This is a genomic window from Pseudomonas putida, assembly GCF_028682175.1.
Lineage (GTDB): Bacteria > Pseudomonadota > Gammaproteobacteria > Pseudomonadales > Pseudomonadaceae > Aquipseudomonas > Aquipseudomonas putida_AD.
On the sequence record NZ_JANHKS010000018.1, the window covers coordinates 1 to 57119 of the forward strand.

The 57119-nt window shown below is 62.8% G+C and carries 49 protein-coding genes and 1 pseudogene (1 of these 50 running past the window's edge); 24 read left to right on the plus strand and 26 right to left on the minus strand.

Annotated elements, in window-relative coordinates:
* Positions 1–22 precede the first annotated feature (22 nt).
* Both NPS29_RS14480 and NPS29_RS14485 read right to left on the minus strand, forming a co-directional pair.
* A complete protein-coding gene (locus NPS29_RS14480; protein WP_274133415.1) occupies positions 23–847 on the minus strand; it encodes an HDOD domain-containing protein in 825 nt (274 codons plus the stop codon).
* A gap of 107 nt (positions 848–954) precedes the next feature.
* Complete coding sequence (locus tag NPS29_RS14485) at positions 955–1350, minus strand: VOC family protein (RefSeq protein WP_274133416.1); 396 nt, start codon at positions 1348–1350, stop codon at positions 955–957.
* 260 nt (positions 1351–1610) lie between these two features.
* Here NPS29_RS14485 and NPS29_RS14490 point away from each other — a divergent pair, with 260 nt between their 5' ends.
* The gene (locus NPS29_RS14490; protein WP_274133417.1) at positions 1611–2630 is read left to right on the plus strand and encodes a branched-chain amino acid aminotransferase; all 1020 of its coding nucleotides are present in this window, start codon (positions 1611–1613) and stop codon (positions 2628–2630) included.
* Between the two features lie 204 nt (positions 2631–2834).
* Here the strand turns inward: NPS29_RS14490 and NPS29_RS14495 are convergent, their stop codons facing one another.
* Positions 2835–4070, minus strand: a complete 1236-nt coding sequence (locus tag NPS29_RS14495) for an MFS transporter (RefSeq protein ID WP_274133418.1) — start codon at positions 4068–4070, stop codon at positions 2835–2837.
* Between the two features lie 142 nt (positions 4071–4212).
* Between NPS29_RS14495 and NPS29_RS14500 the strand changes: the two genes are divergently transcribed.
* Complete coding sequence (locus tag NPS29_RS14500) at positions 4213–5463, plus strand: serine hydrolase domain-containing protein (RefSeq protein WP_274133419.1); 1251 nt, start codon at positions 4213–4215, stop codon at positions 5461–5463.
* 45 nt (positions 5464–5508) lie between these two features.
* Here NPS29_RS14500 and gloA read toward each other — a convergent pair whose 3' ends face one another.
* On the minus strand, positions 5509–6036 hold the full coding sequence (gene gloA / locus NPS29_RS14505; RefSeq protein ID WP_274133420.1) for a lactoylglutathione lyase: 528 nt from the start codon (positions 6034–6036) through the stop codon (positions 5509–5511).
* A 292-nt stretch (positions 6037–6328) separates the two neighbouring features.
* Here gloA and NPS29_RS14510 point away from each other — a divergent pair, with 292 nt between their 5' ends.
* Complete coding sequence (locus NPS29_RS14510; RefSeq protein WP_274133421.1) at positions 6329–6889, plus strand: tat (twin-arginine translocation) pathway signal sequence; 561 nt, start codon at positions 6329–6331, stop codon at positions 6887–6889.
* A gap of 11 nt (positions 6890–6900) precedes the next feature.
* Positions 6901–8469: a GMC family oxidoreductase gene (locus NPS29_RS14515; protein WP_274133422.1), complete on the plus strand. Its 1569-nt coding sequence runs from the start codon at positions 6901–6903 to the stop codon at positions 8467–8469.
* Positions 8470–8550: 81 nt separating this feature from the next.
* On the opposite strand, the gene NPS29_RS14520 is transcribed toward NPS29_RS14515, so the two are convergent.
* Positions 8551–9480, minus strand: a complete 930-nt coding sequence (locus NPS29_RS14520; protein WP_274133423.1) for an AEC family transporter — start codon at positions 9478–9480, stop codon at positions 8551–8553.
* A gap of 224 nt (positions 9481–9704) precedes the next feature.
* On the minus strand, positions 9705–10562 hold the full coding sequence (locus NPS29_RS14525) for an SDR family oxidoreductase (protein WP_274133424.1): 858 nt from the start codon (positions 10560–10562) through the stop codon (positions 9705–9707).
* Positions 10563–10722: 160 nt separating this feature from the next.
* On the opposite strand from NPS29_RS14525, the gene NPS29_RS14530 reads away from it, so the two are divergent.
* Positions 10723–11109 (plus strand): winged helix-turn-helix transcriptional regulator, encoded by a 387-nt coding sequence (locus NPS29_RS14530; protein ID WP_425312511.1) that lies wholly within the window; start codon positions 10723–10725, stop codon positions 11107–11109.
* Here NPS29_RS14530 and NPS29_RS14535 read toward each other — a convergent pair.
* The 4 genes from NPS29_RS14535 to NPS29_RS14550 form a co-directional block, all read right to left on the minus strand.
* Entirely contained in the window at positions 11076–11684 is a 609-nt protein-coding gene (locus NPS29_RS14535; RefSeq protein ID WP_274133426.1) for an FMN-dependent NADH-azoreductase, read from the minus strand. The genes NPS29_RS14530 and NPS29_RS14535 overlap by 34 nt on opposite strands.
* A 232-nt stretch (positions 11685–11916) precedes the next feature.
* A complete protein-coding gene (locus NPS29_RS14540; protein ID WP_274133427.1) occupies positions 11917–13143 on the minus strand; it encodes a cytochrome c in 1227 nt (408 codons plus the stop codon).
* Entirely contained in the window at positions 13140–14903 is a 1764-nt protein-coding gene (locus tag NPS29_RS14545) for a GMC family oxidoreductase (RefSeq protein WP_274133428.1), read from the minus strand. The genes NPS29_RS14540 and NPS29_RS14545 overlap by 4 nt, the downstream gene beginning before the upstream one ends.
* Positions 14904–14909: 6 nt before the next feature.
* Positions 14910–15656, minus strand: coding sequence for a gluconate 2-dehydrogenase subunit 3 family protein (locus NPS29_RS14550; RefSeq protein ID WP_274133429.1), 747 nt, complete (start codon positions 15654–15656; stop codon positions 14910–14912).
* Between the two features lie 687 nt (positions 15657–16343).
* Here NPS29_RS14550 and mrdA point away from each other — a divergent pair.
* The gene (gene mrdA / locus NPS29_RS14555; RefSeq protein WP_274133430.1) at positions 16344–18278 is read left to right on the plus strand and encodes a penicillin-binding protein 2; all 1935 of its coding nucleotides are present in this window, start codon (positions 16344–16346) and stop codon (positions 18276–18278) included.
* A 68-nt stretch (positions 18279–18346) separates the two neighbouring features.
* Here mrdA and NPS29_RS14560 read toward each other — a convergent pair whose 3' ends face one another.
* Positions 18347–18712, minus strand: a complete 366-nt coding sequence (locus NPS29_RS14560) for a glyoxalase superfamily protein (protein WP_274133431.1) — start codon at positions 18710–18712, stop codon at positions 18347–18349.
* A gap of 175 nt (positions 18713–18887) precedes the next feature.
* On the opposite strand from NPS29_RS14560, the gene NPS29_RS14565 reads away from it, so the two are divergent.
* Positions 18888–19928: an ABC transporter substrate-binding protein gene (locus tag NPS29_RS14565; protein ID WP_274133432.1), complete on the plus strand. Its 1041-nt coding sequence runs from the start codon at positions 18888–18890 to the stop codon at positions 19926–19928.
* Positions 19925–21646: a diguanylate cyclase domain-containing protein gene (locus tag NPS29_RS14570; RefSeq protein WP_274133433.1), complete on the plus strand. Its 1722-nt coding sequence runs from the start codon at positions 19925–19927 to the stop codon at positions 21644–21646. The genes NPS29_RS14565 and NPS29_RS14570 overlap by 4 nt, the downstream gene beginning before the upstream one ends.
* Here NPS29_RS14570 and NPS29_RS14575 read toward each other — a convergent pair.
* The 4 genes from NPS29_RS14575 to NPS29_RS14590 all read right to left on the minus strand — a co-directional run bounded on the left by NPS29_RS14575 (position 21635) and on the right by NPS29_RS14590 (position 25587).
* Positions 21635–22336, minus strand: a complete 702-nt coding sequence (locus NPS29_RS14575) for a YoaK family protein (RefSeq protein WP_274133434.1) — start codon at positions 22334–22336, stop codon at positions 21635–21637. The genes NPS29_RS14570 and NPS29_RS14575 overlap by 12 nt on opposite strands.
* Positions 22337–22550: 214 nt before the next feature.
* The gene (locus NPS29_RS14580) at positions 22551–23570 is read right to left on the minus strand and encodes an alpha/beta hydrolase (protein WP_274133435.1); all 1020 of its coding nucleotides are present in this window, start codon (positions 23568–23570) and stop codon (positions 22551–22553) included.
* A 75-nt stretch (positions 23571–23645) separates the two neighbouring features.
* Positions 23646–24290, minus strand: coding sequence for a hydrolase (locus tag NPS29_RS14585; protein ID WP_274133436.1), 645 nt, complete (start codon positions 24288–24290; stop codon positions 23646–23648).
* 412 nt (positions 24291–24702) lie between these two features.
* Complete coding sequence (locus NPS29_RS14590; protein WP_274133437.1) at positions 24703–25587, minus strand: helix-turn-helix domain-containing protein; 885 nt, start codon at positions 25585–25587, stop codon at positions 24703–24705.
* Between the two features lie 224 nt (positions 25588–25811).
* Between NPS29_RS14590 and NPS29_RS14595 the strand changes: the two genes are divergently transcribed.
* From NPS29_RS14595 to NPS29_RS14605, 3 genes are read left to right on the plus strand one after another with little or no spacing between them, the layout of a single operon-like run.
* Positions 25812–27173 carry a glutamine synthetase family protein gene (locus NPS29_RS14595; protein WP_274133438.1) on the plus strand — a complete coding sequence of 454 codons (1362 nt, stop codon included), beginning with the start codon at positions 25812–25814 and terminating at the stop codon, positions 27171–27173.
* Positions 27174–27208: 35 nt separating this feature from the next.
* Positions 27209–28303: a polyamine ABC transporter substrate-binding protein gene (locus tag NPS29_RS14600; protein WP_274133439.1), complete on the plus strand. Its 1095-nt coding sequence runs from the start codon at positions 27209–27211 to the stop codon at positions 28301–28303.
* 9 nt (positions 28304–28312) lie between these two features.
* On the plus strand, positions 28313–29605 hold the full coding sequence (locus NPS29_RS14605) for an NAD(P)/FAD-dependent oxidoreductase (RefSeq protein WP_274133440.1): 1293 nt from the start codon (positions 28313–28315) through the stop codon (positions 29603–29605).
* Between the two features lie 256 nt (positions 29606–29861).
* Here the strand turns inward: NPS29_RS14605 and NPS29_RS14610 are convergent, their stop codons facing one another.
* Both NPS29_RS14610 and mobA read right to left on the minus strand, forming a co-directional pair.
* Positions 29862–30086: a YgdI/YgdR family lipoprotein gene (locus NPS29_RS14610; RefSeq protein WP_274133441.1), complete on the minus strand. Its 225-nt coding sequence runs from the start codon at positions 30084–30086 to the stop codon at positions 29862–29864.
* An 88-nt stretch (positions 30087–30174) separates the two neighbouring features.
* Positions 30175–30768: a molybdenum cofactor guanylyltransferase MobA gene (mobA, locus tag NPS29_RS14615; RefSeq protein ID WP_274133442.1), complete on the minus strand. Its 594-nt coding sequence runs from the start codon at positions 30766–30768 to the stop codon at positions 30175–30177.
* A gap of 91 nt (positions 30769–30859) precedes the next feature.
* On the opposite strand from mobA, the gene moaB reads away from it, so the two are divergent.
* The 8 genes from moaB to NPS29_RS14655 all read left to right on the plus strand — a co-directional run bounded on the left by moaB (position 30860) and on the right by NPS29_RS14655 (position 40372).
* Positions 30860–31399 carry a molybdenum cofactor biosynthesis protein B gene (gene moaB, locus NPS29_RS14620; protein ID WP_274133443.1) on the plus strand — a complete coding sequence of 180 codons (540 nt, stop codon included), beginning with the start codon at positions 30860–30862 and terminating at the stop codon, positions 31397–31399.
* Between the two features lie 5 nt (positions 31400–31404).
* Complete coding sequence (gene glp / locus NPS29_RS14625; RefSeq protein WP_274133444.1) at positions 31405–32619, plus strand: gephyrin-like molybdotransferase Glp; 1215 nt, start codon at positions 31405–31407, stop codon at positions 32617–32619.
* 90 nt (positions 32620–32709) lie between these two features.
* A complete protein-coding gene (locus tag NPS29_RS14630; RefSeq protein ID WP_274133445.1) occupies positions 32710–33642 on the plus strand; it encodes a glycosyltransferase family 2 protein in 933 nt (310 codons plus the stop codon).
* A gap of 182 nt (positions 33643–33824) precedes the next feature.
* The gene (locus NPS29_RS14635; protein ID WP_274133446.1) at positions 33825–35354 is read left to right on the plus strand and encodes an MFS transporter; all 1530 of its coding nucleotides are present in this window, start codon (positions 33825–33827) and stop codon (positions 35352–35354) included.
* Positions 35355–35375: 21 nt separating this feature from the next.
* On the plus strand, positions 35376–36428 hold the full coding sequence (locus tag NPS29_RS14640) for an HlyD family secretion protein (RefSeq protein ID WP_274133447.1): 1053 nt from the start codon (positions 35376–35378) through the stop codon (positions 36426–36428).
* 158 nt (positions 36429–36586) lie between these two features.
* On the plus strand, positions 36587–37999 hold the full coding sequence (locus tag NPS29_RS14645; RefSeq protein WP_274133499.1) for an efflux transporter outer membrane subunit: 1413 nt from the start codon (positions 36587–36589) through the stop codon (positions 37997–37999).
* 67 nt (positions 38000–38066) lie between these two features.
* On the plus strand, positions 38067–39257 hold the full coding sequence (locus NPS29_RS14650) for a CaiB/BaiF CoA transferase family protein (RefSeq protein ID WP_274133448.1): 1191 nt from the start codon (positions 38067–38069) through the stop codon (positions 39255–39257).
* 188 nt (positions 39258–39445) lie between these two features.
* Positions 39446–40372: a LysR family transcriptional regulator gene (locus NPS29_RS14655; protein ID WP_274133449.1), complete on the plus strand. Its 927-nt coding sequence runs from the start codon at positions 39446–39448 to the stop codon at positions 40370–40372.
* 21 nt (positions 40373–40393) lie between these two features.
* On the opposite strand, the gene NPS29_RS14660 is transcribed toward NPS29_RS14655, so the two are convergent.
* The 3 genes from NPS29_RS14660 to NPS29_RS14670 all read right to left on the minus strand — a co-directional run bounded on the left by NPS29_RS14660 (position 40394) and on the right by NPS29_RS14670 (position 44555).
* Positions 40394–41608, minus strand: coding sequence for a glycosyltransferase family 4 protein (locus tag NPS29_RS14660; RefSeq protein ID WP_274133450.1), 1215 nt, complete (start codon positions 41606–41608; stop codon positions 40394–40396).
* Between the two features lie 2 nt (positions 41609–41610).
* Positions 41611–42924, minus strand: coding sequence for a cellulase family glycosylhydrolase (locus tag NPS29_RS14665; protein WP_274133451.1), 1314 nt, complete (start codon positions 42922–42924; stop codon positions 41611–41613).
* A gap of 176 nt (positions 42925–43100) precedes the next feature.
* Positions 43101–44555 carry a mannose-1-phosphate guanylyltransferase/mannose-6-phosphate isomerase gene (locus NPS29_RS14670; protein WP_274133452.1) on the minus strand — a complete coding sequence of 485 codons (1455 nt, stop codon included), beginning with the start codon at positions 44553–44555 and terminating at the stop codon, positions 43101–43103.
* A gap of 550 nt (positions 44556–45105) precedes the next feature.
* On the opposite strand from NPS29_RS14670, the gene yegS reads away from it, so the two are divergent.
* Together yegS and poxB are read left to right on the plus strand one after the other, a co-directional pair.
* Complete coding sequence (yegS, locus tag NPS29_RS14675) at positions 45106–46014, plus strand: lipid kinase YegS (RefSeq protein ID WP_274133453.1); 909 nt, start codon at positions 45106–45108, stop codon at positions 46012–46014.
* Positions 46015–46155: 141 nt separating this feature from the next.
* Entirely contained in the window at positions 46156–47877 is a 1722-nt protein-coding gene (gene poxB, locus NPS29_RS14680) for a ubiquinone-dependent pyruvate dehydrogenase (RefSeq protein ID WP_274133454.1), read from the plus strand.
* Between the two features lie 111 nt (positions 47878–47988).
* Here the strand turns inward: poxB and NPS29_RS14685 are convergent, their stop codons facing one another.
* A complete protein-coding gene (locus NPS29_RS14685) occupies positions 47989–48843 on the minus strand; it encodes a LysR family transcriptional regulator (RefSeq protein WP_274133455.1) in 855 nt (284 codons plus the stop codon).
* Between the two features lie 106 nt (positions 48844–48949).
* Between NPS29_RS14685 and NPS29_RS14690 the strand changes: the two genes are divergently transcribed.
* The 3 genes and pseudogenes from NPS29_RS14690 (at position 48950) to NPS29_RS28915 (ending at position 51639) form a co-directional block, all read left to right on the plus strand.
* On the plus strand, positions 48950–49390 hold the full coding sequence (locus tag NPS29_RS14690; RefSeq protein WP_274133456.1) for a VOC family protein: 441 nt from the start codon (positions 48950–48952) through the stop codon (positions 49388–49390).
* 356 nt (positions 49391–49746) lie between these two features.
* Positions 49747–50781: pseudogene (locus NPS29_RS28910) on the plus strand (HAMP domain-containing protein); the annotation flags it as partial.
* Positions 50782–50874: 93 nt separating this feature from the next.
* Positions 50875–51639: a methyl-accepting chemotaxis protein gene (locus NPS29_RS28915; protein ID WP_400607691.1), complete on the plus strand. Its 765-nt coding sequence runs from the start codon at positions 50875–50877 to the stop codon at positions 51637–51639.
* A 112-nt stretch (positions 51640–51751) separates the two neighbouring features.
* On the opposite strand, the gene NPS29_RS14700 is transcribed toward NPS29_RS28915, so the two are convergent.
* From NPS29_RS14700 to NPS29_RS14720, 5 genes are all read right to left on the minus strand, one after another.
* Positions 51752–52726, minus strand: a complete 975-nt coding sequence (locus NPS29_RS14700) for a GlxA family transcriptional regulator (protein ID WP_274133458.1) — start codon at positions 52724–52726, stop codon at positions 51752–51754.
* Between the two features lie 120 nt (positions 52727–52846).
* The gene (locus NPS29_RS14705; RefSeq protein ID WP_274133459.1) at positions 52847–53833 is read right to left on the minus strand and encodes a sensor histidine kinase; all 987 of its coding nucleotides are present in this window, start codon (positions 53831–53833) and stop codon (positions 52847–52849) included.
* Between the two features lie 389 nt (positions 53834–54222).
* Positions 54223–55455 (minus strand): acyl-CoA dehydrogenase family protein, encoded by a 1233-nt coding sequence (locus tag NPS29_RS14710; protein WP_425312509.1) that lies wholly within the window; start codon positions 55453–55455, stop codon positions 54223–54225.
* Between the two features lie 24 nt (positions 55456–55479).
* Positions 55480–56853: an LLM class flavin-dependent oxidoreductase gene (locus NPS29_RS14715; protein ID WP_274133461.1), complete on the minus strand. Its 1374-nt coding sequence runs from the start codon at positions 56851–56853 to the stop codon at positions 55480–55482.
* Positions 56854–56877: 24 nt separating this feature from the next.
* On the minus strand, positions 56878–57119 hold the end of the coding sequence (locus NPS29_RS14720; protein ID WP_274133462.1) for a dipeptide ABC transporter ATP-binding protein. Its footprint extends 1462 nt past the window's final position; only the last 242 of its 1704 coding nucleotides appear in the window; its start codon lies beyond the right edge, outside the window; the stop codon is at positions 56878–56880.

Consider the following 57119-nt stretch of genomic DNA (forward strand, 5'->3'; position numbering starts at 1 on the left):
ACTGGGGTGAGCAATGAAGAGGTCAATTCAACAACTCGGCAAACGCCTTGTCCGCCTCCAGCACCGCAGGCAGGGCAGCGAACAGTGCGGTCAGATCGATACCCTCCATCAGCGGGCCGTCAGCCGCCTGTTGCGCTTCAGGGGTTGCGCCGCCGTGGTTCTCCAGCGCGTCAGAAATGGTCAGCGCCTGGGCCACGATCCGCGCTTGGGTGGCGTCGCCAGGTGCCTGCATCGGGCGTGCCTGGTAGGCAATGGCGTGCTGGATAACCGCAGGCAACTGCCAGCGTCGCGCCAGTTCCGCGCCGACTTCCGGGTAACCGAAGCCCAGTTGCAGGGTCTCCAGCGCCGCCCGGCTGGTGGTGCCGGTCTTGGTGGCGGCGTTGATGCGCTCGGCCACCGTCGGTGCGCCGGTCTGGATCAGCAACTCGCCGATGTCGTGCATGACCCCGCAGGTAAAGGCGATTTCGGCGTCCGCACCGGATTGCTTGGCCAGCAGACGGCAGATCCCGGCCACCTGGAAGCTCTTGAGCCAGAAACCCTTGAGGTCAAAGCTGGGGCTGGCCTTGAACGCGCCCGTCACCGCCGAAGCCAGCACCAGCGTGCGCAGGGTGTTGAAACCCAGGCGCATGGCGGCGTCCTCGATGCTCGACGATTCCCGCGCCCCGCGAAAACGCGCAGAATTGGCAAGGCGCAGAATCTTTGCCGAAATCACCGGATCCTTCTGGATGTTGCGCGCGATGCTTTCCAGATTCGACGAAGGGTTGTCGAATTGTTGAATCAGGTCCTGAGCCACTTTGGGAATGCTCGGAAGACTGCCCAGATCCGCGAAGAGTTGCTCGATACCCATGGCCTTGCTCCTGTTTCATGTGAATTACAACACGATAGGCAAGATTTGCGGATCTGCACGGGCAGTGTTCAGCTTTTGATACAGGCGGCGCAGATCGCCCGCTGGCCCTACAATGCGGCTTCGCGGAACTGCACCACATTGCCTTCAGGGTCGAACCCGTCGCAGGCCACGAAGCCGCGAGCCTTGAACTCGGCAGACGGAGCATCCACCTGGCCGCCCAGCGCTACGGCATCAGCCCGGGCCTGGGCCAGGCTTGGCACCGGGAATACCAGTTTGGTCGGCAGATCGACGCGGCGCTGGGGAGGGGTGGTGATGTCGAGACGATCTGCCACTGCCTTGGGGATACCGTGAATCACCAGTTGAAAGCTGTCCGACTCCAGCACGATCAGCCGTGTTTCAGTTACAGTCTGTACCATGCCCAGCAGTTCGCTATAGAAGCGGGCAACTCGCGGCAGGTCCTTGGCAAACAGCACGGCGCCATGTTTCGGCAATTTTGCTGACATCATTTGTCTCCTTGACGTGATAAACCGCCATTCTGCCCATCAATGCCGGCCCTGCGGAAGATGCTCGTTGCCGATGATCCAGGCCATGGGCACAGGATTCTTCAGATTAAGTGGCGAGAGGGCGGTTTGCCGGGCAAAAAATCAGTAATATGGCGCAACATCGGAACGGGCCGTGTCCTGTACCGGGCCTTCACGACCATATTGTAGAAACGCCAGCCCCTGCGCACGCCGGGCGTGCTGGCCAGGAAATAGAGGGTGTCATGGGTAACGAAAGCATTAACTGGGACAAGCTGGGTTTCGACTACATCAAGACCGACAAGCGTTTCCTGTCCGTCTGGCGTGATGGCCAGTGGGACAAGGGCACCCTGACCGAAGACAACGTGCTGCACATCAGCGAAGGTTCCACTGCGCTGCATTACGGCCAGCAGTGCTTCGAAGGCCTGAAGGCCTACCGCGCCAAAGACGGCTCGATCAACCTGTTCCGCCCGGACCAGAACGCCGCACGCATGCAACGCAGCTGCTCGCGCCTGCTGATGCCCCACGTGCCGACTGACATGTTCATCGAGGCGTGCAAGGAAGTGGTCCGCGCCAACGAGCGTTTCATTCCGCCATACGGCACCGGCGGCGCGCTGTATCTGCGTCCGTTCGTGATCGGCGTGGGTGACAACATCGGCGTGCGCACGGCCCCCGAGTTCATCTTCTCGGTGTTCTGCATCCCGGTTGGCCCGTACTTCAAAGGTGGCATGAAGCCGCACAACTTCGTGATTTCCAGCTTCGACCGCGCCGCGCCACAAGGCACAGGCGCCGCCAAGGTCGGTGGCAACTACGCCGCCAGCATGATGCCGGGCAGCGAAGCCAAGAAAAACGGCTTTGCCGACGCCATCTACCTGGACCCCCTGACCCACTCGAAGATCGAGGAAGTCGGTTCGGCCAACTTCTTCGGCATCACCCACGATGACCAGTTCATCACCCCGCGTTCGCCGTCGGTTCTGCCAGGCATCACTCGACTGTCGCTGATCGAACTGGCCGGAACCCGCCTGGGCCTGAAAGTCACCGAAGGCGAAGTCTTCATCGACAAACTGGACCAGTTCAAGGAAGCCGGCGCCTGCGGTACCGCCGCAGTCATCACGCCAATCGGCGGGATCAGCTACCAGGACAAGTTGCATGTGTTCCACAGCGAAACCGAAGTGGGCCCGGTAACCCAGCGCCTGTACAAGGAACTGACCGGTATCCAGTTCGGCGACATCGAAGGACCGGCGGGCTGGGTCGTCAAGGTCTGAGCCTGACGCCACGTCCCCTGCAATAAAAAACCACCGCCCTTGGGGCGGTGGTTTTGTTTGCGGGGTACACACACCCTTGCCCGCGATGGCGCCCTTGAGATCGCTCCCGCCGGCAAGCCGTGCTGCTACCGGATGAGTGAATGCTGACGGGATAGTCGTCACACCGCCTGCCCGTAGCAGCACGGCTTGCCGGCGGGAGCGTAGTCAGGGACGCTGCCGCTCGCCAACCGAAGCAACGTCAGATGCAACCAAAGATCGCCACACCAGCCTCACCACCGTAATCAACCAGTTCAGCAACGCCACCCCCAACAAAATCCCCAGCATCGTCGACAACCCATGCTCGACGATCACCTTGCCCGCCAACAGCGGAAAGCCGAACACGCCGATGAAATACGAAAGGCTGAACAACAGCAGCGACTGGGTCGTGGTGCCGGCCGGTGCTTCGTTCGCCGCCAGACCATTGATCACCGAATAGGTCAGGCCGTACCCGACGCCCAGCACGATGGCCGCCAGCAGATAGCCCAGGCTGCTGCTCACCTGAAACTGAAACATCAGCACCGATACAACGATCAGCCCCGACAGCAGGCAGGACATCACATACGGATCGCGCCTGACCACGATCCCCGCCACCAGCATCCGCCCGCTAATGGCGGCGCCCATGAAGCCTGCGAAAAACAGCGAGTAATCCAGCGAGCGTGCCTGGGCGTAGCTGGTCTGAAAACTCGACAAGCCGCCGAAGATCGCGCCACCCAGGCCCACCATCACAATCGCGAACACCGCCTTGGAACGCAGCACGCTCAAGGCACCGGCCAGGGACAGTTTCGAGGCGACCGCGCCCGACTGGTCCGGCAGCTTCCTGAGCGCATCAGCCAGCCGCCAGAACACCAGGACGCCCATCAGGCTCGCCAGCGCCGCCAGCACGAATGCCCAGGTGATGGGCAGACCGGCCTGGCTCGCCAGCCTGCCGAGCAGCGGCGCCGAACCGATGCCGCTCATCATGCTGCCCGACAGCAGCGCGAAATAGCGGGCGCGCTGGGCGGGCTCGACCATCATCGCCACCATGATCGGCCCGAGGGTGTAGAACACGCCCCAACCGATCCCCAGCACAAAACCGAACAGCATCATCAGTTGCAACTGACTGGCACTGACTGCGAACCCCAGATTGGCCACCACCAGCGCAATCCCGCACAGCGCAACCGGGCGGGCTGCGCCGAGCCGATCGCACAAATGGCCGGAGAGCACCACAGCAACGAAGGTGCTGACCATGGCGGCTGAAATCACGGTCCCGGCATTCTTCTCGTTGCCACCGTGGCTGCTCATCAGCAGGGATAACAGGAAAGTCGAGCCGTAGGCCATCGACAGCAGGTAGCTGGCCAGGCAAAACAGGCTGAACAGGCGAGGGGACGGTTTGGTGGAAAGGGAAGACGGCTGTTTGATCATTTGAATTGTTCTGTTCGAAAAAACGAACGGATAGTCTGATCGGCTCAGGCCGTTTGTCACATACAGAATTACAAAACTCAGGTTAAGAGATTCTGTAACTGTATTGTGCTAAATCGTCCCGATTCCTACACAAGGATGTTCCATGATTGCACGCGTTGTTTGCCGTTCGTTTCAGCGTATTCACCCGCTGATGCTGTCGTTGGGCATGCTGACTCTTGGCGCTGGCTCCCATGCCCGGGCCGATGATTATGAATACCCACACGCTCACGAGCCGATCGGCAGCGTCGAGCAGATCTACGAAGGCACCATGCTGCCGGATCTGGCCGTCAGCACCTATCGCAACATCGACCGCCTGTTTCCCTCGCGCACCATCAGCGCGGGCGGCCATGCCTACCCGTTGCCGCGATACCACAAGCAACTGGAAAACGTGCAGTTCACCTGGCAGGACAAGAAGTACGACCTGTTCGACTATGTGGCGCTGGACAGCGTGACGGCTATGCTCGTGCTCAAGGACGGCCAGATCGCCTACGAGATCTACCAGTTCGGCAACACCGAGAAAACCCGCTGGATGTCGATGTCGGAGGCGAAATCCATTACCTCGACGCTGGTGGGCGCGGCGATCCGTGACGGCTATATAAAGAGCGTCGATGACCTGGTGACCGACTACGTACCTCGCCTAAAAGGCACCGCTTACGAAGGCGTCACACTGCGCAACGTGCTGATGATGGCGTCCGGGGTGAAGTGGACAGAGGCCTTCACCGACCCTCAATCGGATCGCCGGGCACTGCTGCGTGCGCAGATGTCGCAGACACCAGGGGCGGCCATGGCACTGATGGCCAGCCGGCCAAGAGCGGCCCAACCCGGCACGGTGAACAACTACAACACCGGCGAAGCGCAGGTGCTGGCCGAGGTCGTGCGCAGTGCGGTGAAGATGCCCCTGGCTGATTACCTCACGCAGAAGATCTGGCAGCCCATGGGCATGGAGCACGACGCCAAGTGGTGGCTGGACTCACCCAACGGCATCGAAATCGGCGGCAGCGGCATCAGCGCCACGCTGCGGGATTTCGGGCGTTTCGGGATGTTCTTCATGAACCAGGGCAAGATCGACGGCCAGTCGATCCTGCCCGATGGCTGGGTCAGGCAGGCCACTTCTTCGACCACCCTCAAGGACGGCAAACCGCTGGCCTACGGCTACATGTGGTGGCCGGCCCAGACCGAGCAGTCGATCAAGGACGGTGCCTATTCGGCCATCGGCATGCAGGGCCAGAACATCTACGTCAATCCGGCGCAGAAAGTGGTGATCGTTACCTTCGGCGCCCAGCCCAAGCCGCTGCGCCGGACGCTGGTTTCACCGGTGGCGTTTTTCGATGCCGTGGTGGCGGCGCTCGACTGACATCGCCACGAAAGCCGCCCGAGGGCGGGGCGGCTTGCGGGCTGATCACTGGCCCAGATTGCCCAGCAGGTCGGCCTGAACGATCTCCACCCAGTATTCGTCCGGATCGCTGATAAAGGCTACGTGCTTCATGCCTTTGTCCAGGCGTTTGACGAAGGGCACGCCCAATGACTCGAAGCGCGCGCAGGCCGCCTCGATGTCCGGCACCGAGAAGCAGATGTGCCCGAAGCCGCGAGGGTCCTTGTTGCCATTGTGGTACTGCGAATCATCGCTTTCGCTGCCCCAGTTGTGGGTCAGTTCCAGCACCGACTCGCGGCTGAAGGTGTAGCTCATCCGCGCTGCGTCATCCTCCGGCACCTCGACGCCCTTGGTCATCGCCAGGAAAAACAGCGAAAACTTCGCCTCTGGAAAATCCACCTTGCGCAGCAAACCCATGCCCAGCACCCGCGTGTAGAAATCCAGCGAACGCGCCGGATCCTTCACCCGCAACATCGTGTGATTGAACACGTAATCCTGCGTGACGGCATCGGGCGTTGTGCAGACACCGGGTTGGGTTTCGCTCTGGAAGGACATGGCAGGCTGCTCGTGAGGAGTGGTCAGGCAGTTTAGAAAGCCGCCGGGCGGGTGAGGTAATACCGGATTACTACGGCCGCTGGCGACCATGCTCACTCGCGAACGCCGAGGCCCGTAGCAGCCGGGCTTGCCCGCGGGGCGATCTTGAGGCCGCCCCCGCCGGCAAGCCGTGCTGCTACGTTCTGTGGGCTTATAACCACGTAGTAGACCGCTATTACCTTGTGCCCAACAGCGCTACTACTATCAATTGAGCTCTATTGCACCGACAACAAAAATAACAAGGACAAAAGCCATGAGAGACCTGATGCTCGATCGTCGCCGCTTCCTGCAGGGCAGTGGCGGATTGCTGTTGGGAACCCTGTTGTTTACCTCCGGACCTATCGCATTGCTGGCGCCGAGCAGGACCTGGGCGCTGGAAATGAGCACGCTGGACAGCGCCACCGGCAGCAAGCTGTTGCTGGTGATCCGCAGGATTTTCCCCCATGACACCATGGAAGATGCCGTCTATGCGTTTTCCGTCAAAGCCCTGGACGAGAAGGCTGCTCAGGATCCGGGCATCGCCGACCTGCTGAAAAAAGGCCTGGCCGATCTCGATCAGCGCGCAGGTGGCGACTGGAGCAAGCTTGCCGAGGACAAACAGGTGAGCCTGCTCAAGGACGTGCAGGGCGAGCCGTTTTTCGCGCTGGTGCGTGGCACTTCGGTCAACACCCTGTACAGCAACGAACTGGCCTACCAGCACTTCGGCTATGAAGGCGCGTCCTTTCCCAAAGGCGGCTACATCCATCGCGGATTCAACGACCTGAAATGGTTGCCGAACCCGCCTGTCGATGCCAGCCCGGCTGTACCTGCCTGAGGAGAGAAATCATGACGACTTACAATTTCAACGACGATTCGGTGGTGGTCATCATCGGTTCCGGGGCAGGCGGCGGGACCCTGGCCAACGAGCTGTGCCAGAAGGGCGTGCCGGTGGTGTTGCTGGAGGCGGGCACGCGCCAGTCCCCGGGCACCTTTATCAACGATGAATGGCCGTCGTTTTCCCAGTTGTCCTGGGGCGACGTGCGCACCACCTCCGGTTCCTGGCGGGTGGCCAAGGATTTCCCCAATCTGCCGGCCTGGATCTGCAAGACAGTTGGCGGCACCACCACGCACTGGGCCGGCGCCAGCCTGCGGTTTCAGGAACACGAGTTTCGTGCGCTGCAGACCTACGGACCGGTCAAGGGCGCGGACCTGCTGGACTGGCCCGTCACCCTGGCGGAGCTTGAACCTTACTATGCCCGTGCCGAAGACAAGATGGGCGTGACCCGCACCAACGACATTCCCGGCCTGCCGGGCAACAACAACTTCAAGGTGCTGTACAACGGCGCGCAGAAGATGGGTTACAAGGAGTGTTCGACCGGGCACATGGCGATCAACAGCCAGCCGCGCAAGGACCGCGCCGGGTGTCAGCAACTGGGCTTCTGTTTCCAGGGCTGCAAGATGGGCGCGAAGTGGTCGACCCTGTACACCGAGATTCCCGCGGCCGAAGCCACCGGCAAGCTGGAGCTGCGCGCGCAATGCCACGTGGCGAAAATCGAGCACGACGACAAGGGCCGGGTCAACGCCGTGGTGTATTTCGATGCTCAGGGCAAGGAGCAGCGCCAGAAGGCGCGGGTGGTCGCGGTGGCGGGCAATTCCATCGAAACGCCGCGTCTGCTGCTCAACTCCGCCAGCAGCCAGTTCCCCCACGGCCTGGCCAATGGTTCGGGCACGGTGGGCAAGTATTACATGCGCCACACCACTGGCAGCGTGTTCGCTTCGTTCAAGGAAGACGTGCATTTCTATCGCGGGACCATCATGGCCGGGATCATCAGCGACGAGATCCACCACAAGCCCGACCGTGGTTTCGTCGGCGGCTACGAGATGGAAACGGTATCGCTGGGGCCGTCGTTTCTGGCGGCGTTCTTCGATCCGGGCGCCTGGGGGCGCGACTTCACCAACGTGATGGAGCAATACACCAAGCTGGCGGCGATGTGGATCGTCGGCGAGGACATGCCCCAGGCCACCAACCGCATCACCCTCAACGATGGAGTCAAGGACCGCTTCGGACTGCCGGTGGCCAACGTGCACTACGATGACCACCCCAACGATCTGGCCATGCGCGAATACGCATTCAAGCAGGGCGAGGCGCTGTATTCATCGGTGGGCGCGGTGCAGACCTTCCGCGTGCCGCCGTACCCCTCGACCCACAACCTGGGCACCTGCCGCATGAGCGCCAAGGCACAGGACGGCGTGTGCAACCAGCACGGGCAGAGTCATGAGATCCCCAATCTGTTCATCTCCGATGGCAGCCAGTTCACCACCAGCGCAGGGGAAAACCCGACATTGACCATCGTCACGCTGGCGATTCGGCAGGCGGATTTCATTGCCCAGGCGTTGTCGAGCAAAGTCATTTGAGTAGGGCGGTGAAGCGTTGTCGGCAGGTCAGACGCCGTCGCGGGCAAGCGCGCTCCTAAAAAAGGAGCGTGCTACTACCGATTATCCGTTGATGTAATAGATGCACAGCGACAGGGTGACCAACGAGCCCAGGGTCGAAATCAGAATGGTGCTCGACACCACTGAGGCTTCGCGCTTGTAGTATTCGGCCAGCATGAACGGCCCGGTGCCGGTGGGCAGGGCGCTGAGCAGCAGGGCCGAGTTGGCCCATAGCGGCGGCAAGTGAAACACCCGGAACGCCAAGAACCAGGTCAGCAGCGGATGCGCGACCAGCTTGATCAACACCAGAAGGCTCGTGCCATGGCGCGGGCCTTGTTGTTTCTGGGCCAGGAACAGCCCCAGGGAAATCAGCGCGCAGGGCGTGGTCGCGGCGCCCAGCAGGCTGAGAAACTTCTCCAGCGGCCCCGGCAACGGCGCCCCGGTGCTCGCCCAGCAGGCACCGAGAATCGGCGACACCACCAGCGGATTCTTCGCCAGCGCCAGCAGCACCTTGAGCACGATACGGTGCACATGGGCTTCGCTCTGCAAGCCGACTTCGATGCAGACCAGCGCTATGCCGAACAGCACGCAGACCACCAGCAGCGAGGCGATCAACGCCGGTTCCAGGCCACTCTGGCCCAGCACCATCACGCACAGCGGGATGCCGATGTAACCGGTGTTGGCGTAGGAGGCGCTCAGCGCATCGATACTGGCATCGGCAAAATGCCCGGCCTTCTTGCGACGAAGCAGCAGCGTGATGACGAACATCGTCATGGTCGACAGGGTAAACACCAGCACGAAACCGGGGTGCCAGATCTGCTCCCAGGTGGCGGTGGCCGTGGCATTGAACAGCAGCGCGGGCAGGCACAGCCACACCACCATTCGGTTGATTTCCGAAGCGGCGGTCGGGCCGAGGCGATTGGTTCTGCGACACAGGTAACCGACCAGAATCAGGGCAAAGATCGGCAATAGCACATTTAAAACGGAGGACATCGGATCCTGGCCTTGGCTCGCTGAAAGGGGCGTTGAAACAAGCGGCAAAGATTAAGGTTGAAAATCGTTAGCTTGCAACCTTTCTTGTCCTCAAACCCCAAATCTTCCCATCACTCCGATCCGTAGCAGCACGGCTTGCCGGCGGGAGCGGTGTGTCAGTGACTATATCTTTCACAGATACACCGCTCCCGCCGGCAAGCCGTGCTGCTACGGGAAATGTGGTGTTAGCGGGGGAGCGCCTGGGCCACGCTGACCGCCAGCGGCGTGGTCGCTCGCCCGATCAGGCGGCTCAACTGCTTGCCATCATCGAACAGCGCGCCCCTGGCCGCTGCGGCATCGGAGTTGGCCAGAAGCTCGGCGACGAACTCCGGCAGACCTGCGCCCAGCAAGGCCGATTTGAAGCCCGTTTCCGGCAAATCGGTATAGCTCACCGCCGTACCCGACTGGCGCGTTACCTCGGCCGCAAACTCGCTCAGGGTGTAGGCATCATCGCCTGCCAGCTCATACACCTTGCCCGCCTGATCTTCACTGGCCGTCAGCACCGCCACTGCGGCCGCCGCGTAATCAGCCCGTGCTGCCGAGCTGATGCGGCCTTCACCGGCGCAACCGAAATGCGCGCCGTGGGCCAGATCGCCGGGGATCGCAGCGGTGTAGTTCTCGTGGTACCAGCCGTTGCGCAGCACCACATGGGGCACACCGGATTGCGCCAGGGCGCTTTCGGTCTGGCGATGTTCTTCGGCCAGGCCCAGCAGTGACGTCGCCGCATGCAGCACGCTGGTGTAGCCCAGCAATTTGACCCCGGCTTTTTGCGCGGCGGCGATCACGGCCTTGTGCTGCGCGACCCGCTGGCCGACTTCACTGGAGGAGATCAGCAAGACTTTCTCGGCCCCCGCAAACGCGCTTTCCAGCGTGGCAGGTTGCGCGTAATCGGCCTTGCGCACTTGTACGCCCCTGGCGGCCAGGTCACTGGCTTTTTCCGGGCTGCGCACGGCGGCGACGATCTGTGAGGCGGGGATCTTCTGCAGCAGTTGCTCGATGACCAGACGGCCCAACTGGCCTGAAGCACCGGTGATGACAATCATGATGATTTCCTTGGTGACGTTGAATGTGCGACCAGCATAGAGATCGTGCTAACCTTTCGTAAGTACGTACGAAAAGGTTAGTGCCATGAACGATATTTCCACGCTACCCCCCACCATCAGCCCCAGCCCCGAAAACGCATCCCTGCTCGAACGCATTCGCATGGGCGAGGTGCTGGCGCGTGATTGTCCGTCCCGCGAGATCCTCAACCACGTGTGCAGCCGTTGGGGCGTGCTGGTGCTGGTGGTGCTGCTGGACGGCATGCACCGTTTCAGCGAACTGCGGCGCAAGATCGGCGGGGTCAGCGAGAAGATGCTCTCGCAAACCTTGCAGAGTCTGGAGCAGGACGGTTTCGTCGACCGCAAGGCGCTGCCCGTGGTGCCGCCCCACGTCGAATACAACCTCACGCCCATGGGCAAGGAGGTGGCGTTGCAGGTTGACGGCCTGACGACGTGGATCGAACAGAACCTGCCGCGCATCCTCCAGGCCCGCGACCTGCGCGAGGCAGAGCCGCGTCAAAGCTCTGCAGCGAGTTCAAGCGCAGTCTGAATCGAGGCTCGGCGCGACTCGGCGTCGATGTCCCGGCCCATCAGGGTCTTCTCGATCACGATGTTGTATTGCTCGTCGATCCCGACCATCTCGCTCCAGGTGGTCAGGTACGCGACCTGATGCTCGGCCCGGTCCAGCGGCGCGCCGCGCGCCGCGATCACCACCACCTTGCGGCCATCGAGCAGACCGTTGAGCCCGCGCTCGTCAAAGGTGAACAGCAAATCTTTCTGGCTGACCACGTCGATCAGGTGCTTGAGCTTGTAAGGAATGCCGAAATTCCACATCGGCACGCCAAACAGGATGATGTCGGCCTGGATGAAACGCTGGGCCAGTTCGCTGATCTGCGCCCAGGCCTGTTTCTGTTCCGGCGTGCGTTCGATGCCCTGGATGCCTGCGTACTTGGCGTCCAGCGCCGCGCCGTCGAATTCCGGCAGCACAGTGTTCCAGACGTCCAGCGTATCCACCGTGGCGATGGCGTGCTGGGCCTGCCAGGCCGTGATGAAGGCGTTGGCGACTTCGATGGTCGCCGAGCGCTGTTTGCGTGGCGAGCTTTCGATGTACAGAAGATGTGGCATGGCGCGGGCCCCTGCATGCTGTGAGTCGAACCATCAGTCATAGCAGATTTTCACTGTCTCCCCGTAGCAGCACGGCTTGCCGGCGAGAGCGGTGGGTCAGCAACGAATCCGTCAACTGGCACGCCGCCCCCGCCGGCAAGCCGTGCTGCTACGGGATCATTGGCGCGCACACAAAAATGCCCGACCCCAAACAGGCGGTCAGGCATCTTTCGTCATTCAACCACGCAACGCCTTACTTCGGCGTCAACGCTTCACGCACGTCCTTCACGCTGGCGCTGGACACCGCAGGTGCGGCGTTGCCCCAGGTGTTGCGTACGTAGGTCAGCACGTCCGCGACGTTTTCATCCGACAGGTTCCAGCCGAATGCCGGCATCGCCGGGGCGGTGGGGGCGGCGTCGGTTGAGCCTGCGCGGCTGCCTGCCAGGACCACGCGGATCAGCGACGACGGATCGTTGCTGTTGACCAGTGGCGCCATGGCCAGTTTCGGGAACAGGTTGGCTGCGCCTTCACCGTTCGGCGTGTGGCACGCCGAGCAGCGGTCGGCGTAGATGGCCTTGCCGGCGACCATGGCCGGGTCCGTGGCGGCCACCGGTTTGGCGGCTTCCACGGGCTTGGCGCCGTCCTTGAGGTACGCCGCTACCGCCATCAGGTCCTGGTCGGTCCAGTGCTGGGACGAGTGCTCGACTTCCTCGGCCATCGGTCCCGACGCGATGTCGAAGCGGTTGGCGCCGGTCTTCAGGTACTTGACGATGTCTGCCTCACTCCACGCCCCGATACCGTCATGGCCGGTGGAAGTGATGTTCGGCGCAACCCAGTTCTGCAGGTTGGCGCCGGTGAGGAAATGCTCGTTCTTGTCGCCGCCGATGAGGTTTTTCGGGGTGTGGCAGGTGCCGCAGTGGCCCAGGCCCTCGACCAGGTACGCGCCACGGTTCCACTGCTCGGACTTCTGCGGGTTGGGCTTGAATTCGCCTTCCTTGAAGTTGATCAGGTTCCAGCCGATCAGGCTGGTGCGCACATTGAACGGGAACGGCAGCTGGTTGGTTTCGACGTGGTTGTCCGACGCATCGACGGTGCGCAAGTAGGCCCAGATCGCCTGGTTATCCTCGCGGGTGACCTTGGTGTACGCGGTGAACGGCATCGCGCCGTACAGGCGTTTGCCGTCCAGGCCGTGGCCCTTGGACATGGCGTTCTGGAAGTCCTCGAAGCTCCAGCGGCCGATACCGTTGACCGGGTCGGGCGTGATGTTGGCGCCGGCCAGTTTGCCGAACGGCGTATCGAGAATCACGCCACCGGAGAAGAGCGGTTTGCCCGGCATTGTGTGGCACGCGGTGCAGTCACCGAGGGTGGTCAGGTAACGGCCTTTTTCCACCAGATTGTACGAATCAGCACCCGTCGCGGCGTGAGCCATGTTCAGGGACAGTCCGATGACGCCTGCGCATACAGTCAGAAGGGTCTTCATACGCTGATCATCTCCCCTGGACGCTTGAGGTAGCGGGTACGAATGGCATCCGCCGCTTTGAACGCCAGCGCCGCCACGGTGCCGGTCGGGTTGTAGCCAGGGTTCTGCGGGAAGGCCGAGGAACCAACCACGAACAGGTTCGGCACGCCCCAGACTTGCAGGTGTTTGTTGACCGAGCTGTTCTTCGGGTCGGCGCCCATGATGAAACCGCCGACGATGTGCGAAGACTGGTACGGCGCGCTGTTCCAGTGCCCTTGCTGGGAGCTGGGGACCATCTGCCGCGGGTTCATGCTCTTGGCGATTTCACCCACTTTGCCGGTGACGTAGGCCGCCATCTTGCGGTCGTTCTCCGGGAAGTCGAAGGTGATGCGCAACAGCGGTCGGCCCAGCGGATCCTTGTAGGTCGGGTCCAGCGACAGGTAGTTGGTGCGCGTCGCGTAACTGCTCGCTTCGCAACCGATGGACATGGTGCTGGCGTAGTTCTTGACCGTGGCTTTCTTCCATTCCGAACCCCAGGTCGGGGTGCCGGGTGGCAGCGGGCGCGAGTCGATGGGCGCCGCGCCAATCGGCGTGACGCGGGTGCTGCCGCCGCCGACGAAGCCCAGGCCCGAGTGGTCGAAGTTGTCGTTGTTGAATTCGTCGATGCCCATGCCGATGGCGCCGCCACCGATGAACGGGTTGAAGTTCTTGTCATCGAAGAACATCCGCACGCTGTTGGCGGTCTGGTAGGCGTAGTTGCGGCCGGTGGTGCCAGTGTTGGTCACCGGGTCGTACGGCTTGCCGATGCCGGAGAGCAGCATCAGGCGCACATTTTCGAAGATGAACGCGCTGACCACCACCAGCTCAGCTGGCTGTTCCCATTCCTGGCCGTTGGCGTCCATGTAGACGATGCCGGTGGCCTTCTTGCCGCTGCTGTCCATGGTCACTCGCAGCACTTCGCAATTGGTCATGGCGGTGAAGTTCGGCTTGCGGATCAGCGCCGGCAGAACGGTGGTGATGGCACTGGCCTTGGAGTAGTTGGCGCAGCCATAGTTGGTGCAGAAACCACAATAGGTGCACGGGCCCATCGCCACGCCAAGGGAGTTGACGTAGGGCTGGGACACCAGCGCAGACGGCACCGGAAACGGTTTGTAGCCCAGGTTCCGGGCGGCCTCGGCGAACAGCGTCGGGGCGTAGGTCTGTTGCGTCGGCGGGTTGGGGTATTCCTCGGAGCGCGCGCCCTCGAACGGGTTGCCGCCTTCCTGGATAACGCCCTTGATGTTGCCGGCCTTGCCCGAGATGCCGGCCAGGCGGTCGAACTTGGCGTAGAACGGCTCCATTTCTTCCCAGTCGGTGCCCCAGTCCTGCAGGGTGAGTTCCGGCGACAGCTCCTTGCCATAGCGTTCGGTCAGGTGGCTGTGCAGGCGAAATTCATGGGGCTGGAAACGAAAGGTGATGCCGGCCCAGTGGTTACCGGCGCCGCCGGTGCCGTTGCCGGGGTGAAACGAGCCCCAACTGCGCATGGGTAGCGCTGTCTCGTTGACGCTATTGCGAATAGTCGTGGTGTTTTGCCGCGTCCTCACCATCAGGTCCTGGCGGCGGTTGTAACGCAGTTCATCGGCAGCGGAGGCGACGTTGAAGTCGGCAGCGGTGTCGCGCCACGGGCCGCGCTCGTAGCCGATGACGTTCAGACCTTCGTCGGCCAGTTCATTGGCGATGATGGATCCGGCCCAGCCGAGTCCGACAACCACGACGTCCGTGGCAGGTAGTTTTTTGGCCATGTCGAATTAACCCTTCTTGGTCCAGGCTGCGCTTCCGGAAATGGAAAGCGGGATCAGGTTCAGCTTCTGGTTGTGCAGGCCGACGTACTCGCGGTAGTCGTAGCGCGCACCGGGGAAGCCGATCATTTTCCACGACACCATGTCGCGGTTGCCGCCATACACCGGGTCCGCGAAGAAGCCTTCCATGGTGTTGCCCAGCACCTGCTGGAAGAACAATTTGGCGTCGATGCCTTCGAGAGTGATCTCGCCTTTTTCAAGCCCGGTCAGCACTTGGTCCTGCTGCTCTGGAGCGAGGGTTTCGAAGTTTTTCTGGAAGGCTTTCTGGCAGTAGGCCTCAAGCCCAGCCAGGCCCAGACGGTAACGCTCGCGCGGCACCAGTTCCGACTGGTCGCCCTGCATCGGCGTGCCTTTCTGGAAGGGGCCCTGCATGTACAGGCGGCTGAAAGTGCCGTATTCCCCCGCCAGTTGGCGGTCGATGAACACCGCGCAACCGGCGTCCTTGCCGCTGACGCTCAGCTCATCGGCGGGAATCAAGCGCGCAACGATGGCTTCCACGGCGCTGGCTTCGGCTTGGGTGAAGAACTGCCAGCCGGGCGTGTCGTAATGCATCGGGCCGTTATGGTCGAAGGGGATCCATTGCGGAACACCGACCACGGTGGCCGCCTTGGCCGTTGCGGCAGCACCGACGGCCAGGGTCGTGGCTGAGGATTTCAGCAACTGGCGGCGGGTGAGGCCTTTGGATTTCTCTGTCATTCAGGGCTCCTGCAAACGCACCTGTACAAAGGGCCATGCCGGGGCATGGTCCGTAACGGGTGGCGTTGTAAGTGTTTCTCACGGTTGGGTCCGACAGCGCGAGGTGTCGGGCGCAGGGTGCAGCGGCGGGTGTGACATTGGGTCTCTGGCAAACCTGCGGGCAGATGGCGCACGCTAGGCGGGGGGAAGCCAGGCCGCTAGCCATCTTTTCCACGCGAAGCGCAATCATAGATGTGTTACTGACTGTTGCATCCTGTTAAATCGGTAAATGACTGTTGCAATATATGTAACAGTACGGTTTTCTGCGATTTTTGCGGTGCGCGTCCGTGATGGACCGGGGTAGGTCCGCAAGGCTCGTTCCAGTGCGGTTGTCGTTTTTACAGAAATCAGTCGCGCGGTCGAGACTTCATCTGAGCCGATTTTCGTTGCGCGATCTGATCCCTGTCGTACGACGAGATTTATTGCACTTATGCAACAAACCCGTCTCACTTTTTAACAGGTTGGTGACCGTCAGGGCGGCCCTCAACGTTCCAGATCCCCGGCACCTTTCGTCAACATGACAGGATTTTCATGAAGTTCGCCCGATGAGTGCAGGTGCTTCTTGGTATCGTGCACGCCATTTGCGTCCTGGCCTGGTTCAGAGGACGCTGTCTGTATCGTTCCTGTCGTCACCGAGTAGCTGTAGAAATGCCTGATCCCATACCGTTAAAAGACCACGAAAAAGAGACGCGGCTGGTCAATCGACGCCTGATCGCCTGCGCCGTGTTCGTGGTCGCGTTGAGCATCGCGCTGGTCTGCCGCCTGTACATCCTGCAGGTCATCGAATTCGCCTATCACTCCACCATTTCCGAAAACAACCGCGTTCACGTCTTGCCGATTCCGCCAGAACGAGGGCTGATCTATGACCGAAATGGCGTGATCCTCGCCGATAACCGGCCCAGCTTCAACCTGACCATGACCCGCGAACGGGCAGGGGACTGGCACGCGGTGATCGATACCCTGATGCAGATCCTCAACCTGCCGGACGAAGACCGCATTATCTTCGACAAGGCCATGAAGAACTCGCCGCACCGTTTCGTGCCGGTGACGCTGCTGTATGAATTGACCGAAGAGCAGATCGCCCTGCTGGCGGTGAACCAGTTCCGCCTGCCGGGGCTGGATGTGGAGGCGCAGTTCGTTCGCCATTACCCGCTGGGGGCGCATTTTGCGCACTCCATCGGTTACGTCGGGCGGATCAACGAGAAGGAAGCCTCGCAACTGGACCAGGTGGAATATCGTGGCACCCAGTCCATCGGCAAGACCGGCATCGAACGCTTCTATGAGCCCGAGCTGCACGGCCACGTGGGTTACGAGGAAGTGGAAACCAACGCTCAGGGCCGCGTACTGCGCGTCCTCAAGCACACCGATCCGGTGGCCGGAAAGAGCATCACGCTGAGCCTGGACATCAAGTTGCAGGAAGCCGCCGAAGAGGCACTGGGCGACCGCCGTGGTTCGGTGGTGGCCATCGACCCGGCCACTGGCGAGGTGCTGGCGATGGTCAGCAAGCCAAGTTTCGACCCGAACCTGTTCGTCACCGGCATCAGTTTCAAGGAATACTCGGCGCTGCGGGACTCGGTCGACCGGCCGCTGTTCAACCGCGTGCTGCGTGGCCTGTATGCCCCAGGCTCGACGATCAAGCCGGAAGTGGCGATCGCGGGGCTCGACAGCGGCATCATCACGCCCTCTACCCGGGTGTTCGACCCTGGCTATTTCCAGTTGCCGGACTTCGATCACAAATACCGCAACTGGAACCACAGCGGCGACGGCTGGGTGGACCTGAATGCGGCGATCATGCGTTCAAACGACACCTACTTCTACGATCTTGCGCACAAGTTGGGCATCGACCGGCTGCATGACTACCTGACCATGTTCGGCATCGGCCAGAAGGTCTCGCTGGACATGTTCGAGGAGTCTGCAGGCCTGATGCCGTCCAAGGAGTGGAAACGCATTACCCGCCGCCAGGCCTGGTTCCCGGGGGAAACGGTGATTCTCGGCATCGGCCAGGGCTACATGCAGGTCACGCCTTTACAACTGGCCCAGGCCACCGCGCTGATCGCCAACAAGGGCGTGTGGAACCGCCCGCACCTGGCCAAGGAGATCGGCGGCGTGGCGCCGGTGGACGAGCACCCGATGCCTAACATCGTCCTGCGTGATCCCCGTGAGTGGGATCAGGTCAACAATGGCATGCAGTCGGTGATGCACGACCCGCGCGGCATCGCCCGTGCGGCGGCGCAAGGGGCGCAATATCGTATCGCCGGCAAGAGCGGTACGGCGCAGGTGGTGGCTATCAAGCAGGGCGAGCGTTACAACCGTGACAAGACCCTGGAGCGGCATCGTGACAACGCCTTGTTCGTCGGCTTCGCCCCGGCGGCCAACCCGAAAATCGTGGTCTCGGTGATGATCGAGAACGGCGAGGCGGGGGGGCGCGTGGCAGGTCCCGTGGTGCGGCAGATTCTCGACGCCTGGCTGCTGGATCAGGATGGGCATCTGAAACAGCAATACGCGATGCCCAATGCCGCGCCGGTCAACCCGAAAGTGCAGATCGCAGCGCCGAACAAACCGGTGGTCCAGCCGCCGGTATGACCTGAAGCACGGCTGCCGGCGGCGGCGTCCACAAGATCGCTGCCGCCGGCAAGCTGTGCTGCTACGGGTCAATCCTGCGAGAGTTCACAGAAGCGGATCCTGTTACCGGACGGGTCGGCGATTTCCATGACTTTGCCCCAGCCCTGTTCGACGATCCCCGGCCGCGAAAAACCGTAGCCTTTGGCATTGAGCGCCTGGCAGAACGGCTCGATTTCCTGCATCGGTACGAAAATGGTCGAGCCCGGGGTGGCGTCGCCGTGGTGGCCGGTGAGGTGGATGACCAGATCCCCGCGGCGAATCTGCATGTACAGCGGCAAGTCCGCTTCGAAGCGGTGCTCCCAGTCCACCGAGAACCCCAGAAAATCCACATAAAACTCCCGGGCCTTTTCTTCGCTGAACATGCGAAGTACCGGAATCGCCCCTGAAATCTGCATGCGCCTCACTCCTTGGTGCAAAAACGCCGAGTCTAACCCAATGCGTGCCCAAACCAAGGGTGAATGGATTCAGGCAGCGTTTCCGACCGAAGGCGCGATTTGCGCAAACAGGTTGGCGAGCAACGGCACATCGCCATAGGTATAGTGGCGACATTCCCCGGTCTGGGCATCGTCCATGAAATACCTGCGCCCGTTGGGGTTATTGATGTGCGGCCTTCTCGCGTCGCTGCCGGCGGGCGCTGCCGAGCAGACGCTGCGTGTGCTGGCGTGGCCCGGTTACGCCGACACTGACCTGGTGAGCGTTTTCGAGAAGCGTTTCAAGGTCAAGGTCGAAGTCACGCTGGTGGGCAGCGATGAAGTGCTGCGGGCCAAGCTGTCTGAAAACCAGGGTGGCGATTTTGACGTGATCGCGGCCAACACTGCCGAAATTCACCACTATGTGAACCAGGGCCTGTTGCAGCCTTTGCATCCCGAGCGCATCGCCAATACGGCGCGTCAGCTCCCGCGTTTTCGCGATTATTCCAGAATTCCGGACATTGTCGTCGACGGGCATGTCTATGCCGTGCCCTATGCGTGGTCGGATATGGGCCTGATCTACGATCGCAAGCAGTTCAGCCAGCCGCCCGACTCGATTCAGAGCATGTGGGACCCAAGGTTCCAGGGCCGCGTGCTGGCGTTCAACACCAGCAACCACAATTTCTCCCTGGCAAGCCTGGCCCTCGGCGGCGATCCGTTTCACATCGGCGCAGCGGACTTTCCCCGGGTGACCGAAAAGCTCATCGCGTTGCGGCGCAATGTGTTGACCTTCTATTCCCTGCCGGAGGAGGCGGCCGAGCTGTTCCGCAGCCATTCGGTGGCGCTGATTTTCGCCAACTATGGCCGTCAGCAACTTAAGCAACTGCGCGATGCAGGCGTGGACGTCGGCTATGTGGTACCCCGGGAGGGCGCGCTGGCCTGGCTCGATTGCTGGGCGATCAGCAAGGGCGCCCATGACCTGCGACTGGCCAATGAATGGATCAATTACATGCTCGAACCGGATGTCAGCCGCGCCCTGAGCGAACGCCAGGACCTGTCCAACACGGTGCAGGAACCGCTGGATGCCAGCCCCTCCAATCGCATGATCTGGCTACGCCCGGTCGAGGACGATCAGCGCCGCGCCGAGTTGTGGCAGCGGATCGTGTCCGGCGAGCGTCCGCCGCTGGTGGAGGCGCGATGAGGTTCGGTATCGCGTTCAAGCTCGGTTGCCTGATGGCCCTGTTCGGCATGGTGCCCACGGGGCTCGCCGGTTACTACATCTACAACAGCAGCCGGGAAATGCTGCTGCAGGCCGCCGAGCGTGACTTGCTGACGTCGGTCCAGGTGCTGGGCCGCAACCTGCACGGCAGCCTGCGCAACATTTCCCTGGATGCCACGGTGTTGACCAACGGGGCCCAGGTGCACGAACTGGGCGAGCTGACCAATCCTGCGACCCGCAAGACCGTCAGTGACAACCTCGCCGAGTCATTCCGGGCCATGTTGCTGGCCCATCCCGATTACATGCAGATCCGTCTGATCAGCGCGACCGACCATGGTCTGGAACTGGTGCGCCAGGACCGCGACGGGGCCGATATCGTCAGGGTCGAGGGCGCCGATCTGCAGGAGAAGGCCCATTACGCCTACGTCTTCGAAACCCTGCGCCTGGCGCCAGGGGAGGTGCGTATCTCGCCGATCGTGATCAACCACGAGCAGGGCGCGCACTCGGGGCTGGGCAAACCGACGCTGCATGTCTCCACGCCCGTGGCGGATGCGACAGGCAAGGTGTTTGCGCTGCTGGTCATCAACGTTGACCTCGATCAGCTGTTCAACCAACTGCAAAGCGATCTGCCCAAGGAATACCAGGTCTACCTGAGCAACCGCTGGGGCGATTTGCTGGTGCATCCGGACCATCGTCGCACCTTCGGTTTCGATCAGGGCCGGCGGTTGTTCTTGCAGGATGAATTCCCGGAAGTCGCCGGGCTGCTGTCCGACAAGGCGCCTGGCAGCCTTATCAGCCGCAGTGTCGAGCAAGGCCAGAAGGACCGGTTGGTGGCGGCGTTCGTGCGCCTGTCTCACAACGGCGATGCCGAACCCTTCGTGGTACTGGGCCTGGGCCAGCCGCAAAGCCATGTTTTGGCCAAGGTGTCCCGCGTGGGCAACAGCATCGTGCAGATCGCGCTGTTGTTCAGCGTGCTGGCGCTGTTGGCGGCCTTCATCGCCTCCCGTGCTCTGATCCGGCCATTGCGCAGCATGACTGACGCGGTGGAGCTGTTCTCCCGGGAGCGCAAGATCAGCGAGCTGGCACCCAGGGACGACGAGTTGGGGGTGCTCGCCCATCGTTTCCATGCGATGAAACAGGAAATCCTCGGCCAGCTGGACGATCTGACGTCCAGCCGCGCCGCCTTCGAGCACCTGGCCCGGCATGACCCGCTGACCGAATTGCCCAACCGGCGCATGTGCTTCGAACGTCTGGAGCAGGCGTTGATCGAGGCGCGGGAGGGCGGGAAGAAGATGGCCCTGCTGTTCGTCGACCTGGACCACTTCAAGGAAATGAACGATCAGTATGGTCACCGTTTCGGCGATCAGGTGTTACAGGCGGTGGCCAAGCTGCTGACCACCGCCAGTGACGGCGCCGATTGCGTGGCGCGGCTGGGCGGTGATGAATTCGTCATCTCGTTCTGCGATGTGAAGGACCCGCAGAAAATCGCGGCGTTGCTGGAAAAACTCCACCAGTGCTTCCAGTTGCCGCTGTTCATCGACGGGCGCAAGGTGCAGATCCACGCCAGCATGGGCGTCAGCCTGTTCCCCCGCGACGGGGACGACATCGGCACGCTGGTGCAGCATGCCGACCATGCGATGTACAAGGCCAAGAGCGCAGGCCGGAACCGCTACCTGTTCGAGATGCATTCAAGCGACTGAATCTGCGATGCCGTCGGTGGTGCCGAAAGTGTTGATGCAGGTCCAGATCGACACCAGCACAGGCACCAGCAGACACCACAGGCCGATGGCCAGGTACAGCAGCGCGGCACCGACACAGCCGACGGTGAAGCCCAGAAGATTCAGTCCGATGGGCTTGAGCCGCTGCTTGATGGCCGCGCGTTGCTCGACATCGCGCAGGCCGATCAGGGCGAACAGGTCGATGGACAGTTGCGTGACGTTGCCGGTCATCAGGGTGGTGGGCGGGGCGCCCTTGAGGTGCTGACGGGAGATTGCGTTGAGCACCGCCATGGCCGCGACGCCGGTCATTCCGGTGAGCAGGGCAGCGCCGCTGTCGCCATCGTTGAATGGGCCAAACCACAGGGTGAAGGCGGCGAACAGCGCCAGCAGCAGGGTGTGCAGAATCAGCAGCGGCCGCAGGGGCACCAGGCCGCGACGGTTGATCGCCACCGCGGCCAGGTGCGTCAGGCCGACCACCAGGGCGAACATCGGCAGGGCCAGCAGCTTGGCCAGCGCGCCGGAGGTGCCGTGCACGATGCTCACCCCCAGGGTCACGAAGTTGCCGGTGACGTGGGCGGTGAACAGGCCTTGCAACGCGAGGAAACCGATGGTGTCGACGAAACCGCCGTTGAAGCTCAGGGCCGGGGCGGTGGTGCGGTGGATGGATGACATGATGAACTCCGTGTAACCAATGAATTTTCGAAGGTGACTAAGCCCTGTAGCAGCACGGCTTGCCGGCGGGGACGTCCGTAAGATCGCTCCCGCCGGCAAGCGGTGCTGCTACGGTTCTGTGTGACCTCGATCTTGTAGGAGCGCGCTTGCCCGCGATGGCGATCTCCAGGACGCTCCCGCCGGCAAGCCGTGCTGCTACGGATGGGGGCACCTGTCAGTTCAAATGCGCCTTGAGCTCACCGGCTGCCTGACGCATCGCCGCCTTGACCTCTGGAATGTTGCTCAACGGGTTGAGCAAACCATAGTCGTGGATCATGCCGTTGTAGCGCACGGCGGTGACATCCACACCGGCGGCATCGAGCTTGCGGGCATAGGCCTCGCCTTCGTCACGCAACACGTCCAGGCCCGCAGTCTGCACCAGTGCCGGTGGCAGCCCTTTCAATTGCTCGGTGCTGGCACGCAGCGGCGAGGCATGAATGTCGGCGCGCTGGGCGGCGTCGGTGGTGTAGCTGTCCCAGAACCACTTCATCATGTTGCGGGTGAGGAAGTGCCCCTCGGCGTACTGGTCGTAGGAGGCGGTGTCGAAGCTCGCATCGGTCACCGGCCACAGCAGCAACTGGAAGCGCAGCTTCGGCGTGCCCTGTTCCTTGGCCTTCAGCGCAACGACCGCCGCCATGTTGCCGCCCACGCTGTTACCGGCCACCGCCAGGCGCGAGCTGTCGACACTGATCTGCTTGCCATGCTCGGCCACCCAGCGGGTTGCGGCGTAGGCCTGGTTGATCGCGGTCGGGTAGTGCGCTTCCGGCGATGGCGTGTAATCCACGTAGACCGCCACCGCACCCGAGCCGACCACCAGATCACGGATCAGGCGAGCGTGGGTCGGGTAGTCGCCCAGCACCCAGCCACCGCCGTGGAAGTACATGAACACCGGTAACTCACCCTTGACCCCGGCCGGACGCACGATGGTCAGCTTGATGTTCTGGCCGTCGGCCTGGATGGTCTTTTCACTGACCTGAATCCCCGACATATCGACCTTCACCGAGCTCTGCGCGCCAGTCAGCACCGCACGTGCGTCCTTAGGGCTCAATTGCTCCAGCGGCCTGCCGCCACCGGCAGCCAGGGCGTTGAGGAAGGCCTGGGTCTGGTGTTCAGGCACTGCATTTTCAGCGGCGAAGGCGCTGCCGATGGAGAGGGCCAGCAGGGTTGCGGTCAGGGCTTTTTTAACAGTGTTCATGATGGGCTCGCTTAAAAAATCAGAATGGGGTCGTGGTGAAAAAGGGGCCCCGCATCGAGGCCCGGATCAAAGGGTTCAGCCGGCTTTGCGCTGTGGTGCGCCGTGGACCATGGTGTAGGCGTAGTCGACACCCATGCCGTACGCGCCGCTGTGTTCCAGCACCAGTTGCATGACCGCTTCGTAGGTTTCCTTGTGAGCCCAGTCACGCTGGAATTCGAGCAGCACCTGCTGCCAGGTCACAGGCACGGCACCGGCCTGAATCATGCGTTGCACCGACATGTCGTGGGCTTCCTTGGTGGTGCCGCCGGAGGCGTCGGTGACGATGTACACCTCGTAGCCTTCAGCCAGCGCGTCCAGGGTCGGGAAGTTCAGGCAGACTTCGGTCCAGAGCGCGGCGATGATCAGCTTCTTGCGCCCGGTGGCCTTGACCGCATCCACCAGCTTCTTGTCTTCCCAGGAGTTCATCGAGGTGCGCTCGATGGGCTGTTGATCCGGGTGCACCGCCAGCAGTTCTGGCCAGATGTAGCCGCTGAAACTCTTGGTTTCCACCGAGGTGAAGATGGTCGGCACGTTGAAGATCTTCGCCGCCTTGGCCAGGCCCACGGTGTTGTTCTTCAGGGTCTGGCGATCGATCGACTGCACGCCGAAGGCCATCTGTGGCTGGTGGTCGATCAGGATCAGGGCGGAGTTGGTTGGGTTGAGCAGTTCGCGGATGGACATGATGTGTATTCCCTTGAATTCGAAAATGGTCTGTATGGTTCGCCGCTTCAGCTCGCTGGCTGTTTGCTTGCTGGCTTGGGAGTAAATCTACGGACTAAACGAATGGGGAACAATTACCCTAAATTGAGACTCATTGATTCTAATCTGGGGACATTGAAAAAAACTGTCCCGTTCACTGAGCCATGTCGCGTACTGCTCTTGATTCTGCCCGGAGGGCGTAGGAGCGCAGCTTGCTCGCGATCTGGCGCGCAGCGGCAGTAAAACCTGCGATCACGATATGCCTGACACAATCGAGGGGGATGGTTTTGCTGCTGCTTCGCAGCAGATCGTCCGATCGCGGCCCGGAGCAAGCTGCGCTCCTACGCCCTCCGGGCAGAAGCGGGTGGTGGCAGGCCTTCGAATGCGCCGGAGACTACTGGCGGCGTCTACCCAGCGTCTGGCTCGGATACTCCAGAAACAACTCGCGATAGGCCTCGGCAAAACGCCCCAGGTGCCAGAACGAATAGCGCATGGCGACATCGGCCACGCTGGTGTCTTCCGCGCGCGAGGTCAGTAGGTCCTGACGCGCCAGATTCAGCCGTCGGCTGCGCAGCCAGGCGGTGGGGGCCATGCCGACGCAGGCGTTGAATGCCTTGCGCAGTTGCTGGAAGGAGGTGCCGGCGCTGTCGGCCAGTTGCACCACGCTGAAGTTTTCGGTGGGGTAGGCGCTGACCTGCTCGAACACCCGTTGCACGATCCGTCGTTGCCCGGCCAGGCGCAGGCAGGCGTCACCCATGCGTGCGGGGTCCGATTGTTCCAGCACGAACAGGCAATCCTCGATCAGTTGTTCCCCCAGAAGCCGGGCCTGTTCGGCATCGCTCTGCTGGGAAAGGCGGGTCAGCATTGTGCTCAGCCAGCCACTGAACAGCGCTGCATGAGGGGAGGTGAGCGGGGTCAGCAACAGCTCTTCGAAGGTCTCGTGCAGGTGGCGCGAGCCCAGGCAATCCTGGCGGATCACCACGGCGATTTCGCGGTAGTTCTCGGGTGTGATCCACAGGTTCTGGGTGCTGGCGTCGAGCAGGTACAGCGCCCGTTCGCTCATGTCGAAGCTGAACACCAGGGCATCGCTGGGTGCCTTGTAATACTGCTCGATGCGGGTATTCATGTGTTCTTCGTAGACTTGCACGCCGCCCAGTTCCGCCTCCACCAGACGACCCTTGAACTGCCCCGAAGACATTTGTGCGTAGTGCAGGCTCCAGCCCGCGTTGGAGATACCTTGCTGATCGGCGGCGACGGTTTCAAATACCCTGACCGACATGAAAAACCTGCTCTGGCAGTGTTGTTATGAGTGCGAGCACCTTAGCAGCATGGTTCGAGGCCGGGCAATACCATGGGTGAACCAGTCTGTGCACCAAAATGAGGCGTGCATGGCGAGCGAAAGTGGATAGACGAACGGACAGCGTCCCATTCAGCATGGGCGCCACCACGACGTTGCGACTCCAGTGCGCAGCGCCACGACCCGTCCCGACAGCCAGAGGCCCCATGGACAGCAGCGTGAAAGATCCACTCGCCGAGTGGTTGAGAAGTTACGGCATCACCGAAGTCGAATGCGTGGTCAGCGACCTGACCGGCATTGCCCGGGGCAAGATCCTGCCCACCAACAAGTTTCTCAACGAGCACGGGATGCGCCTGCCCGAGAGCGTGTTGTTGCAGACCGTGACCGGCGATTACGTCGACGACGATATCTACTACAGCCTGCTGGACCCTGCCGACATCGACATGAGTTGCCGCCCCGATCCGCAGGCGGTGTACGTTTTGCCCTGGGCGCTGGAACCCACGGCGATGGTCATCCACGACACCTTCGACCGCTACGGCAACCCCATCGAACTGTCGCCGCGCAACGTGCTGAAAAAAGTGCTGCAACTCTACGCCGAGCAGGGCTGGCGGCCGGTGGTGGCGCCTGAAATGGAGTTCTACCTGACCCAGCGCTGCGAAGACCCCGACCTGCCGCTGCAAGTGCCGACCGGCCGCTCGGGCCGTCCTGAAAGCGGTCGTCAGTCGTTCTCCATCGAGGCGGCCAACGAGTTCGATCCGCTGTTCGAAGACGTCTACGACTGGTGCGAAGCGCAAGGGCTCGACCTGGACACGCTGATCCACGAGGACGGCCCGGCGCAGATGGAAATCAACTTCCGCCACGGCGACGCGCTGGACCTTGCCGACCAGATCACCGTATTCAAACGCACCATGCGTGAGGCGGCGCTCAAGCACAACGTGGCGGCGACTTTCATGGCCAAGCCGATCACCGACGAGCCGGGCAGCGCCATGCACATCCACCAGAGCGTGGTCGACATCCACACCGGGCGCAGCGTGTTCAGCACCGAGGAGGGCCAGGCCAGCAAGCTGTTCCTGCAACACATCGGTGGCCTGCAACGCTACATCCCGGAAGTGCTGCCGCTGTTCGCGCCCAACGCCAACTCGTTCCGGCGCTTCCTGCCGGACACTTCGGCACCGGTCAACGTGGAGTGGGGCGAGGAGAACCGCACCGTCGGCCTGCGCGTACCGGGGTCCGATCCCCAGGCGCGGCGCGTCGAGAACCGCCTGCCAGGCGCCGACGCCAACCCGTACCTGGCCATCGCCGCGAGTCTGTTGTGCGGCTACATGGGCATGATCGAAGGCTGCGACCCGAGCGCGCCGGTGCAGGGCCGTGGCTACGAGCGGCGCAGCCTGCGCCTGCCGCTGACCATCGAGGATGCACTGGAGCGCATGGAAGGCAGCGCCGCGCTGCGCCGCGTGCTGGGGGACAAGTTCGTGCAGGGCTACGTCGCGGTCAAACGCGCCGAACATGAAAACTACAAGCGCGTCATAAGCTCCTGGGAACGCCAGTTCCTGATGATGAGTGTGTAAGCGCAACCGTCTTGTTCATTGACGTTGGGGGCACCATGAAGTTGATCGTTTCCACGCTGTTCGTGCCGGCCGTTCTGGCTGGCGCGGTCGCAACGGCGCACGCTGAAGGCAACACCGTGAAGATTTACAACTGGTCCGACTACATCGGCCCGACCACCCTGGCGGACTTCCAGCAGGCCACCGGGATCCAGCCGACCTACGACGTGTTCGACTCCAACGAAACCCTTGAGGGCAAGATGCTCACGGGCCGTTCGGGCTACGACGTGGTGGTGCCTTCCAACCATTTCCTGGGGCGGCAGATCAAGGCCGGGGCCTTTCAGAAACTGGACCTGAGCCAGCTCCCCAATCGCAAGAACCTGGACCCGCAACTGATGAAGCAACTGGAGGCCAACGACCCCGGCAACCAGTACGCCGTGCCGTACCTGTGGGGCACCAACGGCATTGGCTACAACGTCGACAAGGTCAAGGCGGCACTGGGTGTCGAAACCATCGATTCCTGGGCGGTGCTGTTCGAGCCCGAGAACATGAAGAAACTGCAAAAATGCGGCGTGTCGTTCATGGATTCCCCCGACGAAGTCTTTCCCGCGGTACTCAACTACATGGGCATGGATCCGCGCAGCGAGTCGGCCAAGGACTACGAGCGCGCTGCGGCGAAGCTCAAGGCCGTGCGGCCCTACGTGACCTATTTCCATTCCTCCAAATGGGTGTCGGACCTGGCCAACGGCGACATCTGCGTGGCGTTCGGTTATTCAGGCGACGTGCTGCAAGCGAAGAACCGCGCTGTCGAAGCCAACAACGGCGTGAACGTCGCCTATTCGATTCCCAAGGAAGGCGCCAACGTCTGGTTCGACATGCTGGCGATCCCCAAGGACGCCGAGCATCCAAAAGAAGCGCTGGCGTTCATCAATTACCTGCTCGATCCGCAGGTGATCGCCAAAGTCAGCGAGACAGTCGGGTATGCTAACCCCAACCCTGCGTCCAATGCCCTGATGGGCACCGAGATCACCGAGAACCCGTCGATCTACCCATCGCCGGAAGTCATGAGCCGCTTTTACATCTCTTCGGAATTGAGCCCCGCGACCCTGCGCCTGATGACGCGCAAATGGTCCGACATCAAATCCAACCGTTAAGGAAAACCCATGTCCGTTGCACTGCCACACATCGCTTCCTACTACGCAGCTTCTGCTGGGACGCCGCCTGAACGCTCACCGCTGACCGGCGCCATCAGCGCCGACGTGTGCGTCATCGGTGGCGGTTTTACCGGGGTGAACACCGCGCTGGAACTGGCTGAACGGGGTGTGTCGGTGGTGCTGCTGGAGGCCCAGCGCATTGGCTGGGGCGCCAGCGGACGCAACGGCGGACAATTGATTCGCGGCCTGGGGCACGATGTCAGTGGCGTCGAGCGCTGGGTGGGCAAGGAGGGCGTGCACTACCTGGAACAGGCCGGGTTCGAGTCGGTCGATATCGTGCGCCAGCGGGTGCAGAAGTACGGCATCGACTGCGACATGCGCTGGGGTTATTGCGACCTGGCCAACACTCCGGCGCACTTCAAGGGTTTGCAGGATGAACAGCAGACGCTGGCGGCCCAGGGCTACCCCCATGAAGTGCGGCTGGTAGAGAAAGAGGCGTTGTCCCAGGTGGTCGGTTCGTCGGTGTACCAGGGCGGCCTGATCGACATGGGCTCGGGGCACCTGCACCCGCTCAAGCTGATCCTGGCCGAGGCGCGGCTGGCAGAAGAGATGGGCGCGGTGATTCATGAGGCCAGCCCCGTGCAGCGTATTGTCCATGGAGCGCAGATTCAGGTGTTCACCGACCATGGCCAGGTCACTGCCAACCGGATCGTGCTGGCGTGCGACGCGTTTCTCAACAAACTGGAACCGGCGCTGACCGGCAAGCTGCTTCCGGCGGGCAGCTACGTGATCGCCACCGAGCCGTTGGGTGAGGAGCGGGCGCGCTCGCTGATTCCGCAGAACATGGCCCTGTGTGACCAGCGTGTCGCGCTGGATTATTACCGGTTGTCAGCGGACAACCGCCTGTTGTTCGGCGGTGCCTGCAATTACTCGGGGCGTGATCCGAAGAACATTGCCGACTACATGCGGCCAAAGATGGAGCGGGTTTTCCCGCAACTCAAGGGCGTGGGGATCGATTTTCAGTGGGGCGGGATGATCGGCATCAGCGCCAATCGTTTCCCGCAGATCGGCTCGGTGGCCAATAAACCGAATGTGTATTACGCCCAGGGCTATTCGGGTCACGGGCTCAACGTCACCCATTTTGCAGCGCGGGTGCTGGCCCAGGCGATTGCCGACAACGACAGCCGCGCAGTCGATCTGTTCGCCCGCGTGCCGCACCGCACCTTCCCTGGCGGCGAACTGCTGCGCTCGCCGCTGCTGGCGCTGGGGATGATGTGGTATCGGCTCAAGGAATTGCTCTGACCTGACGCCGCCCCCGCCGGCAAGCCGTGCTGCTACGGGGCTGCGGTGTATCGGCCATCTTCGCCCGGCGCGGATCTGTGGGAGCGGGCTTGCCCGCGAAAGCGGGGGATCGAGCACCATCGGGGCGTCAGGCCTCACGCATTCGCGGGCAAGCCCGCTCCCACAGGCTATCGGTGCAGCCCCCGATTTTGTGGTCGCGGATGGGGCGCGCAAAAAAACCCGCCATCAGGCGGGTCTTTTTTTACTCAAACCTTCATCACAGCTCTTTGACGGTACGAACCTGATCCTTGTTGATCCGGGTTTCCTTGCCGTCGAGTTGTTTGAATTCATAGAAACCGGACTCTTCGTCGTACTTTGGCGAGTCCGTGGCCTGGATTTCACGGCCGTCGTTCAGCGTGATCACGGTCGGCGAGGAGCAGCCGGCCAGGGAAGCCAGGCCAAGTGCGAGCAGGAAGGCTGCGGGGATAGTCCGTTGTTTCATTGCTGTGTCTCCGAGGGTAATTCTTTGTGTAGTAAGGTTTCTGACGCAGAGGTTAACGGCAAAGTTCCATGAAAGATGGCACGCTCGTTCAAGGCTTGATCTCGGTCAACAGCTCGGGCGTGTTCAGGTTGGCCAGCCGCGGGTCATCGGCGGCGCATTGCAGTGCCACCGCACCCAGCTCGGCCATGGTGCGGCGCGGGCTGCGCTGGCCTTCCTGCCAGTGGCGTTCGAACACCTCGGCGTGGGTGGTAGGGATGCAGCACAGCAGCGGCTCCCACTGTTCGCCCTGGCGAATCATCACCGGCTTGCCAGGATGCGCCGCAGCGGTGGCGCGCAGGCCTTGCAGCAGATGCAGGTCCAGCATCGGCGTGTCGCATGGCATGACCAGCATGAACCCATGCCGGGCCACCGTTAGCCCTGCGCGAATGCCAGCATAGGGGCCGGGAAAACCTTCTTCGTCGTCCTGCACCAGGCGATCGGCGAAGGCTGCGTATTGCTCGTGATTGCGGTTGCAGGAAATGATCAGGTCGTCGGTCAACGGCCTGGCCAAACGCTGCAGATGGGCAATCAACGGCTCGCCGCGCCAGGTCAACAGGCCCTTGTCCCGGCCGCCCATGCGCCGGCCCTGACCACCGGCCAGCAGCAGGATCGAGCAAGGGGGCAGGGCGGTGCTGGCGGTCATGGCGGGTTCCTGAAACGGCGCGGTCGGGCAGAGAAAAAAGGGGTGCTGTGATATAACACCGCTCTGTTTCCTCTACAACCGGACCTGCTCGATGAAAGCCAAGGCTGACACCCCTTTCGTGCCGCTCAATATTGCCGTTCTCACCGTCAGCGACACCCGCACCTTTGAAAACGATACCTCCGGGCAGATGTTCGTCGACCGCCTGACCGCCGCCGGTCATGGGCTGATCGAACGCGTGCTGCTCAAGGACGACCTGTACAAGATCCGCGCCCAGGTCGCCACCTGGATTGCCGACGATCAAGTGCAGGTGGTGCTGATCACCGGCGGCACCGGCTTCACTGGCCGCGACAGCACGCCGGAGGCCGTGGCCTGCCTGCTGGACAAGCAGGTCGAAGGCTTTGGCGAGTTGTTCCGGCAGATTTCCGTGGCCGACATTGGCACTTCCACCATTCAATCCCGGGCGCTGGCAGGGCTGGCCAACGGTACGCTGGTGTGCTGCCTGCCGGGTTCGACCAACGCGGTACGCACTGGTTGGGACGGCATTCTGGCCGATCAGCTGAACAACAGTTTCCGCCCGTGCAACTTCGTGCCGCACCTGAAAAAGGCCGAACCCTGCGCGACCCGTGGGTGATATCGATGAGCAAGCCTGAAATGCGCGGCCTGCTTCCGGTAGAAGAGGCCATGGCGCGCCTGATGAGCCTGGCCGAAGCGGCGCCGATCAACGAACGGGAAACCGTGGCCCTGGCCGATGCCCAGGGTCGGGTGCTGGCTGATGACCTGGTCTCCACCCTGGACCTGCCGCCCTGGCCCAACAGCGCCATGGACGGCTACGCCCTGCGCGTGGCCGACTGGACCGGCGAGCCGCTGCCGGTCAGCCAGCGGATCTTCGCAGGCCAGGCGCCGTTGCCCTTGCAGCCGGGCACCTGCGCGCGAATCTTCACCGGCGCGCCGGTCCCCGAGGGCGCCGACTGCGTCGAGATGCAGGAGAACGCCGAAGTGCAGCCCGATGATCGGGTGCGCTTCCTCGAAACCCTGAGCCTGGACCTGAACATCCGGCCCAAGGGCCAGGAGACCACGGTCGGCGACAAGGTGCTGGACGCCGGCACCGTCATGACCCCGGTGGAACTGGGCCTGGCCGCAACGCTGGGGCTGGGCCATTTGCAGGTCAAGCGTCGCGCCCGCGTCGCCGTGCTGTCCACCGGTGATGAACTCATCGAGCCGGGCCAGGCGCTGGGGCCAGGGCAGATCTACAACAGTAACCGCGTGCTGCTGTGCAGCTGGCTCAAGCGCCTGGGCTGCGAAGTGGTGGACGCCGGTATTCTCCCGGATGACCTTGAGAAAACCCGCGCGGCACTGGGCGCCCTGGGGGATGTTGACCTGATCCTGTCCACCGGCGGCGTTTCGGTAGGCGAGGCGGACTTCCTCGGTCACGCCCTGCGCGAGGAAGGGGAAATTTCCCTGTGGAAGCTGGCGATCAAGCCGGGCAAACCCCTGACCTTCGGTCATTTTCGCGGCGTGCCGGTGATCGGCCTGCCGGGCAACCCAGCGTCGACGCTGGTGACCTTCGCGCTGCTGGCCCGGCCCTATCTGCTGCGCCGGCTGGGGGTGCAACAGGTCACGCCGCTGCAATTCAAGGTGCCTGCCGGTTTCGTCTGGGGCAAACCAGGCAATCGCCGTGAGTACCTGCGCGGGCGCCTGGAGCAGGGGCGTCTGGTCGCCTATCGCAATCAGAGCTCCGGGGTGCTGCGCAGTGCGGCCTGGGCCGACGGCCTGATCGAGGTCATCGAGGGCACCACCGTGGCCGAAGGCGACCTGCTCAATTTCATCCCTTTGAGTGAAGTGATGGGCTGACGAGCGGTTGGATCCAAAATACGGATCGTGAACTACCCTCAAAAGAGTGTCATGACAAGTGGGCATCACGGACAGCCCCGGAGTATTGTTATGCAGTCTTTGCGTGTGGCCTGCGTCATTCCGACCTGCAACGGGCGCAGGGAACTTGAGCGATTGCTCACGTCCCTGTGGGCCCAGACCGCCGAATTCGACACGCTGATCGTCGATTCCGGCTCCACCGATGGAACGCTGGAGCTGGCGCGCTCGCGCTGCAGCCAGGTGGTCGAGATCGCCCCCGGCGATTTCAACCACGGCGCCACCCGGCAGATGATGGCCGAGAAATACCCTCAATACGATGTGCTGGTCTATCTGGCGCAGACCACCTGGCTGGATGACCCGCGCGCCGTCGAGCTGCTGCTGGAACCCTTCGACGATCAACTGGTGGGTGCAGTCTGCGGGCGGCAATTGCCGCATCAGGACGCCACTGTGCTGTCGCAGCACGCACGCTGGTTCAATTACCCACCTGTTTCCCGCACCAAGAGCCTGGCCGATGTAGCCGAACTGGGCGCCAGGGTGCCGTTCATGTCCAACGCCTTCGGCGCATACCGGTGCAATGCCTTGCGCGCCGTGGGCGGATTCCCCAGGCACGTGATCCTGTCCGAGGGCATGTACGTGGCGGCAAAAATGCTGCTCTCCCACTGGAAGGTGGCTTATCAGGGCACGGCGGTCTGCCGCCATTCCCGCAACCTCAGCGTGCGCGAAGAATTTCGTCGCTACTTCGACATGGGCGTGTTCCAGGCGCGCGAGTCGTGGATTCAGGCAAGGTTTGGCGGTGCAGGTGTCGAGGCGCTGCGCTACATGAAATCCGAGCTGGGCTTTCTCGGCCTGCGTCGTTTCTACCTGTGGCCCGCGTCGTTGCTGCGCAATGGCCTGAAGATGCTGGCGTTCAAGCTGGGCAAGGAAGAGGCGCGCCTGTCCCGACCATTGAAGCGTCGGCTGGGGCTGTACAAGCGGTTCTGGGACAGTGAGCAGCTTCGTCGGTGATGCCCCTTTGCACAACAGTCGGGATCGATTCGTGCGTCTGACGCACTCATACACTGCCCAAATGTAAATTTTTCTTCATGTCAGGGCTTTTTAAACTACCGGGAATGAACCTGTTCCCGGAGTTTCTACATGCTCGCTGACTCAGCCTTTCGCGTGTCGGACGCCTGCCAGCGGGCCTTGTCGTGACGGCCGCTGCCCCCATTGCACCGCTCAAGGCCGCGGTTGCGCCCGCTGCATTCGGTGTGCAGACCATCATCGGGCTGGTAGGCGTGCTGATTGCGGTGCTGGTGGCAGGCATCAACGAAGGTGTCACTCGCGTTGCGCTCTCCGACATCCGCGGTGCGATGTTCATCGGCTTCGATGAAGGCAGCTGGATAACATCGCTGTATTCCGCCACGTCGCTCACGGCCACGGCCTTCGCGCCCTGGTTTGCGGTCACCTTGTCACTGCGCCGTTTCACATTGGGCGCCATCGCCGCCTTCGTGGTGCTGGCTCTGCTCTGTCCGCTGGCCACCGACTACCAGAGCCTGCTGCTGTTGCGCGCACTGCAAGGCCTGGCCGCAGGCTGCCTGCCGCCGATGCTGATGACGGTGGCCCTGCGTTTCCTGCCGCCGGACATCAAGCTGTACGGCCTGGCGGGCTACGCATTGACAGCCACTTTCGCGCCTAGCCTGGGCACGCCGCTGGCAGCGTTATGGACCGAATACTTCAACTGGCAGTGGACATTCTGGCAGGTCGTCACGCCGTGTCTGGTGGCAATGATCGCTATTTCCCACGGCATCCCCCAGGACCCGGCTCGCCTGGAACGCTTCAAAGGTTTCAACTGGCGCGGCGTGCTGCTGGGCGCTCCGGCCATCTGCATGCTGGTGACGGGGCTGTTGCAAGGCAACCGCCTGGACTGGTTCGAATCCGGGCTGATCACCTTTCTGCTAATCGGCGGGCTGGTGCTGCTGGTGCTGTTCATGGTCAACGAATGGTTCACCCCGGTGCCGTTCTTCAAGTTGCAGATGCTCTCCAACCTTAACCTGTCCCACGCGCTCATCACCTTGGGCGGGGTGCTGGTGGTGCTGACGGCCACCGGTTCCATTCCTGCGTCATACCTGGCGCAAGTCCATGGCTATCGGGCGCTGCAAACCGCGCCGATGATGCTGTTGGTGGCCATTCCGCAACTCTTGGTGCTGCCGCTGGTGGCCGCGCTGTGCAACATCCGCTGGATCGACTGCCGCTGGGTGCTGACCACAGGACTGGTGCTGCTGTCGCTGTATTGCTTCGCCGCGACGCAGATGAGCCCGGAGTGGATTCGCGACAATTTCTACAGCCTGCAGCTGCTGCAAGTGCTGGGGCAGCCCATGGCAGTGCTGCCGCTGCTGATGCAGGCCACGGGCGGCATCGCGCCACCGGACGGCCCCTTTGCCTCGGCGTGGTTCAACACCGTTCGCGGCCTGGCGTCGGTCCTGGCCACCGGCGTGCTGGATGCCCTGACCCGGTCCCGGCAGCACTTCCATTCCAGCATGCTGGTGGACCGCCTGGGCAATTCGCCGGAGCTGGCCGGCCAGGACTCGGCGGCGTCACTGGCCCACCGCATCCATGAGCAGGTGGTCACCTTGACCAGTATCGACCTCTATTTCTGTATGGGCTGGGTCGCCGCCGCGCTGATCCTGCTGATCCCGCTGATGCCGAGCCGCGTCTACCCGCCGCGCGCCGCCGCCTGATTTTTTTTTGAGAGCACCTTCATGAACATGACTTCGAAACAGACCCTGGCCTTGTGTGGCGCCGTGCTCGTTGTGGCGGCTCTGGGTATCTATGGCTTTACCGGCGAGCGCGGGCAGCAGAGCACCAATGACGCCTACGTCAGCGCCGACTACTCCAACGTCGCGCCCAAGGTGGCGGGGTTCATCAGCCAGGTGCTGGTGGAGGACAACCAGCAGGTCAAGGCCGGGCAGTTGCTGGCGGTGATCGATGACCGGGATTTGCAGACCGCGCTCGCCGCCTCAGAAGCCGAAGTGCTGGCCGCCCAGGCGCAGTACGAGCAGGCCAGCGCCGTGGTGCAACGCCAGGCCTCGGTGATCGCCCAGTCCCAGGCGACGGTCGAGGTGAGCAAGGCCGAGGTGACCTTTGCCGAACAGGAGCAGGACCGTTATGCCCATCTGGCGGGCATGGGCGCAGGCACGGTGCAGAATGCACAGCAAGCGCGCAACCGCATCGACACCGCCCGCGCGCGGCAGAACAGCGCCATCGCGTCCCTGGCCGCAGACCGCAAGCAGGTGGACGTTTTCACCGCGCAGCAACACGCTGCCGAAGCCGGGCTCAAGCGCGCCCAGGCCGCCCGCGACCAGGCGCGGTTGCAGTTGTCCTATACGCGCATCGTCGCACCGGTTGACGGCATGGTCGGCGAGCGTGCCGTGCGGATCGGCAATTACGTGACACCCGGCGCGCGGTTGCTGTCGGTGGTGCCGCTGGATCAGGTCTACGTGGTGGCGAACTTTCAGGAAATCCAGCTCACCCAGGTGACGCCGGGGCAGGCGGCTGATGTGCGGGTCGATACCTTCTCCGGTGAGGCACTCAAAGGGCATGTGGAAAGCATCGCCCCCGCCACCGGCGTGACCTTCGCGGCGATCAAGCCGGACAACGCCACCGGCAATTTCACCAAGGTCGTGCAGCGCCTGCCGGTCAAGATCGTGCTCGATCCGGGGCAACCGCTGCTGGCGCGGCTGCGGGTGGGGATGTCGGTGGACGCCACTGTCGATACCCGCAGCACGGGCGCACAAGAGGTGGGCGCCCGATGAGCAACAGACAGCCAACTTCGAACCTGTGGGAGCGAGCTTGCTCGCGAATGCTGGGCGACAGGCAACAGATCTGGGCCGGATGTACCGGCCTCTTCGCGAGCAAGCTCGCTCCCACAACGGACTACACCCAAGGTCGTCGGTGGCTGGGGCTGGTGGCCATGGTCCTGAGCCTGTCGGCCTGTCAGGTCGGTCATGATTTCCTGCAACCCAAGGCCGATCTGCAGGTGGACTGGCTGCCGATCCAGGGCGAGCAGGGCGCAAGCAAACCCCAGCCGGTTCAGATCAGGGAGCGCTGGTGGGAGGTTTTCAACGATCCGTTGTTGGCCTCGCTGATCGACCGGGCGACTCGAACCAACCTTGATCTGAAAATCGCCGGTGCCCGACTGGAGCAGAGCCGCGCCGCGCGGCAGGTGGTGGCCGGTGAACAACTGCCCAGCGTGTCGGGTGGCCTGGGTTATCAGCGCGCCCGTAACAGCGCCGAGGGCTTGAGCGATCCTTCGGGCAAGAGCGGCAAGACGGCTTTCAGCCTGTGGGATGGCGGCCTGGACGCCTCCTGGGAAGTGGATCTGTGGGGCCGGGTCAAGCGCGAGGTGGAGGCGGCTGATGCAACCGTCGCAGTCGCCGACAGCGATCGTCGTGGCGTTCTGCTGGCGGTGCAGGCTGAAACCGCGCAGGACTACCTGCAACTGCGCGGTGTGCAGGAGACCCTGGCCGTGACCCGGGAAAACCTCGGGCTGGCGCGCAACAGCCTGGAGCTGTCCAACGTGCGGCTGGCCAGCGGGGTCGCGACCCATCTGGACGTGGCCCAGGCCTCCGCTCAGGTGGCGACCGTTGCGGCGCGCATTCCCGTGCTTGAACAACGCCAGGCGCAACTGATAAACGCCTTGAGCCTGGTGCTGGCGCAGACACCCCGCACCCTGCAAGAGGAGCTGATTCGGCCTGTGGACAGGGCACCCTTGCCTGAGGTGATTCCTGTCGGCCTGCCTTCGGAGCTGGCGCAGCGCCGCCCCGATATCCGTCAGGCCGAGGCGCGCATGCATGTGGCCGCTGCCAGTGTCGGTGTGGCCGAAGGCGACTTCTATCCGCGGATCGTGCTGTCGGGCAATGTCGGTTTTCAGGCCATGCAACTGTCGGATTTCGGCAGTTGGGGCTCGCGGCAATTCGGTATCGGTCCGCAATTGAGCGTGCCGATCTTCGAAGGCGGGCGCCTGCGCGGCATGCTGCATCTGCGCGAGGCCCAGGAGCAGGAAGCGGCGCTGAATTATCAGAAGACCGTGCTGCGCGCCTGGCAGGAAATCGACGACAGCATGAGCCTGTACAACGCAAGCCAGGTGCAGCAGTCGCGGTTGAACGATGCCGTGGAACAGAACCGCATCGCCTTGCAGACTGCCCGCGAGCAGTACAAGGCTGGCGCCGTGGATTTTCTCAACGTGCTGACCGTGCAGCGCGCCTTGCTCAGCAGCCAGGAGCAACGGGTGGACAGCGGCACTGCCCAGGCTCTGGCGCTGGTGGGGTTGTACAAGTCACTGGGCGGCGGGTTTGAGCCGTTGAAGACCGTCGCGCGAAATTAGCCGTTTTCACAACGCCTTTCAAAGCAGACAATTGCCCTCACTTTTCACGCAGAACAAAGGGCATGTCATGCAAAAGCCTTTGCAAGGGATTCGGGTTATCGAGCTGGGGCAACTGATTGCCGGGCCTTTCGCAGCCAAGATTCTCGGTGAGTTCGGCGCCGATGTGATCAAGGTCGAACCGCCGGGCACCGGCGACCCGTTGCGCAAGTGGCGCCTGCTGCATGAGGGGACCTCCGTCTGGTGGGCGGTGTCCTCGCGCAACAAGCGTTCGGTGACCCTGGACCTGCGCGAGCCCGAAGGCCAGGACGTGGTGCGCAAGCTGCTGGCCGAGGCCGATGTGCTGGTGGAGAACTTCCGCCCCGGCACCCTTGAAGGCTGGGGGCTGGGCTGGAGCGAACTGCATGCCCTGAATCCCAGACTGGTGGTGCTGCACGTGTCGGGTTATGGCCAGACCGGACCGTACCGCGATCGTCCGGGGTTCGGCGTGGTGGGCGAGGCCATGGGCGGGTTGCGTCATCTGTCCGGTGAGCCGGGGCGCACGCCGGTGCGGGTCGGGGTGTCCATCGGCGATTCGCTGTCGGCGCTGCATGGGGTGATCGGCGTGCTGCTGGCCTTGCGTCATCGCGATCAGAACGGCGGCGAGGGCCAGGAGATCGACGTCGCGCTGTACGAGTCGGTGTTCAACATGATGGAGAGCCTGGTTCCGGAATACTCGGTGTTCGGCGCGGTGCGCGAGCCGGCGGGCAGCAGCCTGCCAGGTATCGCACCGTCCAACGCCTATCGCTGCCGGGATGGCCGCTACGCGCTGATCGCGGGCAATGGCGACAGCATCTATCAGCGCTTGATGACGCTGATCGAACGCCCTGACCTGGCTGCCGATCCGGCGCTGGCTCACAACGATGGGCGGGTCAGGCAGGTCGAGTTGATCGATGCCGCTATCGGCGCCTGGGCGGCCAGTCTCGATCTGGATGATGTGCTTGCCAAACTGACTGCGGCGAGAATTCCCGCCGGCAAGATCTACGACGCGGCGGACATCGCTGGCGACCCTCATTACAAGGCCCGGGACATGCTGCTCGACAGCCAGTTGGACGACGGCACGCCGGTCACCTTGCCTGGCATCGTGCCCAAGCTCGGCACCACGCCCGGCGGTGTCATCCGCCCGGCCCCGACCCTGGGCCAGCACACCGACGAGGTGCTCGAAGGGCTGGGCATCGACGCGCAGCAGCGAGCCGCGTGGCGCGCACGCGGATTGATCTGATGCTTTTGTAGGAGCGCGCTTGCCCGCGACGGCGCCCTTGAAATCGCCCCCGCCGGCAAGCCGTGCTGCTACGGGATGAGGTTTGTAGGAGCGCGCTTGCCCGCGACGGCGCCCTTGAAATCGCCCCGCCGGTAAGCCGTGCTGCTACGGGTTTACACTTTGCTTGCTCTGACACTGGAATACCTTCAATGCCCATGCCCGACATGAACCTGTTGATCGCCCTTGATGCCTTGCTCGAGGAGGGCAGCGTGGTCGGCGCCGCCCGGCGCATGCACTTGAGCCCGGCGGCGATGAGCCGCACGCTGGCGCGGGTGCGGGAGGCGCTGGGTGATCCGGTGCTGGTGCGGGCGGGAAGGGGATTGGTGCCCACGCCCCGGGCGCTGGCGATGCAGGCGCAGGTACGCGGCCTGGTCAATCAGGCCACCGAGCTGTTCCAGGCCCGTGACGAAGTGGACATGAGCACCTCCCAGCGTCTGTTCAACGTGCGCTCCAACGACGTGTTCTTCGGCGGTTTCGGCGGGCGGCTGGTGGAAAGCACCCGTCAGCAGGCTCCGCTGGCCACGGTGCGTTTCGTGCCGGAGGGCGAGGGCGACGACGATGCATTGCGTGAAGGCCGGATCGACCTGCACGTCACGTCGCGCAGAAATTTCGGCCCCGAAATCAAGATGCAGCACCTGTTCACCACCGGGTTCGTCGGCCTTGTCCGCGAGGGACATCCGATCTTCGACGGGCCGCTGACCCCGGAACGCTTTGCCGCTTTCGACCACGTCAGCGTGTCCCGCCGGGGGCGCGCGCGAGGGCCGATCGACGATGCGCTCGAAATCTTGGGGTTGTCGCGGCGGGTCTCTTTCATCACGCCGAATTTCCACTCGGCGATCTTCTCCACCGCAGGCTCGGACATGATCCTGGCCCTGCCGGAGCCCGTGCTCTGGGGCATGCGCCAGTTGGGCTTGCGGATGCTGCCCCTGGTGATCCCGCTGGAGCTTGAACCTGTGAGTGTGATCCAGGCCTGGCACCCGCGCTTCGACAAGGACCCGGCTCACCGCTGGCTGCGACAGACGTTGAAGCAGGCGTGTGACACCCACGAGGCGCGGTACGGGGGCAAAGGATTGTAGGCGTCGATGCAACATCCGTTGCTACGCCAGGACGGGGGCATCCTCCTTTTGATGAACCCGGGCATAGATAGCTTCCAGTTGCGCGGCAGACACCGACCAGTCGTGGTGCTGGCGCACATAGGCACGCCCGGCCTCGCCGATCTTCGCCAGCCGCGCCGGTTGCTCGACGGCGTCCACCAGTAACCGGGCAAGGCCATGGGCATCCTCGCAGCTCAGGTAATGGACGCCGTTCTCGACTTTCAGTCCCGAGCACCCCTGCGCGGTGGTCACCACGGCAAGTCCGGCGGCCATCGCCTCGAGCAGTTTGACGCTGGAGCCGCCGACATCGCGCAGCGGAGCGAAAAACAGCGCCGCCTCCTTCTGCACCGAGCGCAGGTCAGGCACGAAGCCCGGCCAGTCGATTCGCGGGTCAGGCCAGCGCTCGGGCCAGTCCTCTGGCAGCCCGTGGCCGCCGATGGTCAGGCGCACCATGGGGTCCAGCGCCCAGACACGGGGCATGATGTGATCCAGCGCCCATTGCACGGCATCCAGGTTGGGACTGTAGTCATAGTCGCCGATGAACAGCAGGCGGCGACTGTAGCGATCCGGGCTGACTCTGGCGAAGTAACTGCAGTCAACGCCGTTGACCACCACGCTGGTGGCGCGGGCCGTCAGGCGGGTCAGGCTCTTGGCGTCGTCCTCGGTCACTGCGATCAGCGCCTGGGTCTGGGCGAATACGCGTTTTTCCCACTGCCGGTAGCGCCATTGGTCGAAGCGGGTAAAAGGGCCTGCCCAGTCCGGGAACAGGCGATAGCCAGCGGCGCCCATGCCTGACTCGATGTTGTGCTCGGTCATGATGAACGGCTTGCCCGAGCGCCGCAGCGGAGCCTCGAAGGGCTGGAAGCTGTAGCTGTGCTCGACCTGAATCACGTCCCACGGCTCTTGCAGCAGGGCTTCGAATTGCTGCTCCAGTGAGTCGGAGTAACCGTTGGCGCTGGCCAGCAGAGGCGGCGCGGCGAAGGCCATGGTCAACAGCGAACGCAGGCTGCGCAGCGGCCGCCGTGGGATCACGATCAGGCGCTCAAGCCAAGGCGCAAGGGCTGCATCGGTGGCGTCGTCCAGCTCGGTGTTCGAATGCACCAGCAAGGTAATGCGGTGCCCTCGCGCCGCCAGGCTGCGCAACAGATGAAACTGCCGGGTCTTGCTGCCGCTGGTGGTGGGCCAGGGCAGGTAAGGCAGCGTCCACAGGATGCGCATGACTAGCGGCTCCAGGCGAGGATTTGCAGGGAAGGGCTCAGCGCCACGTCGATTCCCCGGGCGTCGGCCAACGGGGTGTGATTGCCGCTCAGCGGGTCGTAGAGGTCGGCTTTCTTGATGCCCGGAAAGACCATGTGGGCGCTGCTCGCGCTCCAGGCCATCAACAGGTGCGAGCCGTCCGGACGATTCCAGGCGATGGCGTAGAGGTCTTCCGGCACGGCCAGTGGAGGCGGCAGGTCGGCAGGCGCGAGGGTGGGGCCGGTGACTTGAAGGAAGTTTTTCAAGGCGTTGTACACCGGCTTGGGTTCGGCGTTCAGGTCCAGCAGCCCGTAGCTGCGTTCCCGCGCACTGGCGCGTTGGTCCAGGTCACTGAGGTTGAACAGGAAGATGCGCTGGTAGTCCTGGGTGCTCATCAGCGCCAGCCTGCGCAGGGTGTAGTCGGCCTGACCCTCGGGGCCTATCACCGGCTGCAACTCCGAGGGCCCGGTGTAACTCGACCAGCCCCATTCGGTGGCCCATACCTCTTTGATACCGGCTTCGTGCAGGGTTCTGTTCAGCCCTTTGGCACGCTTGAGGAAGTCCCGGTCGCCGGGCGAGTCGCCTTCGGGGTAGTCGGAATAGGGATGGTAGGCGGCAATGATGTTCTGGCCCGCCAGGCCCTGATCCACCATCGACTGCAGCATGTAGCTGGTCGAGCCGCGTATCTGCCCGTAATAGGCGACACCGGCGGTGACCACGGGTTTGCCCGGCAAGGCGCTGCGGATCGCGTTTGCGGTGGTGGTCAGGAGTTCGTAGTAGGCGGCAGGATCAGCCTGGGGCAACCAGGCAATGTTCGGCTCGTTCCACACCTGCCAGTGGCTGACCTGCGGGTAGTGTTGGGCCAGGGCAGTCATGCGTTCGGCGAACAGGCTGTTGTCGCGCGGCGGGTACTGGTCGGTGTTGCTCGCGCCCTGGGGGGCGGTGCTGTCGAAGGACGCGGACCCTCCCAGATACGCCACGGTATTGAGGTGGTGCGGCAGGGCTGCGGCCATGGCGGCATCCAGATCCGCCAGGTTGTACTGGCCCTGCACGGGTTCGAGCATGGGCCAGCGCAGGCCCCAGCGAACCCAGTTCAGCCCAAGGTCATCCAGACGAGTCATCTGCTTGTGATAGATGTCCTGGGGGAATTCATGAAACTGCACGTTGACCCCCAGAAAATCCTTCCAGGTGATCGAACGTTGGGCTTTGAGAAGGGTTTCGGCCTGCGCCGTGGCACTTGCCAGAACCAGCAGACAGAGGCCAAGTGCGTTCACGCAGGTCGAGCGTGCGTGTTTCATTGGTCCGGAACTCCTGTCATGCATGAATACGACTCCCTTGCGGGTAAGACAATCATGTCGGCTGCACTGCCAAGTCCAATATGGCGCGGGTCAAGCGGTGTAGGGCAGTGGTGCCTCGTGTGGCTGAAAACAGAGGCAGCCGCGAGGGGACGCGGCTGCCGGTTGGCGCATGCGGATCAGACTTTCGGCGCGTCCGGCACCCGGCCGTAGATGTCGGTGAACCGCACGATGTCATCTTCTCCGAGGTATTCGCCGCTCTGCACCTCGATCATCACCAGGTCGATCACGCCAGGGTTCACCAGTCGATGGGTGTGGCCGGGCTTGATGAACGTCGACTCGTTGGTGTCGAGCATGAATTCGCGCTCGCCATTGGTCACCCTGGCCATGCCGCTGACCACGATCCAGTGCTCACTGCGGTGGTGGTGCATCTGCAGAGACAGCGAACCCTGGGGCTTGACCACGATGCGCTTGATCTTGAAGCGCTTGCCTTCTTCAAGCACCGTGTACGTGCCCCATGGCCGGGTCACGGTGTTGTGCAGCAGGTACGCCGGGTGACCCTGGCGCTTGAGTTCCTGAGCCAGGACTTTCACCTCCTGGGTGCGCGCCGCATCGGCGATCAGCAGCGCATCCGGCGTGTCGATGATGACCAGGTTGTCCAGGCCGACGCCGCCGACCAGACGTTTCTTGGAGTCGATGTAGCAGTTGGTGACGTCGTGCAGCACCACCTGGCCGTTGAACTGGTTGCCGTTTTCGTCGGCCGGCGCCAGTTCGCGGATCGCCTGCCAGGAGCCGATGTCGCTCCAGCCCAGTTCGCAAGGCACCACCGCCACTTTCTGCGAGCGTTCCATGAGGGCGTAGTCGATGGAAATGTCCGGTGCCAGCGCGAAGGTCGCCGCGTCCAGCTCCATCTGCAGCTCGTTGCTGCCCTGTTTGCTGTTGCACTGGGACAGGCAATGGCGCACGGCTGTGAGCACGTCCGGGGCATGGAACTCAAGCTCGCGCAGCACCACATCCACCCGCATGCAGAACATGCCGGCGTTCCACAGGTGCAGGCCGCCCTTGAGGTATTCCCCTGCCGTGGCGGCATCGGGCTTCTCGACGAAGCGCGCCACCTGGTAGGCCTTGCCGCTCAGTGCCTGACCCTTTTCGATATACCCGAAGCCGGTTTCGGCGCGGGTCGGGATCAGCCCGAAGGTCACCATCCAGCCTTCGTCGGCCAGCTTCTGCGCATCCTGGACCGCAGCGGCGAACGCCTCGACGTCGTGGATCAGATGGTCAGCCGGCAGGATCAGCAACTGCGCATCGTCACCATGCAGAGCCTGCACATGCAGTGCGGCGGCGGCGATGGCCGGTGCAGTGTTGCGTCCGAAGGGTTCGAGAATGAAATCCAGATGAACCTTGTGCTTGTTCAGCAGCCGGTAGTCATCCACGGTGCGGAAATACACTTCGCGGTTGGTCACGGTCAGGACGCTTTCAACCCCGACCAGGCTGCTGGCTCGGTTGAAGGTCTTCTGCAGCAGGCTTTCGCCATCCGGCAGGCGCATGAACGGTTTGGGCATGGCTTCACGGGAGACTGGCCACAGCCGGGTGCCGGCACCGCCGGCGATAATGCAGGGAATCAGGGTGCCCATCAGTAAGCCTCGCGAGAGAACGGCACTGCAGAAACAGTGCGCAGGAGAGTGTAGAGATCGAATCTGCGGGAACCGTTTTCGATGTACTCAAGGCTTGTGTGCGTCAGCGATAGACTGTCGACCGGCTGCAGTGGCATGAAACGTCCTCACATCTTCGATCCATGAATCCATGATTGGCCAATTTGCTCAGCGCTTTCTCAGTAAAAGTCAATTTAATGACTTTTCTGCAGGTGTTTCCTGTTTTAGCCAATTATTTGTCGATTAAGCGCTCTCCGCGCCCTTATTTCAATCCCGCTGGTAAGAAAAAAACCTGTTTTTCTCAGAAATTTTACGGGATGACGTTCTGATGCCGGCCGGCAAACCCTCGAATGAGGGTATCGGGCAGTAAAGCTCATGAAACAGCCCGTGTCATGGCAGGGGCAGGGCTTCGCGACGAAATTGCGCTGGCCTCGCAGGCTGCTGGCAAAAAAAATGCCGACGGCAGGGCTTTTTCCTCTCAGGCGAAGGTCAACATCTGACGCAATGAATCGCATCAACAGAGGAAGGGACTATGGCGCAGCGCAGGGCTTTACTGATTCTTCATGGCAAACAGGCGCTCAACGAAGACGTCCGGGCTGCCGTGGAGCGCAAGCGCAAACACGGTTGGGAGCTTGACGTGCGCTTGACCTGGGAAGGCGGCGACGCCCAGCGCCTGGTCAAGGAGGCACTGGCAGCAGGGCATACGCAGATCATCGCCGGTGGCGGTGATGGCTCCTTGCGTGACATCGCCGAGGCACTGGCCCAGGCAGGCTCCGAAGCAAGCCTGGCGATTCTGCCGTTGGGGACGGCCAATGATTTTGCCCGCTCGGCGGGTGTTCCGCTGGAAATCGGTCCGGCGCTCGACTTGCTTGACATCCCCGCACGCACGGTCGATATGGGCACCGTCGATGGGCATATGTTCCTGAATATGGCCACCGGTGGTTTTGGCAGCCAGGTGACGGCCAACACCTCGGAGGATCTGAAAAAGGTGCTGGGGGGCGCGGCGTATCTGTTTACCGGGTTGTCGCGTTTCAGCGAGTTGAAATCAGCCTATGGGGAGTTTAACGGCCCGGATTTCCACTGGCAGGGGGAGTTGCTGGCGCTAGGCATTGGCAACGGTCGCCAGGCGGGCGGTGGGCATCCGTTGTGCCCCAATGCCCTGGCTGATGACGGGCTGCTGGACGTCAGCATTCTGCCTGCGCCGCAGGAGGTGGTGGGTACGCTCAAGCGGTTGCTGGAGGGCGGGCTGGGGCTGGACAGTATGTTCGTGCGGGCGCGTTTGCCGTGGGTCGAACTCAAGTCTGCCGAGGGGCTGGACATCAATCTGGATGGCGAGCCGCTTCGAGGAGAGCAATTGCGATTCGAAGCGAAGTCTGGGGCGTTGCGTATTCACCTGCCGGCGCACTCGCCGTTGCTGGGGCAGGGCAAGCGCATTGGTTGATGTGGGAGTTCGGTGAGGGTCGGGCGGTTTACATCTTCACAACCACTGAACTGTGCCGGACCCTACAGGTCGATTTGAAACGACGCGCATTGCAGCCGTTTGCCTTGCGCGCATTTTTCGACTCGACAAGGAACCCGCCCCATGTCCAGCACGACCCTCGCCGATTACCTCGCCCAAACCCTCGCCGCCGCAGGCGTTTCGAAGATCTGGGGGGTGAGTGGCGACAGCCTGAACGGCCTGACCGACAGCCTCGAACGCCTGGGCAAGATCAAATGGATGCACACCCGTCACGAGGAAGTCGCAGCCTTCGCCGCAGGTGCCGAGGCGGCGTCCACCGGCAAGCTTGCGGTGTGCGCCGGCAGTTGCGGGCCGGGCAACCTGCATTTGATCAATGGCCTGTACGACTGCCATCGCAGCCGGGTCCCGGTGCTGGCAATCGCGGCGCAGATTCCATCCTCTGAAATCGGCCTGAATTATTTTCAGGAAACCCACCCCACGGACCTGTTCAAGGAATGCAGCCACTTCGTCGAAGCGGTGAACAGCGCCGAGCAGTTTCCCCGGGTGCTGGAGCGGGCCATGCGCGCGGCCATCAGCCAGCGCGGTGTGGCGGTGATTGTGATTCCGGGGGATGTTGCGCTCAGCCCCGGCCCTGACGCCAAGCCAGCCTGGGTTGAACCTGCTGCGGCGCGGGTGATTCCGGCTGAGTCCGACCTGCTGAAGCTGGTGGAGATTCTCGACAAATCCAAAGCCGTGACGCTGCTCTGCGGTGCCGGGTGCGCCGAGGCCCATGACCAAGTGGTGGCGCTCGCGGAAAAGCTCTCGGCCCCCGTGGTGCACGCCCTGCGCTGCAAGCAGTACATCGAGTACGCCAACCCCTTCGACGTTGGCATGACCGGGCTGATCGGTTTCAGCTCCGGTTATCATGCGATGCTCAACTGCGACACGCTGGTGATCCTGGGCAGCAGTTTTCCTTACCGCAATTTTTATCCCGAGAAAGCCAAGGTCATCCAGATCGACATCGACCCGGCCGCCCTCGGGCGTCGTGTGCCGCTGACCCTGGGGCTGACCGGTGGCATTGCCGAAACCATCGTCGCGCTGCTGCCACGGCTCAAGTCCCACACCGACCGCAAGTTCCTCGACAAGGCACTGGCGCACTACGCCAAGTCCCGCGAAGAGCTGGACGAACTGGCCACGCCTTCGGCCCATGGTGAGCCGATTCACCCGCAGTATTTGACGCGCATGGTGGATGCCTACGCAGACCCTGATGCGATCTTCACCGTGGACTTTGGCACGCCGACGCTGTGGGCTGCGCGCTACCTCACCATGAACGGCCAGCGCTCGCTGATCGGCTCGTTCAACCACGGCTCCATGGCCAACGCCATGCCCCAGGCTTTGGGGGCCAAGGCGGCGTTTCCACAGCGTCAGGTGGTGGCGCTGTGCGGTGACGGCGGGATTTCCATGCTCATGGGTGATCTGCTGAGCATTCGCCAGCTCAACCTGCCGATCAAGATGGTGGTGTTCAACAACAGCTCGCTGGGCTTTGTTGCCATGGAGATGCAGGCCAGCGGCTATGTACCTCACGACACCGATCTGCACAGCACCAATTTCGCCAATATCGCGATTGGCGCGGGCATCCTGGGGATTCGCGTGGAGGACAGCGCCGACCTGCCCAACGCGCTGAAAAAGGCCTTCGAGCATCCGGGGCCAGTGCTGATCGATGTGGTCACCGCCAAACAGGAACTGGGCCTGCCGCCCAAGATCAAGCTGGCCCAGGCCAAGGGCTTCAGCCTGTTCATGTTGAAGGCGGTGATGAACGGCAAGGCCGATCAAGTGCTGGAGTTGGCCAAGACCAATTTCCGATAGTTGAATCGCGGTTCACTCGTAGCAGCACGGCTTGCCGGCGGGAGCGGTGTGTCAATCGACATCAACGTGTCAAATACACCGCCCCGCCGGCAAGCCGTGCTGCTACGAGGGCTAACCAAGGCAGCTTCTGAAGAGGCGCTGCAACGGCAACTGCCGATTGGCATGGCGCATCACCAGCGCCAGTTCCCGGTAGAAGGTGAGGGCACCCAGTTCGATGATGCGGATACTGGATGCCCGCTCAAGCCACAGCCCCGCCCGCGGCACCAGCGACACCCCAAGCCCCGCCTCGACCATGCGCACGATGGCGTCCACTTCATCCAGCTCGAGGCCGGCCACGGTCTCGATTTTCTGTTCCCGCAAAAAGCGCGTCACTTGTCGCCCGCCGAACGAATGCCGGTCGTAGCGGACAAACCGTTGCTCGCGCAGCAGCGTCAGCGCATCGTCTCCTTCGATATGACTGGGCGCGATCAGCACGAAGGGTTCGCGCTCGATCACCTCCAGGTGCAACTCCTTGGGCAGCGCAAACGGCGGGCGGATCAGGATAGCCAGATCGATTTCGCCAGCGTCCACGTTGTTGAGCAAAACCTGCGACACCCCGGGCACGACCTTGGCTTCGACGGTCGGTGCCTGACGGTTGAGTTCCACCAGCGCCGCAGGCAGCAGTCCGGTCTGGACGGTGGCGATGGCCCCGATCAGCAGTTCGCCGTAATAGCCGCTGTCGGCATGGGGCGCTGCCATGCGTTCGAACAGTTCGACGATTTCCCGGGCCATGGGCAGCGCCCGCTGGCCGGCAGCGTTGAGCGTGGCGCTGCGGCCACTGCGATCGAACAGCGGCGTGCCCAGGGCTTTTTCCAGGGTGCGTATCTGGGCGCTGACCGCCGATTGCGTCAGCCCCACCTGATTGCCTGCGGCGACAAAGGTGCCCAGCCGTTCCACGCTGAGAAAGGTTTTCAGTTCACGAATCACGGTAACTCACTGATCGAAATAATTGTGGCTCGACGCAAAAATTATGATCTTTCAATCAAAGATTCAATGGGCAAAGATGATCGCATCCCATCAAGAGGAAATGTCCGTGACCGCCACCACCCAGAAGCTCTCGCCGTTTCACCTAGCCATCCCCGTATTCGATCTGGCCGCCGCCCGGCATTTCTACGCCAATGTGTTCAACCTGCCGGAAGGCCGCTCCAGCGATCATTGGGTGGATTTCGATTTCTTCGGCCACCAATTGGTGATCCACGAGCACCCGAAAACCGACTCCCAGGCCCACGCCGGCACCAATGCGGTGGACGGCCATGACGTGCCGGTGCCGCATTTCGGCGTGGTCCTGGACTGGGAGGAGTGGGAAGCCCTGGCGGACCGTCTGCAGAGCCAGAGCGTGAAGTTCGTGATCGAACCCTATGTGCGTTTCAAGGGGCAGGTCGGCGAGCAGGCCACGATGTTCCTGTTCGACCCGTGCGGCAATGCGCTGGAGTTCAAGGCGTTCAAGGACATCGGGCAGTTGTTTGCCAAGTAGATAGAGACACGCATTCCGTAGCAGCACGGCTTGCCGGCGGGAGCGGTGCGTCAGGCGACTCATCTGTGTCAGACGTACCGCTCCCGCCGGCAAGCCGTGCTGCTACGGGTTAACTAACTAATTGGATCCCGATTTGTAATAACTGTACAAGTAAACCCCGCAAAACTGCCTTTATCCATTCAGAAAACCGTCCAACTAAAAAGAACGACGACCGGCGCTCAACTCCCCATCCACGCTGCCGAACTATATTTCGAGCCGCGTCTTCCCTTTCTTCGGGCGACCCCGTAAAAAGCGCAGCGCGCGCCTGATCGGCACGCCATCCCGTCGCTGTCATTCTTGGTTATGGACACAATCGTATGATCAAAAGTCTGGGTTTCAGCAGAAAGATCCTGCTGGCCGCTGCACTGATAGTTGTAGTTGCGTTTACCTGTTTCATTCTGGTGAACGATTATCGTCAGCGCGAAACATTGAAAAACAACGTCGACGCCGAACTGCAACAGCTCGGAAGTCTGACCACACAGAACATCCAGACCTGGCTGGACAGCCGCACCCAGCTGCTTTATTCCATGGCCCAGCAGATCGCGGCCGACGGCCCGGCGCCTGCCAACCTGCAACGCGCCGTGAGCCTGCCGGTGTATGCGGACAATTTCCAGCTCAGTTACTTCGGCGGCAAGGACGGCCTGATGTTCTCGGTGCCTGCCGGTAACCGCGCAGCCGACTATGACCCACGCGCCCGTGGCTGGTACAAGGCGGCGGATGCGGCCCAGGGCACCATCGTTACCGAGCCTTACATCGCCGCGTCCTCGGGCAAGCTGGTGGTGACCCTGGCCACGCCCGTGCGCCAGCAGGGCCAGATGATCGGCGTGGCCGGTGCCGACATGTCGCTGGATCTGATTACCAAGACCATCAACTCGCTGAACTTCGGCGGCCATGGCTACGCCTACATTGTCAGCGCTGACGGCAAGATCCTGATCCACCCGGACAGCAAGCTGCTGCTCAAGAATGTCAGCGAGGCCTACCCCAATGGTGCGCCGAAAATTGCGCCTGGCGTGACCGAGATCGAGTCCGGTGGCAAGGCGCAGTTCATTTCCTTCACCAAGGTTGAGGGGCTTTCTTCGGCCAACTGGTATGTCGCGTTGGTACTGGATCGCGACGCTGCCTATTCGATGCTCAGCGAATTCCGCTCCTCGGCTATCACCGCCATGGTGATCGTGGTCGCGATCATCATCGTGTTGCTCGGCCTGCTGATTCGTGTGCTGATGCAGCCACTGCACCAGATGGGCCGCGCCATGCAGGACATCGCCGACGGCGAGGGCGACCTGACCAAGCGACTGTCGGTGGTCTCCAAAGACGAATTCGGCGCACTGGCGGTGTCCTTCAACCGCTTCGTGGAGCGTATCCATGGGTCGATCCGCGAAGTTGCGTCCACCGCCGGCCAGTTGGGCGAAGTCGCCGCGCGGGTGGTTGGGGCGTCGAACTCGTCCATGGGCAACTCGGACCAGCAGTCCAGCCGCACCAGCAGTGTGGCGGCCGCGATCAACCAACTGGGCGCCGCCGCCCAGGAGATCGCCCAGAACGCCGCACTGGCCTCGCAGCATTCCAGCGAAGCCTCGCAACTGGCCAGCGAAGGGCAGGGCGTGGTGACCCAGACCATCAAGGCCATGAATCAGCTGTCGGACAAGATCAGCGAGTCGTGCGTAAACATCGAAACGCTGAACGCCAAGACTGCCAACATCGGGCAGATCCTGGAAGTCATCAGCGGCATTTCCCAGCAGACCAACCTGCTGGCGCTGAACGCCGCCATCGAAGCCGCCCGCGCAGGGGAAGCCGGTCGCGGGTTCGCCGTGGTGGCCGATGAAGTGCGCAACCTGGCCCACCGCACCCAGGATTCGGCCCAGCAGGTGCAGGGCATGATCGAGGAGCTGCAGGTCGGCGCCCGAGATGCCGTGGCGAACATGACCGAAAGTCAGCGCCAGAGCGAAAGCAGCGTGACCATCGCCAACCAGGCCGGCGAACGCCTGAACAGCGTGACCCGCCGCATCGGCGAAATCGACGGCATGAACCAGTCCGTGGCCACCGCGACCGAAGAACAGACCGCCGTGGTGGAGTCGATCAACGTTGACATCACCGAGATCAACACCCTCAATCAGGAAGGCGTCGACAACCTCAAATCGACCCTCGACGCCTGCAGCCACCTGGAACACCAGACCGCACGGTTGCAGCATCTGGTGGGTACGTTCCGGATCTGACCGAGACCGGAGCACCCTTTGCCTGCGGCGGCGATCATCAGGTCGCCGTCGCGGGCAAGCGCGCTCCTACAGGTATTGGTACGTAACAATTGCGATACTGCGGTACGTAATATCACTCCCCGCCAAATTGCTGCCGATACTGATTCGGCGACAACCCGATCCTTTCGCTGAACAACTTGCGCATATGCCGCGCACTGCCGAAACCGCAGCGCGCAGCCACAACCTTGAGCGGCAACTCGCACCCCTCCAGCAACTTGCGCGCATGGTCGATCCGCGCATTCTGGACGTACTGCATCGGCGTCAGATTCACGTCACGCTGAAACGCCCGGGCGAAATTGCGCGGGCTCATGGCAGCAATCTCCGCCATGCGCTGGATGGTGTACGGCTCCTCGATGTGATCGACCACATAGGCCTGTACCTTGGCAATCACCGTACCGTCACGCTGTACCGCGGCCAGCAGCGGGCTGTAGGGCGTCTGGCCGCCCTGGCGTTTCATCACCACCAGCAGCACCTTCGCCACCTCAAGCGCCAGCTCCTTGCCGTGATCTTCCGCCACCACCGCCAGCGCCATGTCGATGCCTGCGGTGATCCCGCCCGAGGTAATCAGGTTGCGATCCACCACGTAAATCTGCTCGGTCTCGACCCGGGTTTCGGGATGCCGTTGGGCCAGGCGATCGACATAATTCCAGTGAGTGGTGCAGCGGTAACCGTCGATCAATCCCGCTTCGCCCAGCAGAAACACCCCCGTACAGATAGCGCCGAAACGCTTGGCACTGCGCGCCGCCTCCGGCAGCCAGGCGCTCAGGGCCGGGTGGCTGACCCCATAGGCGCCGGGGCCGCCCGGCACCAGCAACAAGTCGACGCCGACCGGGCAGTTTTCCAGGGTCATGTCGGCATGGACTTTCAGCCCGCAAGAACTGCGGATCAGCCCCTGACAATCGGCCACGGTCAGCAACTGGTAGTGCTTTTCCCTGGGCAGCAAGCGGTTCGAGATCGAAAAGACGTCCATGGGGCCTGTCACGTCGAGCATCAGCACGTCGTTGAACAGCACCATCACCACCGTTTTTTGAGCACTCGCAACCTGCATACACCAACCGCCTTCATTCTGGCCCGCACCTGGATCGGCGGCGGGCGCACGACCTGACCAAGGCGGCAGTTTAGGCCAATTGAGGGTATTTTCGGTACAGTTGCGTATCCAATTGAGGGATCAGTGCTTCTTGCAGCCCGATGGCAGATTGAAGCGAAAGCAGGCGCCGCCCAGGTCCGAGGCTTCGACGTAGAGCGCGCCGTCGTGGGCTTCCACCACCGACCGGCAAATCGTCAGGCCCATCCCCAGGCCGCTGGTGCGGGTGGTGTAGAACGCGCCGAAGATCTTCTTGCGCTCCTGCACGGGAATGCCGGGGCCATTGTCTTCGATGGACACCTGAATGCCGTCGCGCAGGGCGGACGATGAGACGCGCAGGATGCCGGCCGAGCCTGTGTTGGCGCTCATGGCTTCCAGGGCGTTGGTCATCAGGTTGAACACCAGTTGCTGGATCTGCACCGGGTCGGCGATCACGGTCTTGTCGGCGCGCAGCACGGTTTCCACCGTCACGCCTTGCCAGGTCAGCACGGCGGCCTTGAGGCGAATCACTTCCTCGATGATCTCGTTGATCTTGATCGCCCGGGGTTTGGCCGGGGTCTGTTTGGCAAGGGCGCGCAAGGAGGTGACGATGCTGGCGGCGCGTTCGCATTCGGAGCGGATGTCGTTCAGCCCGCAGATGGCTTCTTCCAGCCTGGGCGTGTCGCGTTGCAGCCAGCGTATGCAGGCGGCGGTGTTGGAGGCGATGGCCAGCAGCGGCTGGCTGATTTCATGGGCGATGGAGACGGTCAGTTCACCCATGACTTTGAGGTGGGCGCTGCGGGCTGATTCGGCAGCAGAGGTGCTGGTTTCGGTCTGGGTGTCGGCAGATGGGGCGACCGGGAATTGTTTGAGTAGACGGGGAAAGTGGCCGAATGCAGGTGTTGACCACACTTCCAGCCGCGCCAGGCGCTGCTTCTTGGTGGAGGCCGGTGCAGGCGTGCTGATCGGCAGGACGTCGGGTGCGGGTGTGGACACCGTGTCTGGCGTGGACATGTCGTAGCTGTCCAGCCATGCCGGGGCCGCCGGATTGTCGGTGTCCGAAAAGGCCTGAGGTAGAAGTTTTTCTGGCATCGAGCCCCCGTATCCTAAGCGCCTCGTGTCGTCGTGACCGAGTATACGCAGTGATCCGGAGGGCAAAACCGCCAGCAGGGCGATTGGCAGAATCGGGCACCCTGATGGCCGTTACATTCCCCTTTGCAGCATCGCTTCCAATAGCTGAAACCTTTCACCGCCTGGATGCCAACACGCCCCGTAGCAGTCCGGCTTGCCGGCGTCGGCGCCCGGAAGATCGCTCCCGCGGGCAAGCCCGGCTGCTACGGGTGTGGGGTGTGTTGGAGATTTGTGTCGCGCATCCGTCCGTAGCAGCACGGCTTGCCGGCGGGGGCGTCAGTGTGATCGCCGTCGCTGGCAAGCCGGACTGCTACGTCAAGATCGGGTGTGCGCGGGATGTGTGTCTGGCATCAGGCGATGCCGATTTTCCATTGTGCCGGTGGTGGGGTGCCGTTGACTGCGAAGTCGCCGACGATGCGGTCCTTGTAGATGCGTGGGTTGTGCGAAGCCAGGGTGCGGGCGTTGCGCCAGAAGCGGTCCAGGCCTTGCGGACGCAAGGTGGCCGAGGCGCTGACGGCGTCGAACAGGCGCGAGCTGGCGTCGATGATGAGGTCGCTGACGATGGTCTGGGACTGGGCAATTTCAAGCTCGGCAATGTCCACCGCCTGCTGGCGAACCTCACTGTCACTCGACAGTCGGGCCTGGTAGGCGCGCTCGATGGCTTCGGCGTTTTTCAGCACGATGGCGCCAGCAGCGTAGGCGGCCGCGCGCAGGCTGCCGACCACTTGCAGCACCTGCGGATCCTGCGCCACCCGCGGGGCATTGCCGTTGCTGAAGCTGCGGGTGCGTTTGCCCACTGCCGCCGCCACTTCGCCGGTCAATGCGCGGCCGATGCCCGCCAGGTTCGCCAGATGGATGATCTGGAAAAACGCTGGCGAGTAGCCGAAGCGTTCCTCGCTGTTGATGTGCCGCGGGTCCACCGCCACCTTGTGAAAGTGCGCAGTGCCGCTGGCGGTCAGGGTCTGGCCGAAGCCGTTCCAGTCGTCCACCACCTCGACGCCTTCGGCATCGCGGCGCACGGTGACGAATACCCGCTCGCCGTCGTGGTCGCTCACTGCCACGTCAACCCAGTCACTGTACAGGCTGCCGGTGGTGTAGAACTTGCTGCCGTCGATGCGCCATTGTTCGCCGTCCAGATAAAGGCGCGAGGTCAATTGCGCCTGGGTGGTCTGGCCGATCTCGCCGATGGCCGGGCCGACGATTTCTCCCCGGCCAAGGCGCTCCAGCCACAGCGCACGGCGGGCTTCGTTGGGGCTGTTGAGGATGCTTTCGGTAAAGCCCAGGTGGCCGCGCAGCGACTGCACCAGATTGGAATCGGCTTCCCCCAGTTCGATCAGCAGGTTGGTCAGCTCGGGGATGGTCACCCCGGCGCCGCCGTATTCCTGGGGCACGCGCAAGGCGGTGAAGCCCGAAGCCTTGAGCAGTTGAATCTCTTCGAAGGGCAGGCGGCGTTCCAGTTCGCGGGCGATGGCGCCTTCGCGCAGGGTGGCAAAAAGCGGGCGAAAGCGCTCGGCCAGTTGTTCGTAGCGGGCCGAAGGGCCAGCGCCCCAGGCGGCGTCGATTTGATGAGTCATGCAAAACATTCCTTGCTTCGGTTTACGGTCAATTCAGAGAGCCACGGTGTCGGTGCGACGCAGCGTCGCCGGGTGCGCCGGATAGGGCAGCCCCAGGCGCTCGCGCAGGGTGTTGCCGGTCGGGCCGTGCTCGGGCACCAGGCCGCGACGCTTGAGTTCCGGCAGGATCAGCCCGATGAAATCGTCCAGGCCTTCGGGGTAGGTCGGCGGCAGGATGTTGAAGCCATCGGCGCCATAGCCTTCGAACCAGGCCTGCAACTGATCCACCACCTCTTCGGGCGAGCCGACCAGCGTCCAGTGGCCGCGAGCGCCGGCCAGACGCAGGTACAGCTCGCGGATGCTCAAGCCTTCGGCGGCCAGTTGCAGGATCAGTTGCTGGCGGCTCTTGGAGGCATTGGTGGCGGGCAGGTCCTGGGGCAGGGGACCGTCCAGCGGTAGATGGGATAGATCGACGCCACCCAGCAGCCCCGACAGCAGGCTCAGGCCAACTTGCGGATGCACCAGGTTCTGCAGGCGCTGATGCTTGGCGTGGGCCTCGGCGGAAGTCGGCGCGGTGAAGATGGTCACGCCCGGCAGGATCTTGATGTGTTCGGGCTTGCGGCCCAGCACTGCGGCGCGGGATTTGATGTCGCTGTAGAACGCCTGGGCATCGGCCAGGCTCTGGTGTGCGGCGAAGATCGCTTCGGCGGTGGCCGCGGCCAATGCCCGACCGTCTTCCGAGGCGCCGGCCTGGACCAGCACCGGCTTGCCCTGTGGCGAGCGCAGTACGTTCAGCGGGCCGCGCACGTTGAAGTGTTCGCCTTGGTGATCGGTCAGGTGCAGTTTGCTGCGGTCCAGGAAGATGCCTTTTTCTTTATCCAGCAGCAGGGTGTCGTCTTCCCAACTGTCCCACAGCTTGTCGACCACCTGATGGAATTCCCGCGCGCGGCTGTAGCGGTCGGCGTGAGCAGCCTGATTGCCTTCGGTGGCGGTGCCGAAATTCTTCGCCGCGTCCGGGTCGCTGCTGGTGACCAGGTTCCAGCCGACACGCCCGCCGCTGATCTGATCCAGCGAAGCGAACTGCCGCGCCAGATTGAACGGCTCGCTGTAGCTGGTGCTGGCGGTGGCGACCAGGCCGATACGCGAGGTCACGGCGGCCAGCGCCGAGAGCAGGGTCAGGGGTTCGAAGCTGAGGCTGGGCGCGATCACCCGGTCGAAGGTCGGCGCGTCGATGCCGCGCACCGAGACGCTGTCGGCCAGGAACAGGGTGTCGAAGCCTGCGTCTTCGGCCTTGCGCGCAAGGTCCACGAAGTGATTCAGGCGAATGCCGGCGTCGGCCTGGGAACCGCTGTCGCGCCAGGCGGCAATGTGGTGTCCGGTGGCGCGCAGGAACAGGCCGAGTTTCAGGGTGTCAGCACGTTTGCTCATGGGGTTGCTCCTTGTATTCGATCATCAGCAGGCGACCGCGAACGACAGGCTGCGGCTCAGTGGAATAGAGGCCTCGCGGCTGCCGGGAATGGCCGCCAGCAAGCGCCGGGTGTAGCTGTGTTGGGGGTTCTGCCAGAGCCTGTGGGGCGTGGCTTGCTCGACGATGCGCGCCTCATGCATCACCAGCACGCGGTCGGAGAAATAGCGCACCACCGACAGGTCATGGGAGATGAACAGGTAGCTCAGGTCGAAGGCTTCGCGCAGTT

Coding starts and splice junctions, on each gene's coding strand:
- NPS29_RS14480 (WP_274133415.1), bottom strand. CDS start 847: ATGGGTATCGAGCAACTCTTCGCGGATCTGGGCAGTCTTCCGAGCATT.
- NPS29_RS14485 (WP_274133416.1), bottom strand. CDS start 1,350: ATGTCAGCAAAATTGCCGAAACATGGCGCCGTGCTGTTTGCCAAGGAC.
- NPS29_RS14490 (WP_274133417.1), top strand. CDS start 1,611: ATGGGTAACGAAAGCATTAACTGGGACAAGCTGGGTTTCGACTACATC.
- NPS29_RS14495 (WP_274133418.1), bottom strand. CDS start 4,070: ATGATCAAACAGCCGTCTTCCCTTTCCACCAAACCGTCCCCTCGCCTG.
- NPS29_RS14500 (WP_274133419.1), top strand. CDS start 4,213: ATGATTGCACGCGTTGTTTGCCGTTCGTTTCAGCGTATTCACCCGCTG.
- gloA (WP_274133420.1), bottom strand. CDS start 6,036: ATGTCCTTCCAGAGCGAAACCCAACCCGGTGTCTGCACAACGCCCGAT.
- NPS29_RS14510 (WP_274133421.1), top strand. CDS start 6,329: ATGAGAGACCTGATGCTCGATCGTCGCCGCTTCCTGCAGGGCAGTGGC.
- NPS29_RS14515 (WP_274133422.1), top strand. CDS start 6,901: ATGACGACTTACAATTTCAACGACGATTCGGTGGTGGTCATCATCGGT.
- NPS29_RS14520 (WP_274133423.1), bottom strand. CDS start 9,480: ATGTCCTCCGTTTTAAATGTGCTATTGCCGATCTTTGCCCTGATTCTG.
- NPS29_RS14525 (WP_274133424.1), bottom strand. CDS start 10,562: ATGATTGTCATCACCGGTGCTTCAGGCCAGTTGGGCCGTCTGGTCATC.
- NPS29_RS14530 (WP_425312511.1), top strand. CDS start 10,723: ATGGGCGAGGTGCTGGCGCGTGATTGTCCGTCCCGCGAGATCCTCAAC.
- NPS29_RS14535 (WP_274133426.1), bottom strand. CDS start 11,684: ATGCCACATCTTCTGTACATCGAAAGCTCGCCACGCAAACAGCGCTCG.
- NPS29_RS14540 (WP_274133427.1), bottom strand. CDS start 13,143: ATGAAGACCCTTCTGACTGTATGCGCAGGCGTCATCGGACTGTCCCTG.
- NPS29_RS14545 (WP_274133428.1), bottom strand. CDS start 14,903: ATGGCCAAAAAACTACCTGCCACGGACGTCGTGGTTGTCGGACTCGGC.
- NPS29_RS14550 (WP_274133429.1), bottom strand. CDS start 15,656: ATGACAGAGAAATCCAAAGGCCTCACCCGCCGCCAGTTGCTGAAATCC.
- mrdA (WP_274133430.1), top strand. CDS start 16,344: ATGCCTGATCCCATACCGTTAAAAGACCACGAAAAAGAGACGCGGCTG.
- NPS29_RS14560 (WP_274133431.1), bottom strand. CDS start 18,712: ATGCAGATTTCAGGGGCGATTCCGGTACTTCGCATGTTCAGCGAAGAA.
- NPS29_RS14565 (WP_274133432.1), top strand. CDS start 18,888: ATGAAATACCTGCGCCCGTTGGGGTTATTGATGTGCGGCCTTCTCGCG.
- NPS29_RS14570 (WP_274133433.1), top strand. CDS start 19,925: ATGAGGTTCGGTATCGCGTTCAAGCTCGGTTGCCTGATGGCCCTGTTC.
- NPS29_RS14575 (WP_274133434.1), bottom strand. CDS start 22,336: ATGTCATCCATCCACCGCACCACCGCCCCGGCCCTGAGCTTCAACGGC.
- NPS29_RS14580 (WP_274133435.1), bottom strand. CDS start 23,570: ATGAACACTGTTAAAAAAGCCCTGACCGCAACCCTGCTGGCCCTCTCC.
- NPS29_RS14585 (WP_274133436.1), bottom strand. CDS start 24,290: ATGTCCATCCGCGAACTGCTCAACCCAACCAACTCCGCCCTGATCCTG.
- NPS29_RS14590 (WP_274133437.1), bottom strand. CDS start 25,587: ATGTCGGTCAGGGTATTTGAAACCGTCGCCGCCGATCAGCAAGGTATC.
- NPS29_RS14595 (WP_274133438.1), top strand. CDS start 25,812: ATGGACAGCAGCGTGAAAGATCCACTCGCCGAGTGGTTGAGAAGTTAC.
- NPS29_RS14600 (WP_274133439.1), top strand. CDS start 27,209: ATGAAGTTGATCGTTTCCACGCTGTTCGTGCCGGCCGTTCTGGCTGGC.
- NPS29_RS14605 (WP_274133440.1), top strand. CDS start 28,313: ATGTCCGTTGCACTGCCACACATCGCTTCCTACTACGCAGCTTCTGCT.
- NPS29_RS14610 (WP_274133441.1), bottom strand. CDS start 30,086: ATGAAACAACGGACTATCCCCGCAGCCTTCCTGCTCGCACTTGGCCTG.
- mobA (WP_274133442.1), bottom strand. CDS start 30,768: ATGACCGCCAGCACCGCCCTGCCCCCTTGCTCGATCCTGCTGCTGGCC.
- moaB (WP_274133443.1), top strand. CDS start 30,860: ATGAAAGCCAAGGCTGACACCCCTTTCGTGCCGCTCAATATTGCCGTT.
- glp (WP_274133444.1), top strand. CDS start 31,405: ATGAGCAAGCCTGAAATGCGCGGCCTGCTTCCGGTAGAAGAGGCCATG.
- NPS29_RS14630 (WP_274133445.1), top strand. CDS start 32,710: ATGCAGTCTTTGCGTGTGGCCTGCGTCATTCCGACCTGCAACGGGCGC.
- NPS29_RS14640 (WP_274133447.1), top strand. CDS start 35,376: ATGAACATGACTTCGAAACAGACCCTGGCCTTGTGTGGCGCCGTGCTC.
- NPS29_RS14645 (WP_274133499.1), top strand. CDS start 36,587: ATGGTCCTGAGCCTGTCGGCCTGTCAGGTCGGTCATGATTTCCTGCAA.
- NPS29_RS14650 (WP_274133448.1), top strand. CDS start 38,067: ATGCAAAAGCCTTTGCAAGGGATTCGGGTTATCGAGCTGGGGCAACTG.
- NPS29_RS14655 (WP_274133449.1), top strand. CDS start 39,446: ATGCCCATGCCCGACATGAACCTGTTGATCGCCCTTGATGCCTTGCTC.
- NPS29_RS14660 (WP_274133450.1), bottom strand. CDS start 41,608: ATGCGCATCCTGTGGACGCTGCCTTACCTGCCCTGGCCCACCACCAGC.
- NPS29_RS14665 (WP_274133451.1), bottom strand. CDS start 42,924: ATGAAACACGCACGCTCGACCTGCGTGAACGCACTTGGCCTCTGTCTG.
- NPS29_RS14670 (WP_274133452.1), bottom strand. CDS start 44,555: ATGGGCACCCTGATTCCCTGCATTATCGCCGGCGGTGCCGGCACCCGG.
- yegS (WP_274133453.1), top strand. CDS start 45,106: ATGGCGCAGCGCAGGGCTTTACTGATTCTTCATGGCAAACAGGCGCTC.
- poxB (WP_274133454.1), top strand. CDS start 46,156: ATGTCCAGCACGACCCTCGCCGATTACCTCGCCCAAACCCTCGCCGCC.
- NPS29_RS28915 (WP_400607691.1), top strand. CDS start 50,875: ATGGGCAACTCGGACCAGCAGTCCAGCCGCACCAGCAGTGTGGCGGCC.
- NPS29_RS14700 (WP_274133458.1), bottom strand. CDS start 52,726: ATGCAGGTTGCGAGTGCTCAAAAAACGGTGGTGATGGTGCTGTTCAAC.
- NPS29_RS14705 (WP_274133459.1), bottom strand. CDS start 53,833: ATGCCAGAAAAACTTCTACCTCAGGCCTTTTCGGACACCGACAATCCG.
- NPS29_RS14710 (WP_425312509.1), bottom strand. CDS start 55,455: ATGTTTTGCATGACTCATCAAATCGACGCCGCCTGGGGCGCTGGCCCT.
- NPS29_RS14715 (WP_274133461.1), bottom strand. CDS start 56,853: ATGAGCAAACGTGCTGACACCCTGAAACTCGGCCTGTTCCTGCGCGCC.